The sequence below is a fragment of the Streptomyces sp. TAA486 genome, assembly GCF_000426165.1.
The window spans coordinates 169,237-226,907 of sequence record NZ_AUEV01000001.1 but is presented as its reverse complement, the minus strand read 5'-3'; the positions used below and the strand labels follow the sequence as shown (position 1 = coordinate 226,907).

The 57,671-nt window shown below is 70.3% G+C and carries 47 protein-coding genes and 1 pseudogene (2 of these 48 only partly in view); 20 read left to right on the top strand and 28 right to left on the bottom strand.

The window, feature by feature from the left end:
* The 4 genes from I004_RS31385 to I004_RS0101045 all read right to left on the bottom strand — a co-directional run.
* On the bottom strand, positions 1-679 hold the start of the coding sequence (locus tag I004_RS31385) for a hypothetical protein (protein ID WP_486579631.1). Its footprint begins 683 nt before the window's first position; only the first 679 of its 1,362 coding nucleotides appear in the window; it begins with the start codon at positions 677-679; its stop codon lies beyond the left edge, outside the window.
* A gap of 20 nt (positions 680-699) precedes the next feature.
* Entirely contained in the window at positions 700-1,644 is a 945-nt protein-coding gene (locus tag I004_RS0101055) for an N-acetylneuraminate synthase family protein (RefSeq protein WP_028433981.1), read from the bottom strand.
* Positions 1,645-1,684: 40 nt separating this feature from the next.
* On the bottom strand, positions 1,685-2,959 hold the full coding sequence (locus I004_RS0101050) for an acylneuraminate cytidylyltransferase (protein ID WP_051344567.1): 1,275 nt from the start codon (positions 2,957-2,959) through the stop codon (positions 1,685-1,687).
* A 78-nt stretch (positions 2,960-3,037) separates the two neighbouring features.
* Positions 3,038-4,399 carry a DUF6716 putative glycosyltransferase gene (locus tag I004_RS0101045; RefSeq protein ID WP_028433979.1) on the bottom strand — a complete coding sequence of 454 codons (1,362 nt, stop codon included), beginning with the start codon at positions 4,397-4,399 and terminating at the stop codon, positions 3,038-3,040.
* 255 nt (positions 4,400-4,654) lie between these two features.
* On the opposite strand from I004_RS0101045, the gene I004_RS0101040 reads away from it, so the two are divergent.
* Both I004_RS0101040 and I004_RS0101035 read left to right on the top strand, forming a co-directional pair.
* Positions 4,655-5,641: a glycosyltransferase family 2 protein gene (locus I004_RS0101040; protein WP_028433978.1), complete on the top strand. Its 987-nt coding sequence runs from the start codon at positions 4,655-4,657 to the stop codon at positions 5,639-5,641.
* Between the two features lie 32 nt (positions 5,642-5,673).
* Positions 5,674-7,071 carry a polysialyltransferase family glycosyltransferase gene (locus tag I004_RS0101035; protein ID WP_028433977.1) on the top strand — a complete coding sequence of 466 codons (1,398 nt, stop codon included), beginning with the start codon at positions 5,674-5,676 and terminating at the stop codon, positions 7,069-7,071.
* 68 nt (positions 7,072-7,139) lie between these two features.
* On the opposite strand, the gene I004_RS0101030 is transcribed toward I004_RS0101035, so the two are convergent.
* Both I004_RS0101030 and I004_RS31380 read right to left on the bottom strand, forming a co-directional pair.
* Entirely contained in the window at positions 7,140-8,543 is a 1,404-nt protein-coding gene (locus I004_RS0101030; protein WP_028433976.1) for a GntT/GntP/DsdX family permease, read from the bottom strand.
* 141 nt (positions 8,544-8,684) lie between these two features.
* On the bottom strand, positions 8,685-9,197 hold the full coding sequence (locus I004_RS31380) for a gluconokinase (protein WP_051344662.1): 513 nt from the start codon (positions 9,195-9,197) through the stop codon (positions 8,685-8,687).
* Positions 9,198-9,523: 326 nt separating this feature from the next.
* Between I004_RS31380 and I004_RS0101020 the strand changes: the two genes are divergently transcribed.
* Complete coding sequence (locus I004_RS0101020; RefSeq protein ID WP_028433975.1) at positions 9,524-10,240, top strand: FadR/GntR family transcriptional regulator; 717 nt, start codon at positions 9,524-9,526, stop codon at positions 10,238-10,240.
* Between the two features lie 72 nt (positions 10,241-10,312).
* Here the strand turns inward: I004_RS0101020 and I004_RS0101015 are convergent, their stop codons facing one another.
* Together I004_RS0101015 and I004_RS0101010 are read right to left on the bottom strand one after the other, a co-directional pair.
* Entirely contained in the window at positions 10,313-12,310 is a 1,998-nt protein-coding gene (locus I004_RS0101015) for an elongation factor G (RefSeq protein ID WP_028433974.1), read from the bottom strand.
* 229 nt (positions 12,311-12,539) lie between these two features.
* Positions 12,540-13,979: an amidase gene (locus I004_RS0101010; RefSeq protein ID WP_051344566.1), complete on the bottom strand. Its 1,440-nt coding sequence runs from the start codon at positions 13,977-13,979 to the stop codon at positions 12,540-12,542.
* A 91-nt stretch (positions 13,980-14,070) separates the two neighbouring features.
* On the opposite strand from I004_RS0101010, the gene I004_RS0101005 reads away from it, so the two are divergent.
* Positions 14,071-14,793 carry an HAD family hydrolase gene (locus I004_RS0101005; protein WP_028433972.1) on the top strand — a complete coding sequence of 241 codons (723 nt, stop codon included), beginning with the start codon at positions 14,071-14,073 and terminating at the stop codon, positions 14,791-14,793.
* 205 nt (positions 14,794-14,998) lie between these two features.
* Here I004_RS0101005 and I004_RS0101000 read toward each other — a convergent pair whose 3' ends face one another.
* Positions 14,999-16,597, bottom strand: coding sequence for a methylmalonyl-CoA mutase family protein (locus I004_RS0101000; RefSeq protein WP_028433971.1), 1,599 nt, complete (start codon positions 16,595-16,597; stop codon positions 14,999-15,001).
* Positions 16,598-16,893: 296 nt separating this feature from the next.
* Here I004_RS0101000 and I004_RS0100995 point away from each other — a divergent pair, with 296 nt between their 5' ends.
* Positions 16,894-17,793 carry a L,D-transpeptidase family protein gene (locus I004_RS0100995; protein ID WP_028433970.1) on the top strand — a complete coding sequence of 300 codons (900 nt, stop codon included), beginning with the start codon at positions 16,894-16,896 and terminating at the stop codon, positions 17,791-17,793.
* Positions 17,794-18,368: 575 nt separating this feature from the next.
* On the opposite strand, the gene I004_RS0100990 is transcribed toward I004_RS0100995, so the two are convergent.
* From I004_RS0100990 to I004_RS0100980, 3 genes are all read right to left on the bottom strand, one after another.
* Complete coding sequence (locus I004_RS0100990; protein ID WP_028433969.1) at positions 18,369-19,679, bottom strand: hypothetical protein; 1,311 nt, start codon at positions 19,677-19,679, stop codon at positions 18,369-18,371.
* Positions 19,679-20,332, bottom strand: coding sequence for an RNA polymerase sigma factor (locus tag I004_RS0100985; RefSeq protein ID WP_028433968.1), 654 nt, complete (start codon positions 20,330-20,332; stop codon positions 19,679-19,681). The genes I004_RS0100990 and I004_RS0100985 overlap by 1 nt, the downstream gene beginning before the upstream one ends.
* A 316-nt stretch (positions 20,333-20,648) precedes the next feature.
* Entirely contained in the window at positions 20,649-22,262 is a 1,614-nt protein-coding gene (locus I004_RS0100980) for a beta-N-acetylhexosaminidase (RefSeq protein WP_028433967.1), read from the bottom strand.
* A 469-nt stretch (positions 22,263-22,731) separates the two neighbouring features.
* On the opposite strand from I004_RS0100980, the gene I004_RS31375 reads away from it, so the two are divergent.
* The 6 genes from I004_RS31375 (at position 22,732) to I004_RS0100950 (ending at position 28,256) form a co-directional block, all read left to right on the top strand.
* The gene (locus I004_RS31375; protein WP_051344661.1) at positions 22,732-23,256 is read left to right on the top strand and encodes a 2-oxo-4-hydroxy-4-carboxy-5-ureidoimidazoline decarboxylase; all 525 of its coding nucleotides are present in this window, start codon (positions 22,732-22,734) and stop codon (positions 23,254-23,256) included.
* Positions 23,257-23,596: 340 nt separating this feature from the next.
* Positions 23,597-23,977, top strand: a complete 381-nt coding sequence (gene sdhC, locus I004_RS0100970; RefSeq protein WP_028433966.1) for a succinate dehydrogenase, cytochrome b556 subunit — start codon at positions 23,597-23,599, stop codon at positions 23,975-23,977.
* A 6-nt stretch (positions 23,978-23,983) separates the two neighbouring features.
* Complete coding sequence (locus tag I004_RS0100965; RefSeq protein ID WP_028433965.1) at positions 23,984-24,466, top strand: succinate dehydrogenase hydrophobic membrane anchor subunit; 483 nt, start codon at positions 23,984-23,986, stop codon at positions 24,464-24,466.
* A 26-nt stretch (positions 24,467-24,492) separates the two neighbouring features.
* A complete protein-coding gene (sdhA, locus tag I004_RS0100960) occupies positions 24,493-26,247 on the top strand; it encodes a succinate dehydrogenase flavoprotein subunit (protein ID WP_028433964.1) in 1,755 nt (584 codons plus the stop codon).
* Entirely contained in the window at positions 26,247-27,038 is a 792-nt protein-coding gene (locus I004_RS0100955) for a succinate dehydrogenase iron-sulfur subunit (protein ID WP_028433963.1), read from the top strand. The genes sdhA and I004_RS0100955 overlap by 1 nt, the downstream gene beginning before the upstream one ends.
* 246 nt (positions 27,039-27,284) lie before the next feature.
* Positions 27,285-28,256, top strand: a complete 972-nt coding sequence (locus I004_RS0100950; protein ID WP_028433962.1) for a peptidase — start codon at positions 27,285-27,287, stop codon at positions 28,254-28,256.
* Positions 28,257-28,333: 77 nt separating this feature from the next.
* Here the strand turns inward: I004_RS0100950 and I004_RS0100945 are convergent, their stop codons facing one another.
* Complete coding sequence (locus tag I004_RS0100945) at positions 28,334-29,251, bottom strand: transglutaminase-like domain-containing protein (RefSeq protein WP_028433961.1); 918 nt, start codon at positions 29,249-29,251, stop codon at positions 28,334-28,336.
* A 92-nt stretch (positions 29,252-29,343) separates the two neighbouring features.
* Here I004_RS0100945 and I004_RS0100940 point away from each other — a divergent pair, with 92 nt between their 5' ends.
* Complete coding sequence (locus I004_RS0100940; protein ID WP_037974523.1) at positions 29,344-30,642, top strand: acyl-CoA thioesterase/BAAT N-terminal domain-containing protein; 1,299 nt, start codon at positions 29,344-29,346, stop codon at positions 30,640-30,642.
* A 94-nt stretch (positions 30,643-30,736) separates the two neighbouring features.
* On the opposite strand, the gene rocD is transcribed toward I004_RS0100940, so the two are convergent.
* Entirely contained in the window at positions 30,737-31,942 is a 1,206-nt protein-coding gene (gene rocD / locus I004_RS0100935) for an ornithine--oxo-acid transaminase (RefSeq protein ID WP_028433959.1), read from the bottom strand.
* Positions 31,943-32,276: 334 nt separating this feature from the next.
* Here rocD and trpS point away from each other — a divergent pair, with 334 nt between their 5' ends.
* The 3 genes and pseudogenes from trpS to I004_RS37880 all read left to right on the top strand — a co-directional run.
* Positions 32,277-33,290, top strand: a complete 1,014-nt coding sequence (gene trpS, locus I004_RS0100930) for a tryptophan--tRNA ligase (protein ID WP_028433958.1) — start codon at positions 32,277-32,279, stop codon at positions 33,288-33,290.
* A 117-nt stretch (positions 33,291-33,407) separates the two neighbouring features.
* Positions 33,408-34,031 (top strand): 2'-5' RNA ligase family protein, encoded by a 624-nt coding sequence (locus I004_RS31370; protein WP_051344565.1) that lies wholly within the window; start codon positions 33,408-33,410, stop codon positions 34,029-34,031.
* 65 nt (positions 34,032-34,096) lie between these two features.
* Positions 34,097-34,876, top strand: a pseudogene (locus I004_RS37880) (YihY/virulence factor BrkB family protein); the annotation flags it as partial.
* A 169-nt stretch (positions 34,877-35,045) separates the two neighbouring features.
* Here I004_RS37880 and I004_RS31365 read toward each other — a convergent pair.
* Positions 35,046-36,509: a D-alanyl-D-alanine carboxypeptidase gene (locus I004_RS31365; protein WP_199779305.1), complete on the bottom strand. Its 1,464-nt coding sequence runs from the start codon at positions 36,507-36,509 to the stop codon at positions 35,046-35,048.
* A gap of 111 nt (positions 36,510-36,620) precedes the next feature.
* Here I004_RS31365 and I004_RS0100910 point away from each other — a divergent pair, with 111 nt between their 5' ends.
* The 3 genes from I004_RS0100910 to I004_RS0100900 all read left to right on the top strand — a co-directional run bounded on the left by I004_RS0100910 (position 36,621) and on the right by I004_RS0100900 (position 39,159).
* Positions 36,621-36,917: an SCO4848 family membrane protein gene (locus I004_RS0100910; RefSeq protein ID WP_051344564.1), complete on the top strand. Its 297-nt coding sequence runs from the start codon at positions 36,621-36,623 to the stop codon at positions 36,915-36,917.
* 14 nt (positions 36,918-36,931) lie between these two features.
* Entirely contained in the window at positions 36,932-38,299 is a 1,368-nt protein-coding gene (locus I004_RS0100905) for a metallophosphoesterase (protein WP_028433956.1), read from the top strand.
* A gap of 113 nt (positions 38,300-38,412) precedes the next feature.
* Positions 38,413-39,159, top strand: a complete 747-nt coding sequence (locus tag I004_RS0100900; RefSeq protein ID WP_028433955.1) for an isocitrate lyase/PEP mutase family protein — start codon at positions 38,413-38,415, stop codon at positions 39,157-39,159.
* Positions 39,160-39,318: 159 nt separating this feature from the next.
* Here the strand turns inward: I004_RS0100900 and I004_RS0100895 are convergent, their stop codons facing one another.
* From I004_RS0100895 to I004_RS0100840, 12 genes are all read right to left on the bottom strand, one after another.
* Positions 39,319-40,281, bottom strand: coding sequence for an ABC transporter substrate-binding protein (locus tag I004_RS0100895; RefSeq protein WP_028433954.1), 963 nt, complete (start codon positions 40,279-40,281; stop codon positions 39,319-39,321).
* A gap of 70 nt (positions 40,282-40,351) precedes the next feature.
* Positions 40,352-42,394: an ABC transporter permease subunit gene (locus I004_RS0100890; protein ID WP_028433953.1), complete on the bottom strand. Its 2,043-nt coding sequence runs from the start codon at positions 42,392-42,394 to the stop codon at positions 40,352-40,354.
* A gap of 70 nt (positions 42,395-42,464) precedes the next feature.
* On the bottom strand, positions 42,465-43,574 hold the full coding sequence (locus I004_RS0100885) for a glycine betaine/L-proline ABC transporter ATP-binding protein (protein WP_028433952.1): 1,110 nt from the start codon (positions 43,572-43,574) through the stop codon (positions 42,465-42,467).
* On the bottom strand, positions 43,574-45,145 hold the full coding sequence (locus tag I004_RS31360) for a GMC oxidoreductase (RefSeq protein ID WP_037974521.1): 1,572 nt from the start codon (positions 45,143-45,145) through the stop codon (positions 43,574-43,576). The genes I004_RS0100885 and I004_RS31360 overlap by 1 nt, the downstream gene beginning before the upstream one ends.
* 72 nt (positions 45,146-45,217) lie before the next feature.
* The gene (locus I004_RS0100875) at positions 45,218-46,720 is read right to left on the bottom strand and encodes an aldehyde dehydrogenase family protein (RefSeq protein ID WP_028433951.1); all 1,503 of its coding nucleotides are present in this window, start codon (positions 46,718-46,720) and stop codon (positions 45,218-45,220) included.
* Positions 46,721-47,179: 459 nt separating this feature from the next.
* Entirely contained in the window at positions 47,180-47,998 is an 819-nt protein-coding gene (locus I004_RS37325) for a hypothetical protein (RefSeq protein ID WP_051344563.1), read from the bottom strand.
* A gap of 22 nt (positions 47,999-48,020) precedes the next feature.
* Positions 48,021-48,458 carry a hypothetical protein gene (locus I004_RS0100865; protein WP_051344562.1) on the bottom strand — a complete coding sequence of 146 codons (438 nt, stop codon included), beginning with the start codon at positions 48,456-48,458 and terminating at the stop codon, positions 48,021-48,023.
* Positions 48,458-50,311 (bottom strand): hypothetical protein, encoded by a 1,854-nt coding sequence (locus tag I004_RS31350; RefSeq protein ID WP_051344561.1) that lies wholly within the window; start codon positions 50,309-50,311, stop codon positions 48,458-48,460. The genes I004_RS0100865 and I004_RS31350 overlap by 1 nt, the downstream gene beginning before the upstream one ends.
* Before the next feature lie 413 nt (positions 50,312-50,724).
* A complete protein-coding gene (locus tag I004_RS0100855; protein WP_028433949.1) occupies positions 50,725-51,714 on the bottom strand; it encodes a malate dehydrogenase in 990 nt (329 codons plus the stop codon).
* Positions 51,715-52,188: 474 nt separating this feature from the next.
* Complete coding sequence (locus I004_RS31345) at positions 52,189-53,847, bottom strand: helix-turn-helix domain-containing protein (RefSeq protein WP_051344560.1); 1,659 nt, start codon at positions 53,845-53,847, stop codon at positions 52,189-52,191.
* A 365-nt stretch (positions 53,848-54,212) separates the two neighbouring features.
* Positions 54,213-54,542 carry a DUF3017 domain-containing protein gene (locus tag I004_RS0100845; RefSeq protein ID WP_486579630.1) on the bottom strand — a complete coding sequence of 110 codons (330 nt, stop codon included), beginning with the start codon at positions 54,540-54,542 and terminating at the stop codon, positions 54,213-54,215.
* Between the two features lie 83 nt (positions 54,543-54,625).
* Entirely contained in the window at positions 54,626-55,483 is an 858-nt protein-coding gene (locus tag I004_RS0100840; protein WP_028433947.1) for a bifunctional methylenetetrahydrofolate dehydrogenase/methenyltetrahydrofolate cyclohydrolase, read from the bottom strand.
* A 342-nt stretch (positions 55,484-55,825) separates the two neighbouring features.
* Here I004_RS0100840 and I004_RS0100835 point away from each other — a divergent pair, with 342 nt between their 5' ends.
* Together I004_RS0100835 and I004_RS39320 are read left to right on the top strand one after the other, a co-directional pair.
* Complete coding sequence (locus I004_RS0100835; protein ID WP_028433946.1) at positions 55,826-56,590, top strand: RDD family protein; 765 nt, start codon at positions 55,826-55,828, stop codon at positions 56,588-56,590.
* A gap of 170 nt (positions 56,591-56,760) precedes the next feature.
* Entirely contained in the window at positions 56,761-57,504 is a 744-nt protein-coding gene (locus tag I004_RS39320) for a DUF2076 domain-containing protein (protein WP_158676975.1), read from the top strand.
* 112 nt (positions 57,505-57,616) lie between these two features.
* Here I004_RS39320 and I004_RS31340 read toward each other — a convergent pair whose 3' ends face one another.
* Positions 57,617-57,671, bottom strand: the 3' end of a protein-coding gene (locus tag I004_RS31340) for a hypothetical protein (RefSeq protein ID WP_051344559.1). It continues 455 nt past the right edge of the window; 55 of the gene's 510 nt are visible here — the last part of the coding sequence; the start codon falls outside the window, past its right edge; the stop codon is at positions 57,617-57,619.

Genomic DNA, 57,671 nt, shown 5'->3' with positions numbered 1-57,671 from the left:
GCTCGCTGTCACGGCGGTCCGGCGCTTCCCCTGCCTCCGGCGCCGAGACCCGTGGTGCCTGCGGCGGCGGGCCCCCCGGGGTGAGCCGGGAGCGCGCCCGCCGTGCGAAGGGCGCGAAGAGAACGGCCTGCGCGGCCGCCTGCGGCCCGGCCGGTGCCGAGCCCTTGCGGTGCCATCGCACCAGGCGTTCCCCGCCCGCGAGTTGGGAGACGAACTCCATCGTCGCGGTGCCGTCGTCGACCACGACGACGCTGCGCGCGGAGGTCAGCGTGAGCAGCAGCTGCACGTAGCGCGAGAAGGGGTCGCCGATGACGACCCGGCGCGCACGCCGCAGTTCACGGACGAGCGAACCGATCGTCTTGATCGGCGCGGTGGGACCGCCACGCGCCTCCTCCCAGCGCACCGTCACGCCCTCGTCCCGCGCCAGCTCGGCGACACGGCGCAACTGGCCGCGCGTCATGGGGTCGTGGGGGGAGAGGACGACCACCGTGAGGCCGGGCACCTCCGCGGCGGCTCCCGCCGGGCCGGCTTCCACGGAGCCGGGCGCAGCGGAGATCACCGCCGCGGAGTGCGCCCACTCCAGGACGTTGAGGAGCTGTACGGGGCTCTCGACGAAAGCGAGCGTGCCGCCCGGCCTGCGTCCCCGGGCGCGGGCCCCGTCCCGTGCGCTTCGGCTCACTGCGCGGCTCCGTCGGCCCGTCAGACTGCTGCCGGCTCGCGGTCGGCCCCGTCAGCTCCGGCCTCTTCGGCCTCGGCGACGACGCCCTTGACTCGGCGCAGCTTCTCCATCGGCTTCAGCTCGCTCTCGTAGACCTTCTTCACGCCGTCACCCAGCGAGTCCTCAATGGTGCGGATGTCGCGCACGAGCCGCTGGAGGCCGCCCGGCTCGACGGACGCGGCCTGGTCCGAGCCCCACATGGCGCGGTCGAGGGTGATGTGCCGCTCCACGAAGGAGGCGCCGAGGGCCACCGCGGCGAGGGTGGTCTGCAGACCGGTCTCGTGGCCGCTGTAGCCGATGGGCACGTTCGGGAACTCGCGCTCCAGGGTGTGGATCATCCGCAGGTTCAGCTCGCCCGCCTGCGCGGGGTACGTCGAAGTGGCGTGGCAGAGCACGATGTTGGCGCTGCCGAGCACCTCCACCGCGTGCCGGATCTGCTTCGGCGTGGACATCCCCGTGGAGAGGATCACGGTGCGGCCCGTGGCGCGCATCGCGCGCAGCAGCTCGTCGTCGGTGAGCGACGCGGAGGCCACCTTGTAGCAGGGCACGCCGAACTTCTCGAGGAAGGCGACGGACTCCACGTCCCAGGGGGAGGCGAACCAGTCGATGCCGCGCTTCTTGCAGTGTTCGTCGATGGCGCGGTAGCCGTCCTCGTCGAACTCGACGCGGTGCCGGTAGTCGATGTAGGTCATGCGGCCCCAGGGGGTGTCGCGTTCGACGTCCCACTGGTCGCGCGGGGTGCACACCTCGGGGGTGCGCTTCTGGAACTTGACGGCGTCGCAGCCGGCCTCGGCGGCGGCGTCGATGAGCGCGAATGCGTTCTCGAGCTCGCCGTTGTGGTTGATGCCGATCTCGCCGGTGACGTACACGGGGTGTCCGGGGCCGACGGACTTCTCACCGAGGCTGCGCAGACGGTTGGTGCTCATGAGGACGGTTCTCCTCCATCTCACTTGTTGCTGAGGTCAGTTACAGGGACGGCCCGAGGAGCCATGAGGCGATCTCGCGGATCGCGCCCTCACCCCCCGGCGTCGAGGTGATCGCGCGTGCCGCCTCGCGTACGACCTCGTGCGCGCCCGCGACTGCCACGGGCCAGCCCACGAGGTTGAAGCAGGGCAGGTCGTTGACGTCGTTGCCGACGTAGAGCACGCGCTCGGGGCCGATGCCCTTCTCCTCGCACCACTGCTTGAGTGCGAGGTCCTTGCGGTCGATGCCGTGCAGTACGGGGATCCGCAGCTTGCGGGCCCGTGCGGCCACGACCGGGTTCTCCTCCGTGGACAGGATCAGCAGCTCCAGACCGTCGCGGCGGAGCGCGGCGATACCGAGGCCGTCGCCGCGGTGCACGGCGACCAGTTCCCGTCCCTCGGAGTCGATCAGCACCCTGTCGTCGGTCTGGGTGCCGTCGAAGTCGAGCACGACCGCGTCCACGTCCTCGCGGGCCGGCAGCACGCGGGGGCGCGCCGCGTCGAGCAGCGGCGCGAGCGCGCGGGCGCGGGCGAGGTCGTGCGGGTCGTCGATCTCAAGGACGCGGGCCGGGTCCGTACGGACCGGCTCGGTGCGTCCGAAGAAGCGGTGTCCGGCCTTGCGGAAGCCGGCGGCGTCCATGGCGTACGCGGCGCCGGTCTCCAGCAGGTCCTGCGGGCGGTCCTGGCGGCGCGGCCGGAACGCCTTGTCGTGGTTGACGCCGAAGCCGCCGGTGGCCTCGCCCGAGCTGCCGCCGGAAGCCGTGTCCTCGGCGTCCGCGGCGTCCGGGCCGTCGCGCCAGATGAAGCCGTGGAAGGGGGCGACGGTCAGGGCACTGTCCGCGCCGCCCTCGACGACCGCTCCGGCGACCGCGTCGATGTCGTCGCGGGTGATGAACGGGCTCGTGCACTGCACGAGCAGCACCGCGTCGACGGGGACTCCCGATCGTGACTCGCAGATGTCGACGGCGTGCAGGACCGCGGCCTCGCTGGTCGCGGTGTCTCCCGCGATCTCACCGGGCCGCTCCACGACCTGGGCGCCGGCCGAGCGTGCGGCGTCGGCGATCTCCGAGTCGTCCGTGGACACGGCCACGTCCGTCACCAGGTCCGCGGCGAGGCACGCCCGTACGGCCCTGGCCACCAGGGGTTCGCCGCCCACGGTGGCGAGGTTCTTCGCGGGCACGCCCTTCGACCCGCCGCGGGCGGGGATCACTGCGAGGACGCGGCGGGCGCGAGCCGTGGCGGCGTTCGTCCCCGGTCCTGCGGTGGACAGCTCGGTCATGTCAACACTCCTCGGCGGTCGATGGGGGGTGAGGCGCGGGCGGGCGCGGCGCGGACAGGCGCGCGGCGCCACGGCCCGTCACAGCTCCCCCATGCGGCGGATCACGGGCGCCACGCGCTGCACGCCGTGCCGGTACGCCCCGCGTGCCGCGTCCCGCACGGCACCCCGCACGACGGCCCGCACCCCGGAGGAGGCACCGGCGGCAGCGGCCTTCGCGGCACCGGGCAGCACCGACCCGTCGGCGCCGAAGCCGTAGCGGGCAAGGACGCCCGGCAGATATCCGGGTGCGGTCACGGGCGTGTAGTACGGGGCGATCGCAGGCAGCCGGTCGCGGTCCGCGAGCCGCGCCACCCGCTCGCGCGCACGGTCGAAGGCGCGCTCATACGTGCCGCCGGCCAGCACGCCCTGCTGTGCCGTCCATTCGGCGTCGGCGGACGGCAGGTGCCCGGTGTCGAGTTCGTCCCACGAGGCGAGGCAGCCGGAGCCCAGGAAGTGGTGGTTGCCGAGCGCTTCCCGCACGCCGAGATCGGTGAGGACGGCGGTGGGGATACCCCGGTGCAGCGACTCCAGCGCGGCGGTGGAGCTGACGGTCACGAGGAGGTCGGTGCGGTCCAGAACCTCGCTCATGTGCCCATAGACGAGGCGGCAGTTGGGCGGCAGGCCGCCGCTCAGCCGTTCCGAGAGCCGCTGGTAGGGCTGCTCCTCGATGTGCGTGGTGTGCTCGCCCGGGCGGCTGCGGAGCTTGATGAGCACCTCGCGCCCGGGGTGGCTGCGGGCGTGCTCCGCGGCGCGGCGCAGCAGGTAGGCACGGTCGTCGCGGCCGGCGGGCACGGACGGCTGCGCGGCGAAGACGACGGTGAACGGACGCTGTGCGCCCGGGCCTTCGTAGGGTGCGCCGCCGAGGAACGGGAGTGCGCCCTCGGTGACGGACGAGGCGTCGGCGCCGGCGCCCTCGTAGACCTCGCGGAAACGCTCGGCGTCGTAGCGGGAGTTGGCGAGGACGACGTCGGCGCCGTGGCGCAGCAGCAGCCCGTCGGCGAGCTTCTCGTAGACGACCCCGACGTATCCGGTGACGGTCACCGGACGCCGCACCTCCTGGTGTGCCTCACCGCTGACGGCTCCGGCATCGGGACCGGCTCCGCCGTGCTCCGCGGACGCGGTCAGCGACGCGTGCGCCATTCCGTGCAGCATCGCCTGCACCGCCCCGCCGACACAGGCGAGGACGACGACGTCGTACCTGCTCCGGTCCGCGGTCTCCCCCACGAAGGCCGCGCCGGTCGTCTCCCGCAGCGAGTCCACGTCGACGCCGACCTCGGCGAGCTGCCGGGGCGTCGGTGTGGCACGCCCGCGCAGCAGCAGCCCGTCGACGCGGGCGCCGGGGGCGATGCGGCGGGCGGTGAGTGCTCCCCATTTCCAGCGGGTGTCGGAATCCGCGAGCACCGCAGTACGGAGCGGGGAGGCGGAATCCGCGGAATGGTCGGCGGCCGCGGGAGGAATGTTTGCTGGCACGTCCTCGACGCTAGAAAGCATTTCCGGAGCCCGGCCCAACGGAAATACAACAGCTGGTTAACAGCGCACCGCCGACTGGCCAACTAGCCCACGGGTGAACGGATTCACCGTCCCGCCATGCGCCGTTCACCGGCGCTTGCGGAGCACGCCACAAACAGTGCCGCCGACGGCTCTATGGTCGGCCGGGTGGTCAATCTCTCCGTCATCGTGCCGTTCTACAACGTGCAGTCCTACGCCCCGGAAGCAATCAGAAGCCTACGCGCGAATGCGCGCGAGGACATCGAATTCATTCTCGTCGACGACTGTTCGACGGATGACACCCCGGAGATTCTCGCGGAAGCCGAGCGGGAACTGAACGGGGCCGTCCTCGTGCGGCACGAACGCAACGGCGGTCTCGCGACCGCGCGCAACACGGGCCTCGACGCTTCCCGCGGCAGATATCTCGCCTTCCTCGACGGCGACGACTGGCTCGCACCGGGCTACTACCCCCGGCTGCTCGCTGCCATCGAGGACCTGGGCTGCGACTTCGTACGTACCGACCACGTCAGCTGCACAGCGCGTGCCCGTACGATCGCCCGCGTCCCGCACGGCCGCCGCGGCGTGGTCATGGACCCGCGGGAGGCGATCCTGCCAGCCGACCGAACCACGTCCGTCGACTACGCCTACGCCTGGGCCGGCATCTACCACCGCCGGCTGCTGGACGACGGGCTGCTGCACTTCACGCACGGGCTGCGCACCGCCGAGGACCGCCCGTGGATCTGGCGGCTGCACCGCGAGGCGAAGTCGTTCGCGACGATCGGAATGATGGGCGTCTACTACAGGCGCGGCGTCGCCTCGTCCCTCACGCAGATCGGCGACGTGCGCCAGCTGGACTTCATCCGCGCCTTCGACCAGGTCATCGATGAGACGGCGCGCGACCCCGACGCGGAGCAGCTGCTGCCGAAGGCCGTGCGCACGTACTGCGCGATCATCTCCCACCATCTGACCAGCGGGCGGTTCCAGCCCCGCGTGGAGCGCGAGCTGCGCGCCCGCAGCGCCGCCGCGCTCCGGCGGCTTCCCGCTCGTCTGCTCTCCGAAGCGCTGGACTCCATGGACGTCGAGCGCGCCTCCCGGCTGCGCAGGCTGCGCCGCCGTCCCGCCCTCTTCCGCCACGCGCCGGGAGAGGCGGCGTGAGCGACACAGACCTCTCAGGACGGACCCCCCGCATGCGTACGCAGATCTTCTTCGCCTCGACCCTCTACGGCGCCGCGACGCTGGCCGCCGCCATCGACGCCGGGAAGTTCACCTCCGGCCTGCCGGACGGGGCACGTCGAAGCGACCGCCGGCTGCTGCTGGTCAGCAACAACGCCGCGAACCCGGAGACGACTCCCGCGCTGGACACCATGCCGGGATTCGAGCGGCTGCGGGGCCGCTTCGACCGTGTGCTGTCGTGGAACGAGGCCATCGACCCGTTCCATCCCGGGGGTTGGTCGCCGCGCGCGGACGACGTGCCCATGCTGGAGCGCTATCTGCGGCTGCTGTGGGGGCTCGGCGACGACGACGTGGAGCTCGTCGTGGAGTCCATCCAGGTCGAACCGGCCCTGGCCGTCGCCCGGTTGTTCCCCGACGCGCCCCTCGAGGTCTACGCGGACGGCCTGATGAGCTACGGCCCCACCCGCAACAAGCTCGACCCGCTGGTCGGCTCCCGCGTGCGGCGGCTGCTCCACCTCGACCTGCTGCCGGGCCTGGAGCCCCTGCTGCTCACGGAGTTCGGCGTGCGGAGCGAGGTCGTGCCCACCGACGCCTTCACCTCCGTGCTGGCGCAGCTGGCGCAGGACGTGCCGCCGAGCGTGACGTCCGTGCCGCGGGGCGGCGCCCTGCTGCTGGGGCAGTACATGTCGGCGCTGGAGATCCTCACCCCCGCGGAGGAGGAGCAGCTTCATGTGCGGATGCTGCGCGGCGCCGCCGAACTCGGCCACAGCAGCGTGGTGTTCAAACCGCACCCCGTCGCCCCGGCGCGCTTCTCACGCGCACTGGAGAAGGAGGCGGGCGAACTCGGCGTCGAACTGCGGGTGCTGAACACTCCGGTGCTGGCCGAGGTGCTCTACGAGCAGATGCGGCCCGACCTCGTCGTCGGCTGCTTCTCGACCGCTCTGCTGACGGCCGCCTCCTTCTACGGGCTGCCCGTTGCCCGTACCGGCACGGGTCTGCTGCTGGAGCGCCTGACGCCGTACCAGAACAGCAACCGGGTGCCGGTCACCCTCGTCGACGCGCTGCTCCCGGACGTCGCCGAGGAGAGGAGCGCCGGGGAGGGGCCGGAGACCGGTCCTGGTTCGTGGCGCATCCCGGAGGCTGCGGAGATCAGCCGTCAACTGACGGGCCTGCTGCGGACGGTGGGCTTCTGCATGCAGCCCGAGATCCTGCCCGGGCTGCGCGACGAGGCCGAGCAGTACCTCTCCGCGAATCTCAACTCCCGTACGCTGCGCTACTTCAAGCGGCGCCGCCTCACGGCGCTCGTTCTTCCGGGCGGCTGGTCACGGCAGTTCGCGTTCCTGCGGCGCAGGCCCACGGTGCGCAGGGCGGCCCGGCGCGTACGGGCGCTCAAGCGCGCGGCTCTCGGCTGACGGCGGAGGGCCGGTGGTTCCGCGCATTCGACGCGGACCCACCGGCCCTTGCTGCCTGACGCGGGACGCTAGACCACGAGCCACAGAAGCAGCAGGAAGATCAGTGCGACGACGGAGATCAGCGTCTCCATCACCGACCACGTCTTGATCGTCTGGCCGACGCTCATGCCGAAGTACTCCTTCACCATCCAGAAGCCGGCGTCGTTGACGTGGCTGAAGAACAGGGAGCCGGCGCCGACGGCCAGTACGAGCAGCGCCGACTGCGCGGTGCTCATGTCGGCGGCGAGAGGGGCGACGAGTCCGGCTGCCGAGATGGTCGCCACCGTCGCCGAGCCGGTCGCCAGCCGGATGCAGACGGCGATCAGCCAGCCCAGCAGCAGCGCGGGCACGGACCAGCTCTTCGAGAAGTCCATGATCATCTCGCCGATGCCGACGTCGACCAGCGTCTGCTTGAAACCGCCGCCCGCGGCGACGATCAGCAGGATCCCGGCGATGGGCAGCAGGGACGACTCGACGGTCGAGGTGATCCGTCCCTTGGTGAAGCCCGCGGCCCTGCCCAGCGTGAACATCGCGACGATCACCGCCGCGAGCAGTGCGATCAGCGGCGAGCCGGCCACGTCCATGACCCGCTGCACCGTGTTCTCCGGGTCGCCGATGACGATGTCCGTCAGCGCCTTCGCGAGCATCAGCACGACGGGCAGCAGCACCGTGCCGACGGTGACGGCGAACTTCGGGCGCCGCTCCAGGTCCTCCGACGGACGCTGCGGCACGATCCCCTCGGGCGGCTGCACGTCGACCCACTTCGCCGCGAAGCGCGCGAAGAGGGGACCGGAGACGACCAGGGTCGGGATGCCCACGAGCACGCCGAAGGCGAGGGTCACACCGAGGTCCGCGTGCACCGAGTCGATGGCGGCGAGCGGCCCGGGGTGCGGAGGCACCAGGCCGTGCATCACCGACAGCCCGGCCAGCGCCGGGATTCCGATCCGGATGAGGGAGTAGTTGCCGCGCCGTGCGACGAGCAGCAGCACGGGGATCATCAGCACGAGGCCGACCTCGAAGAAGAGCGGAAGCCCGATGATGCCCGCGATCAGGGCCATCGCCCACGGCATCGAGCGTTCGCCCGTCCTGGCGAGGATCGTGTCGACGATCTCGTCGGCGCCGCCGGAGTCCGCCAGCAGCTTGCCGAGCATGGCGCCCAGCGCGATGAGGACGCCGACCCCGGAGACCGTGTCGCCAAGTCCCGTGGAGAAGCTCTCGATGGTCTTGTCCAGCGGGGCGGCCGCCACGGCACCGAGAGCGAGGGTGCCGAGGGTGAGCGCCAGGAACGCGTGGACCTTGAAGCGGGTGATGAGCAGAACGATGACGGCGATGCCTGCCAGGGCTGCGAGCCCCAGCTGAAGGTTGCCGGCGGAGCTGATCGGATCTATCGGCTCCGGTCCGGCCGCAAGTATCTCGGCACTGAGATGGCGCACGGCTCTTCCTTGTCAACGCGTGAACGGGGTTACGGGGACGGGGGTCGGTTCATGTGACTGCCGGGACCGCACGAGCGGGCGGGCGCGGCAGTGAGGCGACGTCCGGGCCGAAGGGCGACCCGGACGACGTGGGGACGACGCCTACGGGCGGACCGCCGGCGGCCCCTCCGGAACGGCGGACCACTCGCGCACGGCCGCCAGGGCCCGCCGGGTCACGGTGCCGGGATCGGCGCACACGGGGACGGCGGTCCCGGCTTCGTCCCGCTGCAGCGGCTGGAGCGTCGCGAACTGCGAATCCAGCAGCGTGAGGGGCATGAAGTGGTCGCGGCGCTGCTCCATGCGCCGGGCGATGAGCGCGCGGTCGCCGGTGAGGTGGACGAAGAAGACCCCGGGGGCGGCGGCGCGCAGCCGGTCACGGTAGGCGCGCTTGAGCGCCGAGCAGCTGACGACCCCTCCGGATTCCCGACGCTCGCCGGCCCATCGGCCGATGGCGTCGAGCCAGGGCTGCCGGTCGGTGTCGTCCAGGGGTTCGCCGGCGGTCATCTTGGCGACGTTCTCCGGCGGATGGAAGGAATCGGCCTCGGCGTAGGGCACCGCCAGCGCCTCGGCGAGCAGCGCCCCCACGGTGGTCTTGCCGGTGCCGGCAACCCCCATGACGATCACGACGCCGCCCGCGGGGGGCAACGCGGCCGGGCGGGCGTGGTGGCCTTCGCGTCCCTGGTCACGGCCGCCGCCCGCCGGACGCGTCCCGCCCGGTCCCCGGCCTTCGGTGGGCAGACCCCGAGCCATCGGCGGGGAGGCGCCACGCCTTTCGTGAGGAGACCCCATGCGCACCTCGCTGTCGTCTTCGTCTGGGCGCCGCACACTCAACCTCATTACGTAACACTTATTCAATAGGGAGACATAGATTCGTCATACTTAATTGGCGTGACGGCCACCACGTACGCTGAGCCGACGAGGCGGAGAACTCAGGAGACTCATTGACCAGCCAGGCTGCGGACGGCCAGGGGCGGGGGCTGCACGCGCGGCTGCTCGGCCGGCTCGGGCCCGCGATCACCGCGGGCGACTACCCGCCGGGAACCGTCCTGCTCACGGACGAACTGGCCGAGCGGTACGAGGTCTCACGCACGGTCGTGCGCGAGGCGGTGCGGGTGCTGGAGTCCATGCATCTCGTGGAGTCGCGCCGCCGGGTGGGCGTGACCGTGCTGCCGGCCGAGCAGTGGAACGTCTTCGATCCGCAGGTGATCACCTGGCGCCTCGCGGGAGCGGACCGGCCGCGGCAGCTGCGTTCCCTGACGAGGCTGCGCTCGGCGGTCGAACCCATGGCTGCCCGCCTCGCGGCGGAGCTGGCCACCCCGGAGGAGTGCGCCGAGCTGACCGAGCACACCCTGGGCATGGTGCGCACCTCCCGCGGGGAGCAGCTTGCGAACTACCTCGTCCACGACGTCGCGTTCCACCGCGTGATACTGCGGGCGTCGCGGAACGAGATGTTCGCGCGGCTCGGCGATGTCGTCGCCGCCGTCCTCACCGGACGCACCGAGCACGAGGTGATGTTCAGCGATCCCCGCCAGGAGGCCGTCACCATGCACGTCCAGGTCGCGGAGGCCGTGAGGGAAGGCGACGGCGCGGCCGCGGAGCGCCTGATGCGCACCATCACGGAGGACGCCCTGGCCGAACTGGACGTCCTCGCACCGTGAATCGCCGCCCGGCGCCCCCGCCCGAGGGGGCACGGGCAAGGGCACGGGAAGACGAAAGGGCAAGGGCGCGGGTCAGGCTCCTGCCACCCTCCGCACGACGCGCAGCAGGTACTCCTTCCTGTTGAGGGGGTCGTGGTCGGTGCGCGGACGCGACGGGATCTCCCCCACCACCGGCCGGTAGCGGGCGAAGGCGCACTCCAGCACCCCCTCCCCGCTTGTCAGCGTGGGCAGTTGCTGCTCCAGCTCATGCACGCGCGCCGCAGGGATCTCGCCCTCCAGCAGATACGCGTCGCCCTTCGTCACCGGCGCCTGCGGCACCCCGCGCAGGCGTGACAGCGCGGGCAGCACGGCACCGAACGTCTCCGCGGGGATCTCCAGCCGGAACCGGTGCATCGGCTCGTGGACGGTCGTCCCCGCATCCCTGAGCGCCTCCATCACGACAAGGGGTGTCAGCTGGCGGAAGTCGGCCCCGGTGCTGGACATGCTCTTGTCGAAGATCGCGTGGGCGTGGCTCTGGCGCGGTGCGTAGCCGGAGTGCGTCATGGTGACCGTGCAGTCGGGGATCTCCCAGCCGTGGATCCCCTCGCGCAGCGTCTCGCGCACGGTGTCCTCGACGGCCCTCATGAACGCGTAGGGCATGGAGCCGAGCTCGACCTCCAGTCCGTACCGCACACCGCTGCCGGGCGGTGCCGGTTCGATGCGCAGACCGACGGTGGCGAGGAACGGGTTGAGCTCCTTGTTCATGATCTCCGCGGCCGAACCGGGCCCGTCGAGCCGTTCGACGCAGATGGTCGTCGACTCGCGGAAGGCGACGTCGAGCCCGAACTCGTCGGCGAGCGTGGCCTGTACGACCTCCTTCTGGACCTCGCCGTAGAGCGACACGTGGATCTCGCCGCGGAGTTCGTCCTGCCGCAGACCGATCAGCGGGTCCTGCTCCGCGAGTTGGGTGAGCGCCGTGTGCAGTGCGCCCGACTCCTCGGGCCGGCACGGCAGGACGACGGTCTCCAGTGTGGGCGGTGCGAAGTGGTGCTCCTCCCGCGTCAACTTCCTGGCCGATCCCACGGCGTCGCCGATACGGACCCCGGCGAGCCCGCGCAGCTTGCCGATCCGTCCGGCCTCGACGCACGGTCCCGGGGCGTCCGACCCGTTGTCGAACACGTCGATGCCGGTGACCTTGCCCTCGCCCTCGTCACCGTGGAGCAGCCGGTCCCGTACGCGCACAGTTCCCGAGAACATGCGGACGTAGGCCGTCTTCTGCCCTCCCGCCGCGCGTTCGACCTTGAAGACGGTGCCGTGCGCGGGTGCGTCGGGATCGCCCTCCGCGGCGGGCAGCAGCTCCTTGAGCCCCGCGGTCAGCGCTTCGACGCCGGCACCGGTGATGGCCGAGCCGAAGAAGACGGGGTGGACGAGCCCCCGCTTCGACTGGGCCGCCAGCTCCCCGCGCAGCCGCTCCCTGGAGAGGGCCTTCTCGTCCTCGACGTACGCCGCCAGCACAGCGTCGTCGTGTTCGGCGAGGACCTCGGCGAGCCGTGCCGTGAAGCCGTCGTCGGATGCGCCGTGCGGCGTGAACTCCGCGGCGCGGGTGCCGAGTCCGCGCACCCGTCCCATCGCGACGGCCGCCGGCGTCAGCTTCTCCGTGATCCTTCGCAGGACCTGCTCGTACTGCGCCCCGGCGCGGTCGATCTTGTTGACGAAGAGGAGCGTGGGGATGCCCAACCGCTGCAGGGTGCGCATGAGCACCCGGGTCTGCGCCTGCACGCCCTCGACGGCTGAGATCACCAGCACCGCGCCGTCGAGCACGCTGAGGACCCGTTCCACCTCGGCGATGAAGTCCGGGTGGCCGGGGGTGTCGATCAGATTGACGGTGACGTCGTCGACGGCGAAGGAGACGACGGCGGACTTGATGGTGATCCCCCGCTGGCGCTCCAGCGCCAGGGAGTCGGTCAGAGTGCTGCCCTCGTCGACACTGCCCACTTCGTCGATGACACCGGCGGCGTGCAGCAGCCGCTCGGTAAGGCTCGTCTTACCGGCGTCCACATGCGCCAGGATTCCAAGGTTGAGCGTTTTCACAGAGCGTCATGTCCCTTAGGTGGATGAATGTTCCCTTCTGGTTGGACATGAACGTCTGCCTCATTGCCTCTCCTCGGTTGAGCCGGTACTGACGCCGGGAGCACAACAGAGCCGGGCCAAGCAGGGCAACCGTTTTTCGGCTCGCCCCGCTGCCTCCCTCAGCCCGCCGACCCCGGTCCGAGAGTCGCGCCGATCCCGGCGATGACGGCGACAGGCCCCGCGAAGTGGCTCAGCCCTTCTCGGCCGGCGCCTCCGGCGGCCACTGCTCGAACCACCGCCGGTCCGCCTCCAGCTGCGCGGCCAGCTGGACGAGCAGAGGCTCGCTGCTCGCAGGGCCGAGCAGCTGCGCACCCAGCGGCAGCCCGGAAGTGGTGAACCCGGCGGGGACGTTGACGCCGGGCCAGCCCAGCGCGTTCCACGGCCAGGCGTACGGGCAGTGGGCGATCATCGTGCGGTCGGTCTGCAGACCCGAGAGCTCCGCCAGGTCGCCGATCCGCAGCGGCGGCGTCGCCGTCGTCGGGGCGAGCACCACGTCGTACCGGCTGAAGATCCGCCCCACGCGCCGCTGCAACGGCGCCTCCGCCGCACGCGCGGCGCGCAGCACCGATCCGCCCAGCAGCTTCCCCGTGCGGGCGGCGCCGCGGGTCCGCGGGTCCAGCAGCTCGAACTCGGGGACGCGGCCGGTCCATTCGCGGATGCCCGCGGTGGCGCGGGGCACGAACGCCAGCCCGATCGGCCCGTAGTCCGGATCGGCCTCCTCGACCTCGTGACCGAGTGCCGAGAGCCGCTCCGCGAGATCCGTGACCGCGGCACGTACCACCGGATCGAGTGACCTCCGCGTCGCTGTCCACGGGGGGCGCAGCGACAGCGCGATGCGCAGGCGTCCCGGGTCCCGTCCGACCGCGGGCAGAACCTCGACCGGCGAGGGGCGGTGCAGGTCCCCGTCCGTGCTTCCGGAGGCGACGTCGAGCAGCAGCGCCGCGTCCCGCACGGTGCGTGCCAACGGCCCGAAGACCGTGATCCCCTTGAACGCCTCGGGCTCCGGCATCGTCGAGATCCTGCCGCGCTGCGGCTTGATGCCGACCAGATGACTCCAGGCCGCGGGGATACGGATCGAGCCCGCACCGTCCGATCCGAGTGCGGCCGGAACCAGCCCCGCAGCGACCGCGGCTGCCGATCCGCCCGAGGACCCGCCCGGCGTGTGCTCCAGGCTCCACGGGTTGCGGGTGTCGCCGAACGCCTGCCCCTCGGTGAAGGGGAACTGGCCCAGCTCGGGGGAGTTGGTCTTGCCCACGATGACGGCGCCCGCCGCGCGGAGCCGGCGCACGGCCTCGCTGTCCGCTTCCTTGCGGGGGAAGTCGCCGGGGCAGCCGAAGGCGGTGGGCTCGCCCGTCACGTCCACGTCGTCCTTCACCGCGACGGGCACGCCCAGCAGGGGCAGGCGCTCGCCACGCGCCAACTGCCGGTCGGCCGCGTCCGCTTCGACGAGCGCGGCGTCACCCCGCACGCGGCGGAACGCGTTGAGCGTCGGCTGCGTCGCGGCGATGCGGGTCAAGACACGCTCGGTCAGCTCACGTGCCGTCACCTCGCCCGCGGCCAGGGCCGCGGCCTGCTCGGCCAGCCCGCGCGACTCCCGAGGCGCAACTTGCGTACCGACCTCTGCCGTCACCAGTCACTCCCCATACTCGTCGGTAATGTGACCCACATCCTGCTCCCCCGTTGCCCGCTCGGCAACGCCGCGGATGAGCTAGGAAAGTCACATGACCGTCGTCTGCGGCCCCGAAGGCCCCATCCGCGCCCGCCGTTCCCCTGCACCGCCGACCATCCGCGCTGTGCTTTTCGACTTCTCCGGCACGCTCTTCCAGATCGGCACCTACGCCGACCGTGTCCGCGCGCTGCTGCCGGATCCCGTGGGAGAGGCGGAGATGGAGGAGATCCTCACCGACCTGGAGACGGGCCTCCAGGACCCCGGCGTGATCGAGGCCCAGCGCGGCCGTGACGTCTCGTCGAAGGCGCACCGGCACGCCTTCACCACGTGGTACACCTCAGCCCCCGCCCTCGCGCCCTACGCCGATGCGATGTACGAGCAGTTGCAGGCCCCGGAGCACTGGCGTCCGTACGCCGACTCCGAAGCGGTCCTCGCGGGGCTGCTCGCGCGGGGCATCGCGCTGGGGGTGGTCAGTGACGTGGGCTGGGACCTGCGCGCGACGTTCACCCACCACGGGCTCGCGAACCACTTCTCCTCGTGGGTCCACTCGTACGAGCACGACTCGGAGAAGCCCGACCCGCGACTCTTCCAGCACGCGTGCGGGGAGTTGGGCGTCGAGCCCGGCGAAACGCTGATGGTCGGCGACCACCCCTCGAAGGACGGCGGCGCGGCGTCGGCGGGCCTCCGCGCCTACGTCCTCCCGGCGGGGGCGTCCCCGGGGTCGGAACGTGGGCTCGAGGCGGTGCTGCGGTTGGTTGCGGCGACGCGCGCGTGAGGCGCCTGGGGGCGTGCCGCGGCGCTGGGGTTGGCCGTTGGGCGCCGTCGGTGCGTGAGTGGTGGCGGGGGCGTGCCGCCCCCGGAACGGCCCGCACCCGGCACCCACCACGAACCGACGGCGCACACCCGCACCCCCCGAAGGACCCCGCACACACCACGAACCGTAGGCGAACCGGGGCCAGGCAAGGCGCCAGCCGGAACCGTCAGAACGAGTCCGTCGGCACGTACGCGCCCCAGATCTCCCGCAGCGTGTTGCAAACCTCCCCGACCGTGGCCCGCGCCCGCAGCGCCTCCTTCATCGGGTAGAGGACGTTGTCCGTGCCCTCCGCCGCCTTGCGCAGCTCCGCCAGCGCCCCGTCGACGGCCGCCTGATCGCGCTCCGCCCGGAGCCGCGCGAGCCGCTCGCACTGCTGCTGCTCGATCGCCGGGTCGACGCGCAGCGGCTCGTACGGGTCCTCCTCGTCGCGCTGGAAGCGGTTCACGCCGACGACGACCCGCTCACCGCTGTCGGTCTCCCGCGCGATCGCGTACGCGCTGCGCTCGATCTCTTCCTTCTGGAAGCCCTGTTCGATCGCGTTGACCGCGCCGCCCCTGTCCTCGACCTGTTCCATCAGGGCGACGGCCGCCGCCTCCACGTCGTCGGTCATCGACTCCACGACGTACGAGCCGGCGAACGGGTCGACGGTCGCCGTCACGTCCGTCTCGTAGGCGAGGACCTGCTGGGTGCGGAGCGCCAGTCGCGCCGACTTGTCCGTGGGCAGCGCGATGGCCTCGTCGTAGGAGTTGGTGTGCAGCGACTGCGTGCCGCCGAGGACGGCGCCCAGTGCCTGCACCGTCACCCGGGCCAGGTTGACCTCGGGCTGCTGGGCCGTGAGCTGCACACCGGCCGTCTGCGTATGGAAGCGCAGCATCAGCGACTTGGGGTTCTCCGCCCCGAACTCCTCCCGCATCACCCGTGCCCAGATGCGCCGCGCCGCACGGAACTTGGCGACCTCCTCCAGCAGCGTCGTGCGCGCCACGAAGAAGAACGACAGCCGCGGCGCGAAGTCGTCGACGCTCATCCCGGCCGCGACGGCAGTACGGACGTACTCGATGCCGTCAGCGAGCGTGAAGGCGATCTCCTGCGCGGGCGTGGCACCGGCTTCGGCCATGTGGTAGCCGGAGATGGAGATGGTGTTCCACTTGGGGATCTCGGCGCGGCAGTACTTGAAGATGTCCGCGATCAGCCGCAGCGAGGGCTTGGGCGGGAAGATGTACGTGCCGCGCGCGATGTACTCCTTGAGCACGTCGTTCTGGATGGTGCCCGTGAGCTTCGCCGGGTCCGCGCCCTGCTCCTCGGCGACGAGTTGGTAGAGCAACAGCAGAAGCGCGGCAGGCGCGTTGATCGTCATCGAGGTGGAGACTTCCTCCAGCGGAATCCCGCCGAAGAGCACGCGCATGTCGTCGATGGAGTCGATCGCGACGCCCACCTTGCCGACCTCGCCGTGTGCGAGCTGCGCGTCGGAGTCGTGGCCCATCTGGGTCGGGAGGTCGAAGGCGACGGACAGGCCCATCGTGCCGTTCTCGATGAGCTGCTTGTAGCGCGCGTTGGACTCGCTGGCCGTACCGAAGCCCGCGTACTGCCGCATCGTCCAGGGCCGGCCGGTGTACATGCTCGGGTAGACGCCACGCGTGTACGGGTAGGCGCCGGGCTCGCCCAGCTTCTCCGGGGCGTCCCAGTCACGCAGCGCGTCCGGACCGTAGACAGGCTCGATGGGCAGACCGCTCTCGTTGAACCGCTGGTTGCCCGACTGGCGTGCCATGGACTGTGCCTCCGTACGGTCTGGGGTCGCGCCGGTGCTTCTCCGGCCGCAGTCCCGTTGCGGCGCCGCTCGGGTGAGCCTGCTGCCGCTCGGGCTGTCGTCTTCGATTGCCACGGACTGTAGCGATCCGCGTCCGTCCGTTGCAGGCCCGCAAGCTGGGACCTTGCTCACAGCATGACGTCCCGCCCTCACAGGATGCCGCGATGCACCGAGGTTCACACGCGGACCGCGAGGGAAGAGAATGGGCGATCGATGTCGGGAATTCCGTGTTGTCCGATCAGGCACCGGGGGTTTGCATGGCGGGGGCCGGACGGCCGAGAAGGCCGGTAGTTGTAAGGCACAGCAGCGTGTGGGCGGTGACGGCCGCACTCGTGATCGGCGGGGGCGCAGCGGCGGGGTGCAAGGTGCAGACGAATGGGAGTGCGCCGATCCATGTGACGAAGACTTCGGTCGCGCCCGCGCCGACCGAGAGGCCCGCGCGCTCGTCCGTGAGCAACAGCACACAGGACAAGAACCCCGACAAGCCCGCGCAGGCGCGGCCGGCGAAGCGGGCGGCGCCTGCCGACCCCGTGCTCTTCGCGACGGGTGCGGGCGGAGCGCAGGTGCGCGAACTCCAGGCGCGATTGCGCAAGTTGCAGCTCTTCGACCGCAATCCGACGGGCTACTACGGCTCCGTCACCGCGGCTTCGGTCCGCTCCTTCCAGCGGCAGCAGGGCATGAGCGCCGGCGGGGCGGTCACATCGAGCGTGTGGGCCGCGCTGCGCGCCCGCACAACTCCGCCGTCGCACGGCGAGTTGTACCCGCCGACAACGCTTCCGCTGGACACCCCGGATCCGCGCTGCCTCACGGGGCGCGCGCTGTGCGTCAGCAAGAAGAGCCGCACGCTGGCCTGGTACGTGAACGGGCGGATGCTCTCGGCGATGGACGTGCGCTTCGGCTCGGCCTACACGCCCACGCGGGAGGGGAAGTTCAGCGTCGGCTTCAAGAGCCGTGACCACGTCTCGACGATCTACGACACCCCGATGCCCTACGCGCTGTTCTTCAGCGGCGGCCAAGCGATCCATTACTCCTCGGACTTCGCGGCCCGCGGGTACTCGGGCGCGTCGCACGGCTGCGTCAACGTGCGGGACAAGAAGAAGATCGCGGCGCTCTTCGCGCAGGTACGGAAGGGCGACAAGGTCGTCGTCTACAAGTGAGCCCCCGGCCGCCCGCCTGCCACGAGAAGCGCGGACAGAGACGCGACAAGAAGCTTGGGTGAGGGCGAGAAGCAAGAAAGCCGCCCCTGAGGGCGGCTTCGTCGGCTGTGACGCCGGATCCCCGATGAAGATGGGGCGCGGGCGGGACCGGGGGAACGTGTCCCGCCCGCGCCATATGCGCGAGCCCGAAGGTACGGGGGGAACCTCGGACTTGTCGCGCAGCCGATGACCAGTCGGCTCACTAGTTACTGCGCCGTCCACGCCGAAAGTGTCACACCAGCATTCAACTAAATTGTGTGACCTGCGTCACGCCGGTGCTTCCGCGGGTAACACCCCAGCACAGGGCGGTTCGGCGGCAGTTCGCGCGCTCGTTGCCGAGACGGTGGCCTGCCCGCATGCGGTCCCGTCATCGTCGTGCCCGGCGTCCGGCTGCGGCACCCCGGGCACCATGCGACCGCACTCCGGCCGCCGCCCCCGGTCGCCGTCGGCCGCACGACGAAGCCCCCGGCGGAAGCCGGGGGCTTTGCTTGCGCGGAACCGAACGAGGTCCGGCGCACGGGGAGTTCGCGCCCCTGTTACTGGGCCCCGGCCGAGGCGGTCTCTTCCGCACTCGGTGAGGCATCGGCGTCCGGCGAGGACACGCCTTCCGAGTCGCCGGTCTGACCGTCGGGGCCCTCGGAGCCGCCACCGTCGTCGGGCCTGCTGCCGCCGTCACCGCCGCCGTCGGACTCACCGCCGCCCGACTCTCCGCCGTTGTATCCGCCGCCGTCGCCGTCGTGATCGTCGTGGTCGCCGTCGTCCCCTCCCGGGCCGCCCGGACCACCCGGACCGCCGGGTGCGCCTACGCCTCCCGAACTGCCCACGCCGTCGGAGTCGTCACGGCCTCCTTCGTGCCTGTCGCACCACTTCTTCACGCCCTCGGGGCCACCGGCCACCAACTCGAGGCGGAACCTGTCGTGCGTGGAGAGCTTGTCGTCCTCGTACGCGTTGCAGAGCGCACGGGCCATGGCCTTCTTGTCCGACTCCGAGAGGCCCTTGCCGTTGCCGTTCCACCAGTCCTCGTCGTCGGCGGGGCCCTTGGACTTCCCGTCCCGTCCGCGCTCCTTGCCCGCGAGGTCCTCGCCACTGGGCGAGTCGGACGGGTCACCCTCGCGGGTGCCGCGTCTTGGGCCGTCGCCGTCGTACGGGCTGCCGCCGGCGCCCGCCGAGTCCTCGCGTTCATCGGGACTGGCCAGCGGGGACACACTCGCCGCGGGTGAACCGCCGCCGCCGAAGGGCGTGGGCAGCACGCCCGTTCCGGCCGCGACCGCCGCACCGCCGAGCGCGCATCCGGCGACAGCCATGGCGAAGCCGGCACGCAGCGGACGTCCCATCAGGGAGGTGCGCCCGGGACGGCGGTCGCGGGACCGTCGCTTCTGGTTCTCACGCGCGGCGCGCCTGCCGACGACGGTTTCGGCCTCGGTGGGCCCCGCCGAGATGTCGACGGTGCCGCTGTGCCCGGCGTTCGTCACCAGATTCGCCTCGCGGAACGCGTCCACGGCGGCGGCCTCTCCGGGCAGTTCGCCGCCCATTTCGGCCGGGACCCTTCCGGTGCGGGCCAGGCCCAGCGCGTGCAGCGTCGCCGTCTGCTCGGCCACGAGCGAGTCGAGGAAGGAGTCGAGGCTCTCCTCACCGGTGCGCTGCTCCGGCACGGAACCATGGGCGCGTGCCCAGGAGGGACCGGGCGCGGGACGGCCGTAGCCGCTGGTGGGAGCGCCTTCAACGTTGTCGTGATCGGCCGCGTGACGTCCGATGCGCCGGGTGCTACGCGCATTGACCACCTGGCCGCGGAGCAAGCGCTCCGCCGCTTCGTCGTCCAGCCACCTGTACCGGTCGTCGTCCGCCATCACGTTTCCCTCAGCGTTCGTGTGGCCTTATGCGTCACACCGCGTGCCGTACGAGACGCATCAGGAGGGGGTGGCGGTTCTCCCGTATCCGGAAGATCTTCGGTGGATTCGTCCAGGAGCTGCGCGAGCTTGCGCAGGCCACGGTGCGCTGCCGTCCGTACGGCGCCGGCCCGCTTGCCCAGCACGTCGGCGGCGCTCTGGGCGTCGAGTCCGACGACCACGCGCAGCACGACGGCCTCGGCCTGGTCCTGCGGAAGTCTGGATATCAGGGCCATCGTGCGGCCGGTGCCGAGTGCTTCGAGCGCCTCGGCGGCGGTGTCGGCGCCGGCCGGCAGCACGGCCAGGTCGCTCTCGTCGCCGCCGATGACGGGGCGGCGTCCTCTCGTACGCAGATGATCGAGCGCCCGGTTGCGGGCTATTCGCGCGGCCCAGCCGCGGAAGCGGTCCGCGTCGCCGCTGAACCGGCTGATGTCGCGGGCTATCTGCAGCCAGGCCTCGGATGTGACGTCCTCGGCGTCGGCGTCACTGACCAGGGTGCGGACATAGCCGAGCAGCCGCGGGTGCACAGTGCGGTACACAATGCGGAAAGCGACTTCGTCCCCGCCCTGTGCCGCACGCACCGCGGCTGTCAACTCCGCGTCGTCCCCCTGCACGGCCGTCTCTCGCCCCACTCCGCGATGTCCCAACGGATCTGGTCACGCCCCTGGTCGGGCGCGTGTCGTCGTCTCGCTGATACCTGCGTATGCCTCACGCACAGACCAGCATCGATGCGAGAGCACGCTAAGGCCAAGTGTGCGTCATAGTCCACGCAAGTTGACCAGGTAACAGAATGCGGATCGCGAACGCTGAAGAGAGTACGGGCCTGCCCCTGGCGTGGTGCGCCCGTTCTCGAGGGCGATCGGGGTCTCTCCTGTGGGGGGTGGCGACCCCGGTCGCTCTCGCATTTTCCGGCAGGCCCGCCGGGCGGGTTCAGCTCGCGCGCTCACCCAGCCGCTTGAAGTCTTCCCAGCTCATGGCCGGTTTTTCGGGATCCCACAACTTCTGCGCGGTCGCCCGGAGCGGCGGCCTGATTCCCGCGGCGACCTGATTCTGGGTCTGTGCTCCGGAGCGGTCGCACCACACGGCGAAGCGGCCGCCGGGGATGTGCTCGGGACCCGAAAGGGATTTCGGAACCGGTTTGGTTCCACGGAGCACTGCCGGAGTCCATTCGTCGTAGATGCGGCGACCTGTCGGATATGTGAACTTGTTGGGCTGGCCGAGCACGTAATAGAGGAACTCGTCGTTGAGGTTGATCAGCTTCCAGCCCTCCCTCAGATACGACTCGGGGCTGCGCTCGCCGGGCTCCCTGCCCGTCCAGTAGGCGACCTGCCGGTCATGGTGGGCGCGGACCACGCCGCCCGCGTGGATGCCGTCGTTCCACGCCTGCGGGGTCTTGCCCTTTCCCCGTACGACGGCGGCCCGGTCGTTGAGCCAGTCGGTCGCCAGATCCTGGACGCGGGCGCCGCGGCCGAACTCCTTGCGCGCCTTGGCGGCCAGTCCCGGGTACGAGGCCTCAGGGTCCCGCTGGGCCAGGGCGAGGTATTCGTCACCGCCCAGATGCCAGTACTTGCCGGGGAAGAGGTCGGCGTACTCGCGCAGCAGATCGTCGACGATCTTCGCCGCACGCGGATCGGAGATGTCCACGGCGCCCTCGGTCGGCCGTCCGGCGGCGTTCCTCAGCTGGATCTCCGGGTGTGCCTTGATGACGGCGCCGAGGTGCCCGGGCGAGTCGATCTCCGGAATGACGTCGATGTGCCGGGACTCGGCGAGCCGCACGATGCGGCGCATCTGCGCCTTGGTCAGATGCGGATCGGAGACGACCTCGGGGTGCGAACTGCTCTCGACCCGGAAGGCCTGGTCGTCCGAGATGTGCAACTGGAGCTGGTTGAGCTTGAGATCGCCCATCTCCCGGATACGGTCCTCGATCCACCCGGCGCTGAAGTGCTTGCGCGCGATGTCGAGCATGAGGCCCCGCTGCGGGCGGTCCGGCTTGTCGTGGACCACGCCGTCGGCGACTCCACCACGGGCGCGCACGGACTGCAGCAGCGTCCGGGTGCCGTAGAACACGCCCGCGTGGTCGGTGCCGGAGATCTTCACCTGGCCCCCGCGGCTGTCCATCACGTAACCCTCGCGCCCGGTCTTCAGGCCCCGGTCCAGGCTCAGACGGACGTCCCCCGTGCGGGCCGGGCCCTTGGCGAAGGGGACGTCGAGTTCACTCGCGAGCAGCCTGGCCTCGTCGGCGAGCGGCCCCGCCGGATCGGCGACGACCCTCGTGAACTTCGACGGCTTCCACGCCGGGCCTCGCACCGGCTTCCACTCCCTCACCGAGGGAACCGAGGCGGGTGCGGGGCCGGTTCGGGCCGGCTCGGTCGGCTTCGGCACCGCGGGCGAGCGGCCGCCTGCTGCGCTCCCGCTGGCACGCTCGCCCGAGGCTCGGTCGCCGGCGTCCTCGCTCGAGCAGCCGCCGAGAGTGAGAAGACTCACCGCGCCGGCCGCGAGCACGGCCGTCGAAACCGCCAGTTTCTTTGGCCTCTTAGGTCCCATACCGATACGTTATTGCCCCTTTTCGACTCTCACTCGCCAGGTATCCGACCAGGATCGTTCCCGTACGGGTGAAATTCCCATCGTCGTCGAATCGTTCGGCTCTGCGTCGTTACGGTGTCCGAGGCACGCCCCGCACAGCCGTATCCGACGTCACACAGCGGCAGTTGGGCGAGCCGCGGAGCGCGTCCGGCCGTTCACGGCCGGACTCCCTCACCGGTCCGCCGTAACGAGCATTGACCCGTACGCCGGATCGGAATCCGATGTCAGCCGGCCGCCCGAGGAGCCCATGCCGCCGCCCAGCCCGCGAAGCGACGAGAAGGCCCCGGCCGTGCACGTCGTCGGCCCACCCGATGGTGCCTCCGGCCTGAACCTGGGGGAAGGTCCCCCGGGCCCCGGGCCGGCCCAGGACATGCCCGTTGCGGCCGCCCGGCAACCGCAGTGGCGTGACCCGGTGACGGCGCCGCCGCCGATGCCTCTGTCCCGCTTCAACGCCGCGCCCGCCGAGGTGGCCACCGCCATACTGCTGCGCTGCTGCGGCAGCAGCCGGTGGGCGGCCCGCATCGCGGCATGCCGCCCCTATCCGGAACCGGGCTCGCTGCTGGCCGCCCTGGACGAGGCGAGCTACGACATGACGCCCGCAGACATGGCCGAAGCACTCTCCTCGGAGGCGCACCAACTGCCCGCAATGGAGGACGGTGTGACACGGTCCGGGCCCGGCCGCGTACCGCGAGGCCATGACCGGCCCGGCCTCCTCGCGGCGCACACCGCGCTGCGTGCCGCCCATGCCGCGTACGAGAACCGCTTCGGGCACGCCTTCCTCGTGTGCCTCGAGGAGTGGGGTCCGGACGAGTGGCTCGACCAGGCCCTCGCTGCCGTGCGGACCCGCCTCGGGCACGACCCCGAGGACGAGCGTCCGGTGGTGGCGGAGGAACTGCGACGCCTCGCCCGTGCCAGGCTCCGCCGCTTGGTGAGGGTCCTTCCGGAGGCGCGCTGAAGGGTGCCCGCGACGCCGGCCGGCCTCCGTGAGGAGACCCGGCGGTGGGCCCTTCTCCAGCGCCGGACACGCGAGTTGCTCCCGCCTCCGCCCGGGCGCGGCCCCCAGATGTGCCGACCTTGCGACGAAGGTCGGCAAAGCTGTGACCTGCGTCTCTCATGTGCCGCCTGTCACTGCCTGATTGATCACATCCGCCCCTCCCGGGACCGATGTACCGACAAAGCGTCGCTACGATGGCTCAGGCCGGTGGTCCGTACCCGGCCGAGCCCGACCGACACCGCTGCGCTCTCAGCCGAAGATGGCGGCCGGCTCTGACTTCGCTCCGGAGGAGTTTTTTTCCGTGCCGGCTGGAACGCTGTACCGCGGCCGGGAAGGCATGTGGTCCTGGGTGGCTCATCGAGTCACCGGTGTCCTCATCTTCTTCTTCCTGTTCGTGCACGTGCTGGACACCGCGCTCGTCCGCGTCTCGCCCGAGACCTACGACGAGACGGTGGCGATCTACAAGACGCCTCTCGTGAATGTCATGGAGTACGGCCTCGTGGCCGCGGTCCTCTTCCACGCGTTGAACGGCCTGCGGGTCGTGGCCGTCGACTTCTGGTCGAAGGGGCCGAGGTACCAGAAGCAGATGCTCTGGACCGTGATCGGCGTCTGGGGCGTCCTGATGATCGGCGCCTTCTACCCCGTCCTTCAGCACACTCTGCACTCGCTGTTCGGGAGCTGATGAACCATGTCGACCGACACCGCGAATCCGACCTCCGAGGGCCCCGGCGACGGCGGCACCCGCTACAGCGCCGACAATCCGGCCCCGGTGATCTCCCCGCCGCGCGCCCGCACCTCCCGCACCCCGAAGACGACCCGCACCAACTTCGAGCTGTACGGATGGCTGTTCATGCGGCTGTCCGGCATCGTCCTCGTCGTGCTGGTCATCGGCCACCTGCTGATCCAGCTCGTACTGGACGGCGGTGTGAGCAAGATCAGCTTCGCCTTCGTCGCGGGCCGCTGGGCCTCGCCGTTCTGGCAGGTCTGGGACCTGATGATGCTGTGGCTCGCGATGCTGCACGGCGCGAACGGCCTGCGGACCGTCATCAACGACTACGCGGAGCGGGACGGCACCCGCCTGTGGCTGAAGATGCTGCTGTACACGGCCACCGTCTTCACCGTCCTGCTGGGCACGCTGGTGATCTTCACCTTCGACCCGAACATCCGCTGACGCACGTACGGGGCTGAGGTAACCCAATGAAGATCCACAAGTACGACACCGTGATCGTCGGGGCCGGCGGCGCCGGCATGCGCGCGGCCATCGAGTCCACCAAGCGCAGCCGCACCGCCGTGCTGACGAAGCTCTACCCGACCCGCTCCCACACCGGCGCCGCCCAGGGCGGAATGGCCGCGGCCCTCGCCAACGTCGAGGAGGACAACTGGGAGTGGCACACCTTCGACACGATCAAGGGCGGCGACTACCTGGTCGATCAGGACGCCGCCGAGATCCTGGCGAAGGAGGCCATCGACTCGGTTCTCGACCTGGAGAAGATGGGCCTGCCGTTCAACCGCACCCCGAACGGCACCATCGACCAGCGCCGCTTCGGCGGTCACAGCCGCAACCACGGCGAGGCACCGGTGCGCCGGTCCTGCTACGCGGCCGACCGCACGGGCCACATGATCCTTCAGACGCTGTACCAGAACTGCGTGAAGGAGGGCGTGGAGTTCTTCAACGAGTTCTACGTCCTGGACCTGCTGATGGGCGAGGTCGACGGTGTGCGCAAGACCGCCGGCGTCGTCGCCTACGAGCTGGCCACCGGCGAGATCCACGTCTTCCGGGCCAAGGCGGTCGTCTTCGCCTCCGGCGGCAACGGCAAGTTCTTCAAGGTCACTTCGAACGCGCACACCCTCACGGGCGACGGCCAGGCCGCGGCCTTCCGGCGCGGACTGCCGCTGGAGGACATGGAGTTCTTCCAGTTCCACCCGACCGGCATCTGGAAGATGGGCATCCTGCTCACCGAGGGCGCCCGCGGCGAGGGCGGCATCCTGCGCAACCGCGACGGCGAGCGCTTCATGGAGAAGTACGCGCCGGTGATGAAGGACCTCGCCTCCCGTGACGTCGTCTCCCGCGCGATCTACACGGAGATCCGCGAAGGACGCGGCTGCGGCGCCGACAAGGACCACGTCTTCCTCGACCTGACGCACCTGCCGCCCGAGCAACTGGACGCGAAACTCCCGGACATCACCGAGTTCGCCCGTACGTACCTGGGCATCGAGCCGTACACCGACCCGGTGCCGATCCAGCCGACCGCGCACTACGCGATGGGCGGCATGCCGACCAACGTGCAGGGCCAGGTGCTCGCCGACAACAACACGCCGGTGCCCGGCCTGTACGCCGCCGGGGAGGTCGCCTGCGTGTCCGTGCACGGCGCGAACCGGCTCGGCACCAACTCGCTGCTGGACATCAACGTCTTCGGACGGCGGGCCGGCATCGCGGCCGCCGCCTACGCCGCCACCGCCGACTTCACCGAACTGCCGGAGAACCCGGCGGCGTTCGTCGAGGGCGAGGTGGAGAACCTGCGCGACGCGACGGGCAACGAGCGCGTCGTCGAGATCCGCAAGGCGCTTCAGGAGTGCATGGACAAGAACGTCATGGTCTTCCGCAGCGAGCAGACGCTGAAGGAGGCCGTCGAGGAGATCGGCGAACTGCGCAAGCGCTACCGGAACATCAGCGTCCAGGACAAGGGCAGGCGCTTCAACACCGATCTGCTGGAGGCCATCGAGCTGGGCAACCTGCTGGATCTGGCCGAGGTGACGGCCGTCTCCGCGCTTGCCCGCAAGGAGTCCCGCGGCGGTCACTACCGCGAGGACTACCCCAACCGCGACGACGTCAACTTCATGCGGCACACCATGGCGTACCGCGAAGTGGGCGACGACGGGACAGAGTCGATCCGGCTGGACTACAAGCCGGTCGTGCAGACCCGCTACCAGCCGATGGAGCGTAAGTACTGATGAGCACCGCAGTCATGGACAAGTCCGGCCAGTCCGCGCCCGGCGCGGAGCCGAAGGCCTCGCACCTGGTCACGGTCACCTTCCGGATCCGCCGCTTCAACCCGGAGGTCTCGGCGGACGCAAGCTGGGAGGACTTCACCCTCGACATCGATCCCAAGGACCGTGTCCTGGACGCGCTCCACAGGATCAAGTGGGAACTGGACGGGACGCTGACCTTCCGGCGCTCCTGCGCGCACGGCATCTGCGGTTCGGACGCGATGCGCATCAACGGCCGCAACCGGCTGGCGTGCAAGACGCTGATCAAGGACATAGCGGCGATCAAGGACGGCAAGGGCGCCAAGCCGATCCTCGTCGAGGCGATAAAGGGCCTGACCGTCCTCAAGGACCTCGTCGTCGACATGGACCCGTTCTTCCAGGCGTACCGGGACGTCATGCCGTTTCTCGTCACGAGCGGCAACGAGCCGACGCGTGAGCGGCTGCAGTCCGCCGAGGACCGGCAGCGCTTCGACGACACCACGAAGTGCATCCTGTGCGCGGCCTGCACCAGTTCGTGCCCGGTCTTCTGGAACGACGGGCAGTACTTCGGCCCGGCGGCCATCGTCAACGCGCACCGCTTCATCTTCGACAGCCGCGACGAGGCCGGCGAGCAGCGGCTGGAGATCCTCAACGACAAGGACGGCGTGTGGCGTTGCCGCACCACGTTCAACTGCACGGACGCCTGCCCCCGCGGCATCGAGGTGACGAAGGCGATCCAGGAGGTCAAGCGGGCGCTGATCACGCGCCGCTTCTGACCGTCGACGCGAGCGGGCGCACGCCACGCGCTCGCTCGTCCGCGCACACGACAGCGCCCGGAGCACCGCCCCGGGCGCTTTGTCGTGCCAGTGCCACGACTTCCGTTCATCGGGACCGATTTCGGGGCACGCTATCGACGCACCACCGCACCACAGGGATCTCGGATCCCTGCAAACGCACGTCTGTCCGCACCACTCATCTGCCCCATCCCAGCAGAAGGAGTACGCGTGAGACGCACACGACGCATGCGCCGGGGCGCCAGCGCCCTGGTGGCCGTAGGTGCCCTCCTCGGCCTCGCGCTCCAGTCCACCCCCGCGAGCGCCGACTCCGGTGGCAGCACGCCCGCTTCGGCGGTGCCGAAGGCCGCGCAGGAACGTGCCGCCGGGGGGTGGACCGCCGAACGGATGCGTGAGGCGACGCCCGTCGAAGATCTCCTCGACGTCGGCGCCCGCGCCGTCGAGCGGGCCGGCAAGGCCGTGCCCCGCGGCGAGGAGCTGAAGATACCCCCGCTCGACACGGACGCCATCACCAAGGCGCTGCCCGAACCGGGTGGTCCCTGGTCCGGCGGCGGCGATGTGGTGAAGACCACGGGCCGCGTGTTCTTCAAGATGGGCGGCCGTGACGCCTCCTGCTCCGGCGACGCGGTCACCAGCGACAACGGCAGTACGGTCATCACGGCCGGGCACTGCGTGAAGTACCAGGGCGCCTGGCACACCGACTGGGTGTTCGTCCCCGGCTATCACGACGGCGAGGCACCCCACGGCAAGTGGACCGCCTCCACGACGCTGACCACCCCGCAGTGGGAGGCCAGCGAGGACATGAACTTCGACGTCGGCGCCGCCGTGGTGAACCCCCTCGACGGCAAGAAGCTCACGGACGTCGTCGGCGGCCAGGGGCTTTCCTTCAACTCCGCCTACAACACCACCATGTACGCCTTCGGCTTCCCCGCAGCCGATCCGTACGACGGCGAGAAGCTGATCTACTGCAGCGGTACGTCCTTCCAGGACTTCCTGCTCACCAAGGACCACGGCCTCTCGTGCAACATGACGGGCGGCTCCAGCGGCGGCCCGTGGTTCACGGAGTTCGACGAGGCGTCGGGCAAGGGCCTGCAGTCCTCGGTGAACAGCTTCGGCTACACCTTCCTGCCGAACACGATGTTCGGGCCGTACTTCGGGGAGGACGCGAAGAACCTGTACGAGACGGCACAGGCCGGCTGACCTCCGGGGAGAACCCCGCACAGTCAACGCCACCGTCGCTTCGACGGGGCCGGCGTCAACTGCCGGCCCCGTCGCGGCTACCGGTCCTGCGGACCGCCGCGCAGACGCACCTCGCACTCACCGTCGAACGACTGGTACGAGGTGATCGTCTCCGGCACCCGCAGGCCCGGGCCGTCGCGGTACAGGGCGCGCACCTCGTCGAAGTCGGCTGTGACGGTCGCGCGCGCCGCCTCGTCGAGCACCGCCAGCGTCGCCTCTCCGGCCTCGTCCTGGCCGTCCCGTCCGGCGTCGCCGGCGCCCCAGGCGTCCCAGGGCAGCACCTCGGCCCTGTTGAGCGCCGCCAGGTCGCGTACGACGTTGGCGCGCACCATCCACATGCCCATGAGGCCCAGCACGCTGACGCCGAAGGTCTTCGGGTCGGCCTCGCCCGTGCGGCAGCGGCGCCAGCTCTCCCCGGCGACGAGGAAGCGGTCGCGGGGCACGTCGAGCGGGTCGAAGTCCAGCTCGTAGGGGGACTCGATGCGCACGTCCGGCACCATCTGCGGATCGCCGAGCGTCCAGCCGTGCTCGGGGTGGGCGTATTCGGTGACCCAGTGGTCGTCGTGGAAGCCCTCGGCGAAGTAAGTGGCGTAACCGCAGCGGATACGGGCCGGGGTTCCGGTGTGGCGCAGCAGTGCGCAGTGCAGCAGCGCGAAGTCGCGGCAGGTGCCGGCGAACCGGTCGAGGGGACGGCGTGGGGCGGTGAGCGGAGCGTCGTCGAGCTCCAGGACCATGTCCAGGATGTCGGCTATGTAGCGGGTCTCCGCTTCGGTGCGGTAGCGGGATTCCGGCAGGGCACACCCGAAACGGCCGGCCTCCTCGCGGTGGATGAGCAAGTGCCGTACGAGAAGGGCCAGTTCGTCGGGACCACTGGGAAGTCCCGCGAGTCTGTCCGCCGTACCCGGATCACTGTGGACGCTCTGCGTTAAATAGAAGTCACGCTCTGCGGGCAGCATGCGCGAAAGAGTGGCGGATTTCGTCCCGGATTTCCACCCGGGAGGAATGCCAGGTTCCGCGGAGCGGACCGGGGGTGCGTAAGGTGCCCCTGGTGGGACGCATACCGAAGGCACGAGCGGGCTTCGCCGCACTGCTGATGCTGGCCGCGACGGCGGCCTGCTCGGGCGGCGGCGGCGCGGACGACGCGGCCAAGCCGGAAGACGACCACGCGGCGGTCCACGTCGACCGACCCGTGGCACTCGCCGACCAGGACATGAAGGTGCGCATCAGTGGGCTCCATGCACGGGACCGTGTGCGTGTCGCGGTGCACGCCGTCGACCAGCGCGGTCAACCGTGGAGCGCGCACGGCGACTTCAGCGCCGACGCACACGGCCGCATCGATCTGGACGAGCAGGCACCGCGCGGCGGGCGCCCGTACGCGAAGGCGGACAGCACGGGTCTGATCAGCGCGATGCTGCCAACGGCCGGCAGCGGCGTGAAGATGATCGGCAGCGGCGACGCCTTCTCGTACCACCCGCCGTCACCGGCCGAGAAGCGCTCGTACGAGGTGCGCCTGACCGTCAGCAAGAACGGCAAGCGTCTCGCGGACCGTACGGTCACCCGCCAGTGGCTGACGTCCAAGGTGCGCCACCGCAAGCTCACCGTCGCGAGGGACCGCATCGACGGCGAGATGTACACACCGCCGAGGGGCGAGCAGCGCAAAGCCCCCGTCCTGGTCTTCGGCGGTTCGGAGGGCGGCAACTCCGGTGAGTACGCGGCCGCGTTGCTCGCCGCGCGCGGCCATCCCGCGCTGTCGCTGTGCTACTTCCGCTGCGGCAAGGGCTCCGGGCGTCCGGACGCCATCAACATGATCGACACGGCTTACTTCGTCCGCGCCGCCCGCGTGTTGGGCAACGAGCCGGGCGCCGACCCCGAGCGCCTTGCGGTGATGGGCAATTCACGCGGCAGCGAGATCGCGCAGCTGCTCGGCCAGCGCCACCCGCGCGCGTTCCGCGACGTCATCGCCTACGCGCCCTCCGCAAAGATCAACGGCCCCTATCTGGCAGGTGCTTCGGGCCGTGCCGCCTGGGCCGAGGGCGGCAGGCCGATCCCGGTGGGGCCGATCCGGCTGAACAACGTACGCGGCACGGTGCTGGCGATCGCCGGCGGCAACGACAAGATGTGGGGCTCGGCAGGGGCCGCCCGCGTCATCGCCTCGCAGAAGAACGCGTCCGGGGCGAGCCACCGCCAGGTCACGTACCCGAAGGCGGGCCATCACGTGAACTGGTTCCCCTACGGGCAGCCCGGCCAGGAGGGCGGCGCCGACGGCAAGGTCGTCAGCACCTCCGGCTCCGACCAGGCCGCCCGCGAGGACGGCTGGGCGCGGGTGCTGAAGCTGCTGAAGAGGTAGCGCGGGAAACGCGACGGGCGGGGCCGGGAGACAGTGCTCTCCCGGCCCGCCCGGCTGTGCGCGGGCCCTCTCGACGGCGCCCGCGCCCCGCCGGTCAGCCGCCCAGGACGTCGCCGAGCTGCTCCAGACCCCAGTCGAGGTCCTCCTTCGTGATGACCAGCGGGGGCGCGATGCGGATCGTCGAGCCGTGCGTGTCCTTGACCAGGACGCCGCGGCCCATCAGCTTCTCCGACAGCTCCCGTCCGCTGCCGTGCGCCGGGTCGATGTCGACGCCGGCCCACAGGCCGCGCCCGCGCACCTCACGTACGGCTCCGCTGCCGACGAGGACGCCCAGTTCGTGGTGGAGGTGCTCGCCCAGCTCCTTCGCACGCTGCTGGTACTCGCCGGTGCGCAGCATGGCGACCACCTCGAGGCCGACGGCGCACGCGAGCGGGTTGCCGCCGAACGTCGACCCGTGCTCGCCGGGCCTGAAGACGCCCAGCACCTCCCGCGAGGAGACCACCGCGGAGACGGGCACGACGCCTCCGCCGAGCGCCTTGCCGAGCACGTACATGTCGGGGTGCACGCCCTCGTGCTCCAGCGCGAAGGTCGCCCCGGTGCGGCCCAGCCCGGACTGGATCTCGTCCGCGATCATGAGCACGTTCCGGCTTCGCGTCAGCTCGCGCACGCCCGGCAGGTAGCCGGCGGGCGGCACCAGGACGCCCGCCTCACCCTGGATGGGCTCCATGAGCACGGCGACGGTGTCGTCGTCGACGGCTGCCTCCAGGGCGGCGAGGTCGCCGTAGGGGACGATCTCGAATCCAGGTGTGTACGGACCGAAGTCGGCACGTGCCTCAGGGTCGGTGGAGAAGGAGACGATCGTCGTCGTACGCCCGTGGAAGTTGTTGTCAGCGACGATGATCTTCGCCCGGCCGTCGGGCACGCCCTTGACCTGGTAGCCCCACTTGCGGGCGGTCTTCACGGCCGTCTCGACGGCCTCCGCGCCCGTGTTCATCGGCAGGACCATCTCCATGCCGCACAGCTCGGCCAGCTGCTCGCAGAACTCGCCGAAGCGGTCGTGGTGGAAGGCGCGGGAGGTGAGCGTCACCCGGTCCAGCTGGGCCTTGGCAGCGTCGATGAGCCGCTGGTTGCGGTGCCCGAAGTTGAGCGCCGAGTAACCGGCGAGCATGTCGAGGTAGCGCCGCCCGTCGGCGTCGGTCACCCAGGCGCCTTCGGCGGAGGCGACCACGACGGGCAAGGGGTGGTAGTTGTGGGCGCTGCGCGCTTCGGAGGCGGCGATCAGCCTTTCCGAGGTGGACATCCGGGGTCTCCGTTCGTCTCGTATGGTCCCGCGGCGCCTCCCGCTGCGTCTCACGTCTTCCCGTGGCGGCGCGGAGGGCTGCCTCTTTCTATCGTCCACCCGGCCGGCTGAGAAGAAACTTTGCTGCCGGTGCGGGGTTCTCACGGGACGCCCCGGGGAGAGGGCGCCGGGGAGGGGCGGAGCGGTGCGGCGCCGACCGGGTCATGGGCGGGGCGCGGATCCGGCGCACGCGGACGCGGGAACCGCGCTGAGGCGGCGCGCACGGGCGACACGGTGCCTCAGCTCACGGCACAACTGTGCACGCCCGGCATGGCGGACCTGAGACAATGGGCGCATGGCCAATGACCGTCCGCGTGTACTCTCCGGCATCCAGCCCACCTCGGGTTCGTTCCACATCGGCAACTACCTGGGAGCCGTTCGTCAGTGGGTGGCGCTGCAGGAGACACACGACGCCTTCTACATGGTCGTCGACCTGCACGCGCTGACGCTCCCGCAGGATCCGGCGGAGCTGCGGGACAACACCCGCCTCGCCGCCGCGCAGCTGCTGGCCACGGGCCTCGACCCGGAGCGCTGCACGCTTTTCGTGCAGAGCCACGTGCCCGAACACACTCAGCTGAACTGGCTGATGGAGTGCATCACGGGCTTCGGTGAGGCGTCCCGCATGACGCAGTTCAAGGACAAGTCCTCGCGGCAGGGGGCCGACCGGACGTCGGTGGGGCTCTTCACGTACCCGATCCTTCAGGTCGCGGACATCCTGATCTACCAGGCCAACCAGGTCCCGGTCGGCGAGGACCAGCGGCAGCACATCGAGCTCACGCGGAACCTCGCCGAGCGGTTCAACGGCCGCTACGGACAGACGTTCACCGTGCCGGAGCCGTACATCCTGCGCGAGACGGCGAAGATCTTCGACCTCCAGGACCCGTCGATCAAGATGAGCAAGTCGGCGTCGTCGCCCAAGGGCATCATCGACCTCCTGGACGACCCGAAGGCGTCCGCGAAGAAGATCAAGAGCGCGGTGACGGACACGGGCAGCGAGATCCGCTTCGATCCGGAGAACAAGCCCGGCATCAGCAACCTGCTGACGATCCTCGCCACGCTGACGGACTCCACAATCGCGGAAGTGGAGCCGAGGTACGACGGCAAGGGTTACGGTGCGCTCAAGACCGATCTCGCGGAGATCGTGAGTGACTGGGCCGCCCCGTTCCGCGCCCGCACACGCGAGTACCTGGACGACCCGGAGACGCTCGACTCGCTCCTGGCCAAGGGCGCGGAGAAGGCGAGGGCCGTAGCGGCGGAGACGCTCTCGCAGGCCTACGACAAGGTGGGTCTGCTGCCCGGCAAGTACTGAGATCACGCGGCACGTTCCGGCAACGACACCCGACGACCCATACGGCAGATGCAGCTCACAGGACACAGACCCAGACAGCGGGCCGGGGACCGGCCATCGAGCAGGGAGGAGCACGACGTGGGGACCGTCACAATCGGCGTATCGATCGCCGTCCCCGAGCCGCACGGCAGCCTGCTCCAGCAGCGGCGTGCGAGCTTCGGTGACCCGGCCGCCCACGGCATCCCCACCCACATCACGCTGCTCCCGCCGACGGAGGCCGACCCGGCCGACCGTCCGGTGATCGAGGCGCACCTGGCGCGGGTGGCCGCGGCCGGGCGCCCGTTCACGCTGCGCCTGTCGGGCACCGACACCTTCCGTCCGCTCTCCCCCGTCGTCTTCGTGCGGCTCGTCGAGGGCGCGTCGGCGTGCTCCTGGCTCCAGGAGCAGGTGCGCTCCCCGGAGGGCCCGGTGGCGCGTGAGCTGGCCTTCCCGTACCACCCGCACGTCACCGTCGCGCACGGGATCTCTGAGGAGTCGATGGACAGGGCGTACGAGGAGCTGGCCGGCTTCGAGGCGTCCTGGACGACCACGGGCTTCGCGCTGTACGAGCAGGGCTCCGACCTCGTGTGGCGGCTCCAGCGGAAATTCACCTTCGGCTCGGGCGAGGAGACGGCGTTGTCCGTCTCCGGCGTTCCGCGGCAGGTGCCGCAGCCCTTCCCCGTCTGCGGGGACGGCGCGGACTCCTTCGCCCCGCTGCGCTGACGGCACCGGTCCGGGTGCGGCGCTCCCGGCTGGATGAGAGCCTGCTCAGCGGGTAATCGCTGATCATGGACTGGCTGAAGAAGCTGCCGGTGATCGGCCCTGTGGCGGCGTGGTTCTTCCGGACCCGCGTCTGGCGCGTCTACCAGCATCTGGACGAGCACAAGTGGAACCGGCACGCCGCGTCCGTCACGTTCACCAGCTTCATCTCCCTCTTCCCCATGCTCGCGGTCTTCGCGGCCGTCGGGGCATCGCTGCTGGATCCGGAGCGGATGCGGGCCGTGCAGCACACGATCGACCGTCAAGTCCCGGGCATCTCCGGGGAACTGGATCTGCAGTCCCTGGCCGACAACGCGGGCACCATCGGGCTCGTCGCGGGTGCGCTGCTCGTCGTCACGGGCGTCAACTGGGTGGGCACGCTGCGGGAGAGCCTGCGCGCCCTGTGGGACCTGGAGGAGGACCCGGGCAACCCGGTCGTGCTGAAGCTCAAGGACCTCGGGGCGCTGGCCGGGCTCGGCCTCGTCGGGCTCTTCTCACTCGCCGGGTCCGCGTTCGCCGTCTCCGCGGTCGGATGGGCGGCCGGGGAGGTGGGAATCCGCGAGGACGGCGTCGGTACGTTCCTGCTGGGCGCCGCGGGTTACGTGGCGGCCCTGGCCGCGGACTTCGCGCTGCTGTGGTACGCGCTGACGGTGCTGCCCGGAGTCCGCCCGCCCCGCCGTGCGACCGTCCTCGCCTGCACGATGGGCGCGGTCGGTTTCGAGCTGCTGAAGCTGCTGCTGGGCGGCTATCTGCGGGGCGTCGCGACGAAGAGTCTCTACGGGGCGTTCGGTACGCCCATCGCGCTGCTGCTGTGGATCAGCCTCATGGCGAAGCTGATGCTCTTCTGCGCCTCGTGGACGGCGACGGAACGCACCCGCAAGCCCATCGAGGACATCGACGCGCTGGGGAGCGGCGCGCCCGAACCCGTGGAGTCCGAACGCGCGGCTCACGTACGCGACGAGGAGAACCGGCGCGGCGTCAGTCGGGCTTCCGGGCCGACACCGGATCCGAGCCCGACGCGGGGTCCTGACCGGAGGAGTCCGGAGAATCCGCCGCATCGGCGGAGGCTTTTGGGTCTGCGTCGGAGGCGGACTCGGAAGCGGAGTCCGTCCGGGAACCGGAACCCTCCGGAGGGGACGCCTGAACGAACGGAAGGCGGCGCAGCTTCGCCAGATCCGGGATCGGCCAGCGCCGGTGGACCGCGTAGGCGACGGCCGCCACCACCACCAGACAGGCGGCGGTGATGCCCAGGGCGACGCCGGCGCCGCCCGAGTTCTCACCGTCCTCACCGCTGCCCGCGGTGGCCTTCCCGCCGGCCTTGCCGCGGTCCTTGCTGTCACCGGACTTCCCGGAGGAGCCGATGCCGGACGGGGCGACGAGTTCACCGACCGGTTCGACCTTGTCGGCGGCCTTGAATCCCCAGTCGAAGAGCTTGGCGGTCTCCTTGTAGACCTCGAGCCCGCCCTGCTGGTCGTCCGGGTGCATGCAGGTCACCAGCAGCACCCGGTCACCGTGCTGTGCGACGCCGGTGAAGGTCGCCCCGGCGTTCGAGGTCGAGCCGTTCTTCACGCCTGCGATGCCGGGGTACGGGTCCAGGCCGATGTCGCCGGTCAGCAGGCGGTTGGTGTTCTGGATCTCGTACGTCTCCCGCTTCTTCTTCCCCTTCTTCACCTCGCCGGGGAACTGTGCGCGGGCCGTCGAGGCGTATTCGCGGAAGTCGGCCTTCTGCATTCCGTTGCGTGCGAAGAGCGTCAGGTCGTACGCGGAGGAGACCTGGCCCTTCTTGTCGTAGCCGTCCGGGCTGACGACGTTGGTGTCGTCGGCACGCAACTTCTTTGCCTGGTCGTTCATTTCACGGACCGTCTTGTCCTTGCCGCCGTTCATCGCGGCGAGGACGTGGACCGCGTCGTTGCCCGAGCGCAGGAAGACACCGCGCCACAGATCCCGCACGGAGTAGGTCTGATCCTCCTTCACGCCGACGAGGCTGCTGCCCTCGCCCATCCCCTCCACGTCGGACGCCTTGACCTTGTGCGTCTTCGTCTTCGGGAACTTCGGCAGCACGGTGTCGGCGAAGAGCATCTTCAGGGTGCTGGCCGGCGGCAGCTTCCAGTGCGCGTTGTTGGCTGCGAGCACCTTCCCTGATTCGGCGTCGGAGACGATCCAGGAACGTGCGGTGATGCCCTCGGGGAGTTCTGGCGGCTTCTGGCCCTGCTTGGGCTTCATCTGCGTACCGGGCGAGCCGAGCAGCTTCCCGCCGACCTGCGACATGTGGGCCGGCGGCTGCGGATCCTTGTCGTCGTCGGTCACTGCACGGGCAGGCGGAGCCCCGGGTGACGCCGCATGAGCGGTGCCGCTGAGCGATGCGGGGACGAGAAGCGCGAGGGACAGGGCGGCTGCGGCTGTCGCGGGCTTGCGCACGGCGCGAAGTGAGGAAGTCGGCACAGGGCGAAATTACATGCCCCTCGAACACTTGTGGACATCGCAGTCCCCCGTAGGGCCCGTCAGTTGGCCCCTCCCGGGCTACCCGGTTAGGCCGATAGCCATACTTGACCCATGAGTCAGTCTGCGGACGCACGGTCCTCACCGCGTTCTCCTCGTTCTCTCGGTCTCAGCCGTCGCGTGTCCTGGTTCCTGCTCGCCTTCGGGGTCTGGTCCTGGTTCGTCTGGATCACCTTCGCGAAGAACCTCTGGAAGGACAGCAGCGGACTGGCCTTCGACGACGCCGGGGATCCGACCGGTTACTTTTGGGTCCATCTGCTGCTCGCGATCGTGTCGTTCCTGCTGGGCACGGCGATCGGCGTCATCGGTCTCCGGGGGCTGCGGGCTCTGCGGGCAAGACCCGCGGAATGAGGGGGTGACGGGCCGTGGCCGTGGTCTTCGTGGTCATCGCAGTGACGGTGTTCGTGCTGATGGGGTTCGCCCACTGGTACCTGTGGCGGCGGCTCGTACGTGACGTGTCCGCGCCCGGCACCCTGTGGCGTCGCACGGGGACGGTGCTGGCGTTCGTACTGCCCGTGCTGGTGGTCACCACCGTCCTGGTGGGACGCAGCGGCGCGCCCTTCATGCTCCAGCGGGTGCTCGCATGGCCCGGCTACATGTGGCTGGCTCTGCTGCTGTATCTGCTGATGGCCCTCGCCGTCGGAGAGGCCGTGCGGCCGCTGCTCCGTCACGTGCTGGCACGCCGGGCGGCAGCCACCCCCGCTGCCGGCACGGAGTCCGGTCCGGCGCGGGAGACGTCGAAGGGCGCGGCGTCGCAGGCGGCCGCGGAGGACGAGGGTGCGGGCGGCGCGCTGACCGCGACGGCCACCAGGGCTCCGGACGGGAAGGCGCGGAAGGAAGTCGCTACCGCGGAGGACCGGGAATCGAACGGCTCCGGCGGCTCCAGCGGCTCAGAGGACGCCCGGGCAACCTCGCGGAGGCTGTTCGTGGCCCGCACGGTCGCCGCGGGCGCCACCCTGGCCGCGGCCGGAACGGTGGCTGCGGGCGCGTACAACCTGCTCAGTGGGCCGACCCTCAAGCGCATCACCGTGCCGCTCGCCAAGTTGCCGCGCACCGCGCACGGTTACCGCATCGCGGTCGTCAGCGACATCCATCTGGGTACGGTGCTGGGGCGTTCCCACGCCGAGCGGGTCGTCCGCACCATCAACAGCGCCCAGCCCGACCTGGTCGCGATCGTCGGCGACCTCGTCGACGGGACGGTCGAGGACCTCGGCCCGGCGGCCGCGCCGTTGCGTCAACTGCGTTCGCGGAACGGCTCGTTCTTCGTCACCGGCAACCACGAGTACTTCGGCGACGCCGGGGCGTGGGTGGACCACCTGCGCGAACTGGGCGTGCATCCGCTGGAGAACGCGCGTGTGGAGATGCCGGGCTTCGACCTGGCGGGGGTCAACGACGTACGCGGCGAGGACAGCGGCGAGGGCCCGGACTTCGAGAAGGCGCTGGGCGACCGCGACACCGCGCGCGCCTCGGTGCTCCTCGCGCACCAGCCCGTGCAGATCCACGAATCGGCCGAGTACGGCGTGGACCTCCAGTTGTCGGGACACACCCACGGCGGGCAGATCTTCCCCTTCCACCTGGTGGTCGCCCTCGCCAACCCGACGGTCGCGGGGCTGGAGCGCTACGGCGACACGCAGCTGTACGTCACGCGCGGCGCGGGTTCTTGGGGTCCGCCGGTGCGGGTGGGCGCCGACCCGGACGTCACCGTCGTACAGCTCGCCTCGAAGAAGGCGTGAGCGTGCCTGTCGGTGGCGGCTCGTAGAGTCGGCACCATGTCGACGACAACCGACCGCTTCCAGGTGACGACCCGAGCGGTCCCGGCCGGGCTCGTCGCGGAGAGGGGCGAACGATGAGCGCCGGCACGGCCGGGGACACCGGCGTCGCACGACTGCGGTCGCTGCATCAGGGCCGCGCCCCCGGCGATCCCCTCGTGCTGCCCGGCCCGTGGGACGCGGCGAGCGCACGCATCTTCGCGGACGCCGGTTTCGAGGCCCTGGCCACGCCCAGTCACGGGGTCTCGCTCTCTCTCGGATACGCGGACGGGGAGGCCCCGGCCGACGAGATGTTCGCCGCCGTCGCCAGAATCGTGCGAGCGGTGGACGTGCCGGTGACCGCGGACATCGAGAGGGGCTACGGGCTGCCGCCGGACCAGATCGTGGAGCGACTGCTGGAGAGCGGCGCCGTCGGCTGCAATCTGGAGGACTCGGAGGGCGGAGAGCTGGTCGATCCGCGGCGGCAGGCGGACTTCCTCTCGCAGGTGCACGAGGCCGCGGACGGGCTGCTGCTCGTCAACGCCCGCGTCGACACCTATCTGCGCGGTTCGGAAGCTCCCCTGGCCGACGCGCTGGAGCGGGGTCGTCTCTATGTGGAGGCGGGCGCAGAGTGCGTCTATCCGATGAGGGCGCCACTCGGCGACATCGGCGTACTGGCAAGGGAGTTGAAGGTCCCGCTCAACGCGTGGTCCCCGGTGGGCGACAGCCCGTCACCGCGCGCACTCGGCGCGGCGGGCGCCTCCCGCATCACCTTCGGCGGCGGGCTCGCTCACCTTGCGAGAGCGGCGGTGAAGGAACTGGCCGAACGACTGCGCGACGCCTGACGATTGGCCCGCATGGCGCCGCCTCCACGCCGTACGGAGGGCGTCGGCCCGTCGCGGCATGGCGTTGACCCACCCGGCAGGAACGCGACGGGGCCGGGACACCTTGAGCGGTGTCCCGGCCCCGTCGCGAGAGCGTGCCTCAGCGGTGACGCGACGGCGTCACTTCTTCGGCATCCACTTCTCCCACGTGGACTTGTTCGCCTTGATCCACTTCTCGGCCGCGTCCTCCGGCTTCATCTTCTTGCCGGCGATGTTCCCCGCGACCTCGTTCTGGTCCTTGGTGGTCCACTTGAACTTCTTGATGAACTGCGCGGCGTCGCTGTTCTCCTTCGCGAAGTCCGCGTTGAGGAACTTCTCGAGCTGGTTGGTCTCGTAGCCGCACTTCGCCTGTGCAGCCGGCTCCTCACAGCCCGGCGTGTACTTCGGCAGCTCGATCTCGACCATGTCGATCTTGTTGTTCATCCACTGCGGCTCCCACCAGTAGGTGAGGAACGGCTTCTTGGCGTCGTAGAGCCGCTGGATCTCCTTCAGCTGCGCCGCCTCGGCACCGCTGGGGATGTGCTTGTAGTCGAGCTTGAGGTTCTTGATCAGTTCCTTGTCGTGCTGCGAGTACGAGGGGGCGGCACCGATGAAGTGGCCCTTGTCGCCGCTCTCGGACGTACGGAAGTCCTTGGCGTGCTTGTTGAGGTTCTTCCAGTCCTTGATGTCGGGGTTCTTGTCCGCGTAGTACTTCGGCACGAACCAGCCGATGTGCCCGACGACACCGAGGTCACCGCCGGAGACGACGGTCTTCTTCTCGTCGACGTACTTCTTCTCCTTCTTCGGTACGCCGTGCCAGTCCTCGAGGATGGCGGAGGCCTTGCCGCTGTTGAGCGCGTCGAAGGCGACGGGCTCGTCCATCTGCTTGGCCTCGACCTTCACGTCGAGCTCGTCCTCCAGGAGCTTCTTCACGACCGCGGCGTTCGCCTGCGCGCCGACCCAGGACGGTTCAGCGAGGACGACTTTGTCACCGCTGCCTCCGCCGCTGCTGGTGTCGGCCTTGCCGCACCCGGCGGTGAGGGTGAGCGCGCTCAGGAGGCCGATGCCGGCGATGACCGTGTTGCGTATCTGCTTGTTCTTCATGTTGTGACCTGTTTTCTCTTCTCGGGGTAGAAGGTTCCGACGGGGGTGGGGGTGGCGTTTGTGTGGGCGCCTACTCGCGGGGCCGCCCTCCGGCCGGCTGTGAGATCCGGTCGAGCATGATGCCGAGGCAGACGATGGCGATACCCGCGGGCAGACCCAGTGAGAGGTCGCCCTTGGACAGGCCACGCACGACGTCGTAGCCGAGGGCGCCGCCGCCGATGAGGCCGGCGATGACGACCATCGACAGCACCAGCACGACGCCCTGGTTGACACCGACCAGCAGCGACTTGCGGGCCAGTGGCAGCTGTACGCCGAAGAGCTGCTGCTTGCTGGTTGCACCGAGCGAACGGGCCGCCTCCATCGCCGCGGGGTCGACGTAGCGCAAGCCCTGCGCGGTGATGCGGATGACGGCCGGGCACGCGTAGATGACGGCCGCGATGATGCCCGCGCTGCGGCTCAGGCCGACGAGAGCGATCACCGGGATCAGGTACACGAACTGCGGCATCGTCTGCATCGTGTCGAGCACCGGACGCAGCATCCGCTCCACCCGCTCGATCCGCGCGGCGAGGATGCCCAGCACGATGCCGATCGCCACGGTCACCACCAGGCCCGCGATCACCTGCGAGAACGTGTCCATGGACAGCTCCCACAGGCCCATCGCGCCGATCAGGCACAGGCAGATGACAGCGGTCAGCGCGGCCCGCCAGGTGCCGACGATCCAGCCGATGACACCGACCAGCAGCGCCAGCGCCCACCACGGGGTCGTCTCCAGGCCGGAGCGCAGAGGGTTGAGCACGTAGACCGTGAAGCCCTTGGCCCAGACCTCCGTTCCGCCCAGCGCCGGAACTCCGTGGCCGATCGTGGCGGTGAGCCAGTCGACGGCGTCCTGCAGGGGACGGGTGAGGTCCACGGTCCACGCGTCGGGCCACTCACGTTCGGCGATCGCGGAGCCGACCGCCGAGAAGAGGCCGATCAGTACGACGATCAGGCCCCACACGGCCCGCCGTACCCGCGTCATGAGACGCGTCGCGCCGACGGTCACGGTGGCGTCCAGGCGCTCCCCCGCCGCCGCCGTCGTACGGTCCAGCAGCACGGCGATCAGCACGACGGCGACGCCCGCGGTGAGCGCGGTGCCGACGTCGAGGCTGCCGAGCGCCTGGTAGATCTCGTCACCCAGACCCTCCGAGCCGATGAGGGAGGCGAGAACGACCATGGACAGACACATCATGATCGCCTGGTTGAGGCCGAGCATCATCTGCTTGCGCGCCAGCGGCAACCGCGCCGTCCACAGCCGCTGCCACGAACTCGCGCCCAGGGAGGCGGATGCCTCAAGCGCCGCGGGGTCGGCGCTGCGCAGCCCCAGCGAGGTGAGCCGTGCCATCGGCGGAGCCGCGTAGATGACGGTCGCGATCAGAGCGGACGGCACACCGACACCGAACATCAGCAGCAGCGGCAGCAGATATGCGAAGGCCGGCATGACCTGCATGGTGTCGAAGACCGGACGCAGCATCCGCTCGAAGCGGTCCGACAGTCCGGCTCCGAGCCCGAGCAGCAGACCCAGCACGGCGGAGGCGAAGACGGCCACCGTCATCAGGGCCAGCGTCTCCATCGTGGCTGCCCACATGTTCAGCACGCCGCAGGCGATGAAGACGCCCAGCGTGGTGCCGCCGGTGCGCAGCGCGCGGCGGGAGATGTCGGAACCTCCGGCCGCCCAGCCGACCAGTGTGCCGACGAGGGTGACGCCGACCCAGCCCATCGCGTCGAAGAGGCTGACGATGCCGTCCACCGAGGACTCGGCGGCGTTGCTGATGTGCAGCAGGAAGTAGAGGAAGATCGGGCTCTTCTCGCGGTTGTCGACGAGCCAGTTGTCCAGGTCGTTCAACGGCGTCTTGATGTCGACGGTCCAGCCGCTGGGCCAGACACCGGAGCCGCCGGCCGCGGCGCCGACGAGTACGACCAGGACCGCGAAGACGAGTGCCAGCACCCTGGGGTCACGGGCGAGAACCGCCAGCCGGCTCGGGGGTTCCTGCTTCTCGGGCCGGTTGTCGGGCTGCTGCGGCGTGGAGGCGCCGGGTGCCCGCTCGCCCTTCTCGGAGATGGTGGGGGTACTCATGCCTCCCTCACCGTCCCGGTCTCGTTCCCGGAGCAGGCCCGCCGTGCGGCGGGCGCTGTGAAGCGGGTGCTCATACGGCGGCCACCTCCTTGTCCTTGCCCGCGTCGCCTTCGCCGTTCTCGCCGTTGTCGCCGTCGAGGCCCGCGACGACGTTGAGCAGGCAGGCGTGGTCGATGACGCCTATCGTCCGTCCGTCGTCGACGACGCGGAGGTTCTCACCGCTGCGGGCGACCGCCTCGATCGCGTCGGAGACCAGCGTGTCCGGCGAGACGTCCGCACCACGGTCGGCCTCGGCCTTCTCGGCGGGGCGCATGGCGCGGCGCACGGATATGACCTGCTCGCGGGGGACGTCGCGGACGAAGTCGCGGACGTAGTCGTCCGCGGGGTTGGCGACGATCTCCTCGGGAGTGCCGAGCTGCACGATCTCGCCGTCCCGCATCAGCAGAATCCGGTCGCCGAGGCGCAGCGCCTCGGACAGGTCGTGCGTGATGAAGATCATCGTCCGGCCCTCCTCGCGGTGCAGCCGGATGACCTCCTCCTGCATGTCCCGGCGGATCAGCGGGTCGAGGGCGCTGAACGGCTCGTCGAACAGCAGCACTTCGGGGTCGACGGCGAGCGCGCGGGCCAGCCCGACGCGCTGCTGCTGACCACCGGAGAGCTGTACCGGGCGGCGGTCGCCGAGGCCCTGGAGCCCGACCTTCTCGACCATCTCGTTGCCCTTGGCGCGGCGCTCCTGCTTCGACATCCCCTGGATCTCCAGGCCGTAGGCGACGTTGTCGGTCACCGTGCGGTGCGGCAGCAGGCCGAAGTTCTGGAAGACCATGGCGGTGCGGTGGCGGCGCAGCTCACGCAGGCGGTGCTTGTCCATGGCGCGCACGTCCTCGCCGTCCATCTCCAGCACACCGGCGGTCGGCTCGATGAGGCGGGTGAGGCACCGCACGAGCGTGGATTTGCCGGAGCCCGAGAGGCCCATGACGACGAAGACCTCGCCTTTGCGTACGTCGAAGGAGACGTCGCGGACGGCAGCGGTGCAGCCGGTGCGCTTCGTCAGTTCGGCGGCGGAGAGCCCGGCGAGTTCCTTGTCGCCGGGCACCCGATGTGCCTTGGGGCCGAACACCTTCCACAGATTGCGGACGGAGAACACCGGGTTGACCGGGGCGGACTCGTGGGTCTCGGACATCACGCAACACCTCCCGGTGCCGTAGTCGTAGTGGGTCGATCGGATCGGATGAGGTCAGCGGCCTTCTCCCCGACCATCAGCACACCGATCATCGGGTTGACCGCGGGCATGGTGGGGAAGACGGAGGCGTCCGCGACGCGGATGCCCTCCAGGCCGCGGATCCTCAGCTGCGGGTCGACGACGGCGAGTGCGTCGTCGTGGGCACCCATCCGGCAGGTGCCGGCGGGGTGGTAGACGGTGTGGGCCACCTTGCGCGCGTACTCGCTGATGTCCGCGTCGGAGGTGACGCCGGGGCCGGGGCACACCTCGCGCTTGAGCCAGCCGGAGAACGGCTCGGTGTTCGCGACCTGCCGGGCGGCCTTGATGCCGTCGACGAGTGTGCGGCCGTCGTAGTCGTCCTCGTCCGTGAAGTACCGGAAATCCAGGGCCGGTTTGACGGACGGGTCCGCCGAGGTGAGGTAAAGACGCCCGCGGCTGCGCGGCTTGGGGATATTCGGCGTCAACGACACACCGTGCGGGGGCCGTTCGTAGCCCAGCCGCTCGGGATTGTCGGTGAAGGGGATCTGGTAGAAGTGGAACATCAGGTCGGGTCCGGCCGACTCCGGGTCACGGCGCAGGAAGAGCCCGGCGTCGGAGTCCATCGCGGAGTTGTCGGGGATGGGCCCGTCCGTCTCCCAGACGATCACCGACTCGGGGTGGTCCAGCAGGTTCTCCCCGACACCGGGCAGGTCGTGTGCGACGGGGAGGCCGAGCGCCTCCAGATCCGCCTTCGGGCCGATGCCCGAGTGCATCAGCAACCTCGGGGTGTCCACCGCACCCGCGCAGACGAGCACTTCGCCCGCAGCGGAGATCAGCCGCTCCCTGCCGTCCTTGCCGCGGACGTGTACGCCGGTCGCCTTGTTGCCTTCGAGCTGGAGCCGGTACGCCCAGGTCTCCAGGAGAATGTCGAGGTTCGGGCGGTCACCGGCCTCGATGTGGGGGTGGAGGTAGGCGACGGACGCGGAGGAGCGCTTGTTGGTCTCCGGGTGGTACGAGAGGTCGAAGAAGCCGACACCCTCGTGGAACGGCTGCTTGTTGAAACCATCGACCTCCGGAACGTCCAGCGCGTCCTTGGCGGCGGCGATGAAGTCGCGGGCGATCTCGTTGCGGTCCTGCTCACCGACCGGCACGACGTTGTTGCGCAGCTTGGCGAAGTAGGGGTCCATGGCGGCGGAACCCCAGCCCTTGGCGCCGCCGGCCTCCCACTCGTCCCAGTCGGACGGCAGCGGCTTGAAGGAGATCAGGGTGTTGTGCGAAGAACAGCCGCCGAGCACCTTCGCCCGGCTGTGCCGGATGTGCGAGTTGCCGCGGGGCTGTTCGATGGTGGGGTAGTCGTAGTCGAGCTCGCCGCCGAGCAGACCGAGCCAGCGGCGCAGTGTGAGCACCTCGGGCCGGTCGATGTCGGACGGGCCGCCCTCGATGAGGGCGACGGTGACGTCCGGGTCCTCGGTGAGCCGTGAGGCGATCACCGACCCGGCCGTACCGCCGCCGACTATGACGTAGTCGTAGGTGGATATGTCTTCTCTGGACATTTCCGCGTTGTGCTCCTTGGGGTTCACGCGTGGGGACGGAGAGGACGAGGCTGGCATGGTGCGGCTGCTCCGTCAGCCGGAGAACCAGCGGACCGGTTCGGGACGCAGGTTCTCGTACACGTGCTTGGTCTCGCGGTACTCGGCGAGTCCGTGCGGGCCCAGCTCACGGCCCACGCCGGACTTGCCGAATCCACCCCACTCGGCTTGCGGCAGATAGGGGTGGAAGTCATTGATCCACACGGTGCCGTGGCGCAGACGGGCCGCGACGCGGCGGGCTCGCGCGGTGTCCGCGGAGAACACGCCACCTGCGAGGCCGTACTCGGTGTCGTTCGCCAGCGCCACCGCTTCGTCCTCGGTCCGGAAGGTCTCGACGGTGAGGATAGGCCCGAAGGTCTCCTCCCGGATCACCTTCATGCGCCGGTGACAGTTGTCGAGGACCGTCGGCGAGTAGAAGTAGCCGTCGGCCGGCCGCACGTCGGACGGCTCGGGACGCTCGCCGCCGCTGCGCAGCACAGCGCCCTCGTCCAGAGCGGACGCCACGTACGCCTCGGTCTTGGCCAGCTGCTGTGCGGAGACCAGCGGCCCGCACTCGACGCCCTTCTCGGTGCCGCGGCCCAGACGGATGCGCTGGGCGCGGCCGGCCAGCTCCGAGACGAATCGCTCACGCACCGACTCCTCGATGATGAGGCGGGCACCGGCGGAGCAGACCTGGCCGCTGTGGATGAAGGCGGCGTTCAGGGCCTGGTCGACGGCGGTGTCGAAGCCCTCGTCGGTGGCGCAGGCGTCGGCGAAGACGACGTTGGGGTTCTTGCCGCCCAGCTCCAGGGCCACCTTCTTCACGCTGGGGGCGGCGGCCTGGGCGACCTTCGTGCCGGAGACAAGGCCACCGGTGAAGGAGACGAGATCCACGTCGGGGTGCTCGGACAGGCGCGCGCCGACGGGGTCGCCGGGCCCGGTCACCAGGTTCGCGACGCCTGCGGGAAGACCGGCCTCGGCGAGCAGCTTCACCAGGTGGATCGTGGTCATGGGGGTGATCTCGCTGGGCTTGATCACGAAGGTGTTTCCGGCGGCCAGCGCCGGGGCGATCTTCCAACTGGCTTGGAGCAGGGGGTAGTTCCACGGCGTGATCATGGCGCAGACGCCGACGGGCTCGTGCACGACAACGCTGTGCACGTCCGGGTTACCCGCGTCGACCACGCGGCCGCCGGACTCACCGGTGACGAGGTCGGCGAAATAGCGGAAGGCCGCGGTGACGTCGTCGACGTCGATCCGGCCCTCTTCCCATGTCTTGCCGGCGTCCCGCGACTCCGTGAGGCCTATCTCCTCGCGGTCCCGCTGGAGGAGGTCCGCGACCCGGCGGAGCAGCGCGGCCCGCTCGGGGACCGGTGTACGGGGCCAGTCGCCCTCGTCGAAGGCACGGCGGGCGGCGGCGACGGCGGCGTCGGTGTCCGGAGCACCGCCCTCGGCCACGACGGCGAGCGTGGTGGCGTCGGCGGGGTCGAGGATCTCCCGGGTCCCGCCGGCTTGCGCGGAGCGCCAGTCGCCGTCGATATGAATGCTTTCGATTTCGGACACCTTCTGTACTGCCTTCCAAGCTCTAAATGACGCATCGTGTCACGAAAAAATCACATCGCGATCACGGTGAAATAAGGCCATGCGCTGGTCACATGACAAGAGCGAACCCTGCCCCGTCTCCGCGTTTGCATGTCCGTCCGTGGCAGATAAGTGGGGTTCCTCACCAGCCGATGTGCGGCGGTGGAGGGCGAAGGGCCCGGTTGACGCCCTCTGAGAGTGTTTATAACGATTTCGATTGCGAGCCTGGCCGATTCTTTTGCCTTCCGTGGCGGGCGCTATTGACGGCTCCGGCTGCGGTGATCAAGGACTTGTCCGGTTCTGCGCGCATACCGGTGGGCCATGCGGCCGTGGGGCGGATGGGCACGCAACCAATGACCGGCAGGCGTCAGCGAGGAGCGGCCGACGGCAGCGACGAGTTCACGGGAGGGGCCGCCGCCCCATCCGCTGCCCCGTCCGCCGTCACGGACCGGCTGACCCGCCCAGCCCGTCGTCCCCGTCCGTGCCGCAGTCCATACCGGCCGGGCAGAAGAAGGCCAGCGCCGTGTCCAACCGCGCCTTCTCCTCGATCGACGCGTCACCCGTGTCCGGCGCGTAGGCGACGAGCGCGTACAGCTCGCCGTCCTGGGCCTCGAAACGGTGGTCGATCACGCGGCGCGTCCCGCCGTGGTCATCCGAGTCATAGGTGTACTCGAGGCGGGCCGCCGGACCGTCGCCGCCGTCGATGCGGTCGAGGGACTCGCGGTCGTAGTTCTCGTTCTTCTCGGCGTTCGTCTCCGCCAGCTGCAGGGACTCGTACGGGTCCGAGTCCTGCACCCAGAAGACCTGGAGCTGGCTCGAGCGGCCCGGCTCCTCGTAGAAGACGGCCTGCGCGCCGCCTTCCCGGCCCTCGGTGCGGCGCTCCCAGCCCTTCGGGACGGCGAGGCTGAAGCCCTCCGGGTCGTCCGCGATCTCGAAGCCGTCGGGCGGGCTGGACTCGGACGGACCGGTGGGACCGGCTGTGTCGGCCGGCTGCTCGCCGGCGCCCGCCTGCGCGCTGTCCTGTTGCGATGTGCCGGCCGGGTCGGGGACGACCACCTGCGACCGGTTGTCCGGCGGGCCCGGCTCGTCCTTCCAGCCGAGCGCCCACGCGCCGAAGGCGAGCCCGCACACCGCGAGCACCGCCAACACGCCCTTGGCCGAACGTCGTTGCTGCCGCGCGGACTCCGTGTGCTGCCGCGCCCTCAGCGCTTCGGCGTCGCGGTCCACCCAGCGCTGCTGGTCGGCGTCGAAACGGATCACCGGACCTCACCTCTCACGTCTCTCACCCCAGCACCTGCGCGGCGGCCTGCACGACCGCGGTTGCGGACGCGAGCATGCCGACCGCGCTCGCACCCGCCTCCAGCCGGTCGCGGAGCCGGGCGACGCGGCCCGGTCCTGCGCTGCCCGTACGAGTGATCTCGCCCTCGATCTCGCCCAGTTCGCCGTCGACCGCGGCGGTCTCGTCGGTGGCCGTAAGGACCCGCATGTCCGAACGCAGCGCCCGCACCGCCTCCAGGAGCGCCAGCGTCGCCTCGTCCGTCCGGGGCGGCGGAACTGCGTTGCCGTACGAAGTCGCCCGGCCGTGCGCGCCGGTGGCGATGGCTCCGCCCGACATGTTCCCGATGTGCACCGCGCCGCCGCCCCCGGTCCCGCGCTCCTGGGCCGGTTCGGACTCCGGTTCCTGCCGGGCTCCCTGCTCGCCTTCGTCGCCGGGCCGCATCACACCGGACTCCTTTCCACGTACTGCGCCTTGCCGTGCGCGCCCGTGGCCACGGCCCCGCCGCTCATGTCCTCGATGTAGACGCCGCCGTCACGCACATTCACGATCTGCTGCTCGAAGCGGTCGGTACGGAAGCCGCGCTGCTCGAGTGCGTCGCGCACGCCGCTGGCGATCCTGTCCTGGACGGTCTTGATGTACCGGCTGACGTCCATCTCCTGGAACAGCGACAGCTCGTTGGTGCTCGCCAACTCCCGTACGGAGATCAGCGGGGCGTCCGGCGCCGCGTACTCCGGCGAGCTGAGCCAGACGCGGAAGACCGACAGCATCGTGCGGGCGGCGGCGATCCCAGCCGCTACGGTGGCCGCCGGCGCCGTGAGGTACGCCAGCAGACCCTCCCGCACCGAACCGCCCGCGCGGCGGTCGACGATGACGTCGACCTCCCTGAACTCCTCGGCGACCGGCCCCAGTACGTGCGGGACGACCTCCAGCACGAGCATCCCGCCCTGCGTGTGGACGCGCACGAGCAGAGAGACGACGACCTGCTCGTGCCAGGAGCCGACGCGGACGCGGAGAAAGTGCCGACGTGCCTCACCGCCGTCGTCGGAGGCCGCCGCGAGGTGCTGCTGGACGTTGTCGTCCACGTAGACACCGCTGTCGCGGCGCACCCCGGACGGCAGGTAGACGAACTCCTCGATCTCCAGGGCGCGCAGGGCGTCCCTGCTGGTTCGGGCCGTCGCTTCGCGCAGCGCCACGAGCCGGGGAATGATCATGTCGATGACGGTGCGGCTGGAGAGGTGGTTCACCGGTGTCAGGGGCGCCTGAGCGTCCGGGACCGCCCCGTCCTGCCGTTGCGGGTCGAGCGGCTGCCCGGGGTGCGCCGGCTCCACCGCGTACCCCTGCGCCTGAGCCTGCTCCGCGAGGGTCTTGTGCACCCTGTGCTTCCCCGAAGCACCGTGCGCGGCCTGCGGCGGGACGGCCGGTTCGACGGCGGGCGATTCCTTCTTGGGCCGCAGCTCCAGCGCGAACGACCACGGCTTGTGCGGGACACCGGCGCCGACGAACGGACGGTTCGCGTCGTACAGCGTCGCCGATGCGTGCTGTTCGAGGTCGATCGCGTCACCGATGCGCCGGTAGCGCTCGGCGTGGGGCAACTCCGGCTGCTGCGCCGTGGCGAAGGTCTCGCGGCTGAGCTGCTCCCGCAGAACCGACGTCACCCTGATCCGGTGCAGCCAGACCACGGCGACCATCAGCAGCGGAAAGATCACCGGATAGGGGTTGTCAGCGATGCCGGCGACAGCGGTGATCCAGTAGCCCGCGGCGAACGCACGGGCGGCGTAGGTGACGGCCATGCCCAGCCGGCGCCGTATCGCGGACCGGAAGGGCTTGCGCGGCGTCCTCGTCCCCGCGTACAGCAGCGTCTCCCGGCCCGAGATCGCACGGCCCGCCCACAGGGCGAGGACGACACCGGCGTAGAAGAGCACCCAGCTGGTGGGCCGTTCCGCCATCGACGAGAGCTGGTCATCGCCCAGGAACAGGGCCAGGGAAAGGAATTCGTCGAGAGGCAGATCGAAGTTCCCGCCGAACTGGTCGTCCAGGGAGTCCCACGTCAGCAGCACGGAGACGAGGAAGAATCCGATCCACACGGCCAGCAGCGCGAGCGCCGTCTTCACCTCCTGCCGCCGTGCCTGCAAGGCGTGGGCCAGCACAGGACGCATGTCCACACCCAGCGAAGGCGGAACGGGACGCTCGGCATGCCCGACCAACTCGTCGATGACGCGCTCTCGGAATCCGGCGTTCAACCGCGCACCGGCGCACAGCAGACGCGTCGCCTCACTGTGAGCATGCGTGCGCATTGAGTAACTCATGAGTAGCCCCGATTTCCCCAAGGTCTGTTCCAGGGATTGGCCATGAACATACCCGAGGTCCGCCGCCTCGACCACGGCAGCGAAATCCCTGTGGATAACGCTTCGGGAACGCTGGGGAATCGACGGCCCGAAGGCACGGAATGCGAGAACTACCGCTGGGGAGCGGCGAGTTGGAAGGTGCGACTGCCGCCTGCCGGGAGAGATCCGGCAGCCGCGAAGGTGCGGCGCATCCGGGCGCCGTCAGCGACAGGGGCAAGGGAAACGGAACGGGCCCGCGCGGCGCCGGGATGTGTACTCCCTTGCCGCACGGGCCCGTTCGTCCGTGCATTCACGCGGTTCACCCGTGAAGTGCCTTGCTGCTCGGGTCACGGGCCGCGCACCGCGCCGCGCCGGACCGCGCCTCAGAGCAGGCCGAGACCGCGGACCGCTTCGCGCTCCTCCGCCAGTTCCTGGACGGACGCGTCGATACGGGGACGCGAGAAGTCGTTGATGTCCAGGCCCTGGACGATCTCGTACGAGCCGCCCGAGCACGTCACCGGGAAGGAGGAGATCAGGCCCTCCGGGACGCCGTACGACCCGTCGGAGGGGATGCCCATCGACGTCCAGTCGCCGGCCGGTGTGCCGTTGACCCAGGTGTTGACGTGGTCGATCGCCGCGTTCGCGGCAGATGCCGCCGAGGAGGCACCGCGGGCCTCGATGATGGCGGCGCCGCGCTTGGCGACGGTCGGGATGAACTCCTCGGCCAGCCACTTCTCGTCATTCACCGTCTCCGCGGCGTTCTTGCCGCCGACCTCGGCGTTGAAGATGTCCGGGTACTGCGTGGCCGAGTGGTTGCCCCAGATCGTCAGCTTCTTGATGTCGGAGACCTGGGAACCGGTCTTCTTGGCGAGCTGCGTGAGCGCGCGGTTGTGGTCGAGACGCGTCATCGCGGTGAAGCGCTCGGCCGGCACGTCCGGGGCCGCGGCCTGAGCGATGAGGGCGTTGGTGTTCGCGGGGTTGCCGACGACGAGAACCCTCACGTCGTCCGCCGCGTGGTCGTTGATGGCCTTGCCCTGCGGCTTGAAGATGCCCCCGTTGGCCTCGAGCAGGTCGCCGCGCTCCATGCCCTTGGTACGCGGACGCGCGCCGACGAGGAGCCCGACGTTGGTGCCGTTGAATGCGACCTCGGGGTCGTCGGTGATGTCGATGCCCTGCAGCAGGGGGAAGGCGCAGTCGTCGAGCTCCATCGCGGTGCCCTCGGCTGCCTTCAGAGCCGGGGTGATCTCCAGCAGCCGCAGCTTGACGGGCACGTCGGCGCCCAGCAGCTGACCGGAGGCGATACGGAAGAGCAGCGCGTAGCCGATCTGGCCGGCCGCTCCGGTGACGGTGACGTTGACGGGGGTGCGGGTCATGGCGGTCTCCGTAATACCTGGCGGTGGCAGTTTCGAAGGCGGTTCTTCCCGGGGCCCCGAGGGAACGCGCCCTGCCGTGTGCGGAAGTCTCTCAGGATGTCTCTCTACATCAAGAGACCCCGCGCCAGGCTATCCGACGTCACATACGTACCGGCAGCCGCCCGCGGAAGGAGGGACAACGCGGACGGCTGCCGGTACGGCCAGCCCGTGGGGGGGTGCTGAAAGGGCGCTTTCCCGGGATCGGACGAGCCATGCATGCGCATTCATCCGAGCACCAACGAGATTCGGACAGCTTCAACATCGCCTGAACGACACCCAGTTGAGGCGCGAGTTGACGGACGGGCCGACGGGCGGGTCGAGGGATGCGCGGAGCTCCGCGGACCTGCCGAGGGCCCGCGGTGAACCCTCAGCCCCAACGGGTCATCGGATGCACGGTGATCGGTGAGCGGTGACCGGTGAGCAGTCATCGGTGAGTCAGCGCACGGCTTCGCCGGTCCCGGCAGTGGCCTCGGCATTCCCCGTGTCGCCCGACGTGCCCGTGCCCGTGTCGCCCGTCGCCGCGGGGTCGACCGCGTCGGCGGGATCCTCCGGACTCCCCGTTCCCGCCGTCTCCTCGGCACCGGCCTGCCCGGACGCGTCCAGCTTCGTACAACCCGTGCTGCCCGCCACGAGGGTGGCGCAGGCGCGCGCCTCGGTCGCGGAGGTCACGGCGACCATCTCCGTGTAGGCGTCGTTCGTCGTGCCGACCTTGTCGCTCGCGGCCTCGCCGCCCGCACTGATCTTGAGGTTGTCACCCTGCGCCGCACCCGTTATGCGCCCCCACGCGGCCTTGCAGACCTTGCTGTACCGCACCTCGACCATGCTCGGTCCGACGAACGCGGAGTTGCTGCTCTTCACGTTCTGACCGCCGCAGCCCATCTTCTCCGGGTCCTTGCCGTTGCAGCTGTCACCTTGGCACTTCACGCCCGCGGGCAGGTCACGGGCCGAGGCCGTCGGTGAAGGCGTAGGCGCCGCCGAGGAGTTGGGGGACCCGCCGGGCAGGCCGAAAACCAGCACACCGGCGCCCAGGACCGCGAACACGCCCGCCGCGCCCCCGAGAAGCGCCGCGACGCGGCGCCCGCGCGAGGAGGGGCCGCCGTCGGGCCCGTGAGGGCCACCCGATACGTCTGCCCCGTCGGGTTCGGGCGTGGCAACCGCCCCGTGGCCGGGGTAGGCCGGCGGACCCTGGCCCGGACGGGGCGGTTCGGTGAGCCCGGGCCCCGTCTTGCCGCCTTCGCCGCCTCGCACGCCGGAACTGCGGTGCTCACTCGGCGTGCCCCATGACGCGACGTCGACCCGCTGCGACGGCACCCCGCCCGTCACCGCACCGCGGCCGCCGTTACTCCCCAGGCCGTGGCCGCCCTGATCGCCCCGGCCACCGTGACCGCCCTGGCCGCCCTGGCCGGGAAGCGGACGGGGACGCAGCACGGCCGTCTCGTCATCCATGGGTGGACGACTCGTTGCAGGAGCGGCAGGGGCGGCGGGAGCGGCCGCAGAGCTGTTGCGGGCGCGTCGGAGCCTGGAGGTGGACGGCGGAGCGAAGAAGTCCCAGGAGTCCTGCTGCGAACCCTCGACAACAACGACGGAGTTCTCCCCCGTCTTCTCCTTCCACTCCTCTTCCTTGGGAGCGGCCTCGGGGCCGGCACTCTCGGCGTCCCGTCCCTTGCTCCGCTCCTTGTCGCGGTTCTTGTCCTTCTCCCGGGACTTGTCCTTGTTGCGGCCCCACTTGCGGCCCTTGGCGGGTTCGTCGTCCCAGAACTCGCCGAGCGCTTCACGTGCCTGCGCGACGCGGATGGCCTCCATCGTCACGTCGTGCCGCATCTCGTCGCGGCTCCACGCGCGTTCGGCCAGCTCCCACATCGTCTCGAGGTGACGGATGTCGGTGCCCGTGACGTCGCCGAGCGCATGCGTGGCTCCGCGTGGCGGCAGCAGTCGTCCGCCCAAGTACCTCTCCCACGAGGACTTGCTGTAGCCCGTGCGGTCAGCGATGGTCGCGACGCTCATTCCGCTGCGGTCCACCAACCGCCGCAACTGGCTGGTGAACTCCCGGATCTGTGGGTCCAGTTCCTCCGGTAGCGGCCTCCACCGAGGCATTTCCTCCCCCTCGTCCCCCGAATATGCCGAGTTCCTTCACGCGTTCCCCTAGTCTGCCACCCGCCCCGGCGACTGCTACCGCATCGGCGTTCGCTTCCACATCACTTCTCGGACGCGGCGGGTCGGCAGAGCGGCTTTGCGGGTGGCGGCTCGGGGAGCGGCGTGACCCCGCTTCGCGGGACGGGCCATGACACGTTGCCCGTATCTCCTTGATGCCGGACGGGAAGCCCGCTGCCCGCGGAGGCCCGGGGACAGAAACAGGCGGCCCGTCCCTCCCGGTGGAAGGGACGGGCCGCCTCGTCACGCTTCAGCAACCCGCTCGGACGATCTCCCGCGGCAGGGCTCCTACGGCGCGAGGGCCGACGTCACCCGCCGTCCCTGCCGACCACGAAGTGGAGGATCTTCTCCAGCACCGGGACGTCCAGCCACGGCTCGGGCTGCGCCATCATCGCCAGAAAGATTATCGAGAGGCCGAGGGCCCCGTACGTGACGATGTCCGTGTAGCCGGACCGCACGGCCAGCATCCCCACGGACGGCATCACCCATCGCATGACCGCGCCGGCGACCAGCGACAAACCTATGATCAGCGCCCCCGCGCGGAATTCCCCGACCGTCACCAGCAGCCCCGTCAGCACTCCGCAGCAGACCGCCAGCAGCGGCCACTGCCGGTACGGCGCCGCGTGTCCGGCGCCCATCGCGCGTTGTCCGCCCTCCGGCCGCGCCGTGTCACGCGTCACCGCCGGAAAACGGCGCGAGGTTCCTCCCACCCGCATCTTCGTCACTCCCCCGCGGTGCGCTCGGCGGCCTCGACGACGTTGACGAGGAGCTGTGCGCGGGTCATCGGCCCCACACCTCCCGGGTTCGGCGAGATCCAGGCCGCGACCTCGGCGACGCCGGGGTGCACGTCCCCGACGATCTTGCCGTGCTCGTCGCGGCTGACACCCACGTCCAGGACGGCCGCCCCCGGACGTACGTCCTCGGGCTTGATGAGGTGCGGCACGCCGGCCGCGGCCACGATCACGTCGGCCTGCCTCAGCAGCGCGGGCAGGTCGCGCGTGCCGGTGTGGCACTGCGTCACCGTGGCGTTCTCGCTGCGCCGCGTCAGCAGCAGCGGAATGGAACGGCCGACCGTGATGCCGCGGCCGACGACGACCACATGCGCTCCGGCGAGTTCCACGTCGTGCTTGCGCAGCAGCTGGATGATGCCCTGCGGCGTGCAGGGCAGTGGGCCGGGCTCGTTGAGGACGAGGCGGCCGAGGCTGGTGGGGTGCAGCCCGTCCGCGTCCTTGTCGGGGTCCATCAGCGCGAGCACGCGGTTGGTGTCGATGCCCTTGGGCAGCGGCAGCTGGACGATGTAGCCGGTGCAGGCCGGGTCCTCGTTCAGCTCGCGGACGACCGCCTCGATCTCCTCCTGCGTCGCGGTGGCGGGCAGCTCACGCCGGATCGAGCGGACGCCGATCTGTTCGCTGTCGCGGTGCTTGCCGGCGACGTATTTCTGGCTGCCGACATCGTCACCGACGAGCAGGGTGCCCAGACCGGGCGTGATGCCCCGCGCGCGCAGGGCGTCGACGCGCTCCTTCAGTCCGGTCTTGATCGCTGCTGCCGTGGCCTTGCCATCGAGAATCTGGGCCGTCATGCGTCCATTCTCGCGGATGCGGGGGCCGCTGCCGAAATCGGTATCGGTCCGCAGACACACGCGCCGCATCGCAGCACAACGGGGGTGTCCGCGTCGCGTTTCGGATTCGCCACATTCCCGGATCCAGGTGGACAGCACCGCCATTCGGCCACCAACATGAAGCGCTGGCGCCGCGCCCGTCGACGGAAGTCGATGACCCGGCGCCGCAAATCGGGGGAGGCACAACGTGCAAGCCGCACAGCTCACGCAGTCCACTCATGGCATCTGCGGGGGCGGACCGGTCGTTCCTCCGAGAACTTCGACCCATTCCGTCCCCTTTCGACCGCTCGGAGGAAGGCACTCGTGAGCTACCCACCGCCGCCCGGCCAGGACCCGAACAACCCGTACGCCCAGCAGCCGCCGCAGCAGCCGCAGCAGGGTTACGGCTACCCGCAGCAGCAGGGCGGCCAGCCCGGCTACGGCTACCCGCAGCAGCCGCAGTACGGACAGCAGCCGCAGCCCGGCGGAATCCCCGGCCAGCCCGGGTACGGCTACCCGCAGCAGGCGGGAACCGTGCAGGCCAACAACGGCTACATAAACGTCGGTCACCTCGGCCCCGTGCAGCTGGCGACGATGGGCCAGCGCTTCCTCGCCAGGCTCATCGACGGCCTGATCATCGGCACGATCTACACCATCATCATGGTCGCCGGCGTGGGTGGAGCCCTCGGCATCGCCTCCTCCTCGGCCGAGGACTGCGGAACGTACACCGACCCCGGCTACAGCCAGTGCATCCAAGATGCGCAGGAGGAGGCGTCCGGCATCCTCGCCACCATGTTCATGGTGATCCTGGTGCTCGCGGCCCTCATGCTGTTCTACGAGTGGATGATGATCGCCTTCAAGGGCGCGACCCTCGGCAAGATGGCCATGGGCCTGCGGGTCATCAAGGAGTCCGACGGCCAACTGCCGGGTGCCGGCAGCGGGTTCATCCGCTACATCATCCCCGTGGCCGGCTCCATCGTCTGCGGTGTCGGCACGCTTCTGGTCTACCTGTCGCCGTTCTTCGACAACACCGGCAAACTTCAGGGCTGGCACGACCGCGCGGCTGGAACAGTGGTCATCAAGAAGTGAGTTCGGGGGCTTCGCAACCGCGCTGCGATGCCCCACAGTGAGTGTCCGGTGCAGCTCTGCGCGGCATTGCTCTGCAGCACCATCACGAAGGCCGCGCCGGGTGACAAACGACGCGGCCCTTCGTATGTCCGGGCCGTGCGGCACCGGAACGCCGAAGTGAGGGAAACGCGATGAGCTATCCACCAGAGCCACCGCCCGGCTACCCGTACGCCCGGCGGCCGCGGCAGCGGCAGCAGCCGTACGGCCCTCAGGCACCGCAACAGCCCGGCTACGGCTTCCCGCAGGCACCGCAACAACCCGGCTACGGCTCGCCCCAGGCACCTCAGCGGCCCGTCTACGGATCGCCGCAGGCGCCTCAGCGGCCCGTGTACGCATCCCCCCAGGCGCCGCAGGCGCCCCAGCCCCCCGAGCAGCCGGTCTACGAGTTGCCGGAGCAGCCCCCGGGCGGCTGGCATTTGCCGGTGCAGAGTGGCTACCCGCGCCAGCGGGGCTTCAACTACCCGAACGCACCGAGGTCGATGCCGAGCTCGGTGCACGCCGCCCGCTTGATCATGTACGTCTTCGGCGGTTTCGGAGTGCTCGGCGCGATCGGCACCTTCTACCAGGCCGCGCAGGGGGGCGGTGGGAAGGACGGCGCCTCCGGACCGGCCGCCATCGACCCCGGGATCATGGCCGCGGCCGGTGTCGCCTCACTGGTCCTCGCCGCGGCGGCGATCCTCCTGGCCTCACGATTCCACCGCGGTGGCAACGGCGTCCGCATCGGTGCCATCGCCTTCGGGGCGGTGATCGCGATAATCGGGCTGCTCACCGTCATCGTCGTCGTCGGCATCGTGCCGCTCGGCATCGGCCTCCTGATCATCATCTTCATGGTGAAGCAGGAGGGTTCGGACTGGTTCAAGCGGAAGTACTCCTGAGGCCGCGCTCATCGCGCCGAGGACGAGAGCCGTACGGACCCGGGGCACTTCGCGGCGCACAGCGCCCGTACCGTCCGGGTCCGGCGGCTCCGGGGGGCCGCCTGGGCGAGGCTCAGACGCTCACGGAACGGGCGTAGTTGACCTGCTGCATGATGAAGTGCACGGCC

Bases quoted from the DNA above. Each gene is read 5' to 3' on its own strand.
- I004_RS0101055 (WP_028433981.1), bottom strand. From the start codon at position 1,644: ATGAGCACCAACCGTCTGCGCAGCCTCGGTGAGAAGTCCGTCGGCCCC.
- I004_RS0101050 (WP_051344567.1), bottom strand. From the start codon at position 2,959: ATGACCGAGCTGTCCACCGCAGGACCGGGGACGAACGCCGCCACGGCT.
- I004_RS0101035 (WP_028433977.1), top strand. From the start codon at position 5,674: ATGCGTACGCAGATCTTCTTCGCCTCGACCCTCTACGGCGCCGCGACG.
- I004_RS31380 (WP_051344662.1), bottom strand. From the start codon at position 9,197: ATGGGGGTTGCCGGCACCGGCAAGACCACCGTGGGGGCGCTGCTCGCC.
- I004_RS0101005 (WP_028433972.1), top strand. From the start codon at position 14,071: ATGACCGTCGTCTGCGGCCCCGAAGGCCCCATCCGCGCCCGCCGTTCC.
- I004_RS0101000 (WP_028433971.1), bottom strand. From the start codon at position 16,597: ATGGCACGCCAGTCGGGCAACCAGCGGTTCAACGAGAGCGGTCTGCCC.
- I004_RS0100995 (WP_028433970.1), top strand. From the start codon at position 16,894: ATGGCGGGGGCCGGACGGCCGAGAAGGCCGGTAGTTGTAAGGCACAGC.
- I004_RS0100990 (WP_028433969.1), bottom strand. From the start codon at position 19,679: ATGGCGGACGACGACCGGTACAGGTGGCTGGACGACGAAGCGGCGGAG.
- I004_RS0100980 (WP_028433967.1), bottom strand. From the start codon at position 22,262: ATGGGACCTAAGAGGCCAAAGAAACTGGCGGTTTCGACGGCCGTGCTC.
- I004_RS31375 (WP_051344661.1), top strand. From the start codon at position 22,732: ATGCCTCTGTCCCGCTTCAACGCCGCGCCCGCCGAGGTGGCCACCGCC.
- I004_RS0100965 (WP_028433965.1), top strand. From the start codon at position 23,984: ATGTCGACCGACACCGCGAATCCGACCTCCGAGGGCCCCGGCGACGGC.
- sdhA (WP_028433964.1), top strand. From the start codon at position 24,493: ATGAAGATCCACAAGTACGACACCGTGATCGTCGGGGCCGGCGGCGCC.
- I004_RS0100955 (WP_028433963.1), top strand. From the start codon at position 26,247: ATGAGCACCGCAGTCATGGACAAGTCCGGCCAGTCCGCGCCCGGCGCG.
- I004_RS0100950 (WP_028433962.1), top strand. From the start codon at position 27,285: ATGCGCCGGGGCGCCAGCGCCCTGGTGGCCGTAGGTGCCCTCCTCGGC.
- I004_RS0100945 (WP_028433961.1), bottom strand. From the start codon at position 29,251: ATGCTGCCCGCAGAGCGTGACTTCTATTTAACGCAGAGCGTCCACAGT.
- rocD (WP_028433959.1), bottom strand. From the start codon at position 31,942: ATGTCCACCTCGGAAAGGCTGATCGCCGCCTCCGAAGCGCGCAGCGCC.
- trpS (WP_028433958.1), top strand. From the start codon at position 32,277: ATGGCCAATGACCGTCCGCGTGTACTCTCCGGCATCCAGCCCACCTCG.
- I004_RS0100910 (WP_051344564.1), top strand. From the start codon at position 36,621: ATGAGTCAGTCTGCGGACGCACGGTCCTCACCGCGTTCTCCTCGTTCT.
- I004_RS0100900 (WP_028433955.1), top strand. From the start codon at position 38,413: ATGAGCGCCGGCACGGCCGGGGACACCGGCGTCGCACGACTGCGGTCG.
- I004_RS0100895 (WP_028433954.1), bottom strand. From the start codon at position 40,281: ATGAAGAACAAGCAGATACGCAACACGGTCATCGCCGGCATCGGCCTC.
- I004_RS0100890 (WP_028433953.1), bottom strand. From the start codon at position 42,394: ATGAGTACCCCCACCATCTCCGAGAAGGGCGAGCGGGCACCCGGCGCC.
- I004_RS0100885 (WP_028433952.1), bottom strand. From the start codon at position 43,574: ATGTCCGAGACCCACGAGTCCGCCCCGGTCAACCCGGTGTTCTCCGTC.
- I004_RS31360 (WP_037974521.1), bottom strand. From the start codon at position 45,145: ATGTCCAGAGAAGACATATCCACCTACGACTACGTCATAGTCGGCGGC.
- I004_RS0100865 (WP_051344562.1), bottom strand. From the start codon at position 48,458: ATGCGGCCCGGCGACGAAGGCGAGCAGGGAGCCCGGCAGGAACCGGAG.
- I004_RS31350 (WP_051344561.1), bottom strand. From the start codon at position 50,311: ATGCGCACGCATGCTCACAGTGAGGCGACGCGTCTGCTGTGCGCCGGT.
- I004_RS0100855 (WP_028433949.1), bottom strand. From the start codon at position 51,714: ATGACCCGCACCCCCGTCAACGTCACCGTCACCGGAGCGGCCGGCCAG.
- I004_RS31345 (WP_051344560.1), bottom strand. From the start codon at position 53,847: ATGCCTCGGTGGAGGCCGCTACCGGAGGAACTGGACCCACAGATCCGG.
- I004_RS0100845 (WP_486579630.1), bottom strand. From the start codon at position 54,542: ATGGGCGCCGGACACGCGGCGCCGTACCGGCAGTGGCCGCTGCTGGCG.
- I004_RS0100840 (WP_028433947.1), bottom strand. From the start codon at position 55,483: ATGACGGCCCAGATTCTCGATGGCAAGGCCACGGCAGCAGCGATCAAG.
- I004_RS39320 (WP_158676975.1), top strand. From the start codon at position 56,761: ATGAGCTATCCACCAGAGCCACCGCCCGGCTACCCGTACGCCCGGCGG.